At 51.1% G+C, this 57,671-nt stretch carries 41 protein-coding genes (2 of these 41 cut by a window edge); 9 read left to right on the top strand and 32 right to left on the bottom strand.

The genetic code is table 11. From position 1 onward, the window contains the following. From gntK to WFK81_RS09375, 6 genes are all read right to left on the bottom strand, one after another. Positions 1 to 1,470: the 5' portion of a gluconokinase gene (gene gntK, locus WFK81_RS09350; protein ID WP_336786144.1), read on the bottom strand. It extends 69 nt beyond the left edge of the window; 1,470 of the gene's 1,539 nt are visible here — the first part of the coding sequence; the start codon lies at positions 1,468 to 1,470; its stop codon lies beyond the left edge, outside the window. Between the two features lie 45 nt (positions 1,471 to 1,515). After that, on the bottom strand, positions 1,516 to 2,877 hold the full coding sequence (locus tag WFK81_RS09355) for a GntP family permease (RefSeq protein WP_336786145.1): 1,362 nt from the start codon (positions 2,875 to 2,877) through the stop codon (positions 1,516 to 1,518). 27 nt (positions 2,878 to 2,904) lie between these two features. Next, complete coding sequence (locus tag WFK81_RS09360; protein WP_336786146.1) at positions 2,905 to 4,524, bottom strand: response regulator; 1,620 nt, start codon at positions 4,522 to 4,524, stop codon at positions 2,905 to 2,907. Continuing rightward, the gene (locus WFK81_RS09365) at positions 4,509 to 6,299 is read right to left on the bottom strand and encodes a sensor histidine kinase (protein WP_336786147.1); all 1,791 of its coding nucleotides are present in this window, start codon (positions 6,297 to 6,299) and stop codon (positions 4,509 to 4,511) included. Before WFK81_RS09365 ends, WFK81_RS09360 begins: the two co-directional genes overlap by 16 nt. Beyond that, positions 6,299 to 7,627 carry an ABC transporter substrate-binding protein gene (locus WFK81_RS09370; RefSeq protein WP_336786148.1) on the bottom strand — a complete coding sequence of 443 codons (1,329 nt, stop codon included), beginning with the start codon at positions 7,625 to 7,627 and terminating at the stop codon, positions 6,299 to 6,301. Before WFK81_RS09370 ends, WFK81_RS09365 begins: the two co-directional genes overlap by 1 nt. Positions 7,628 to 7,873: 246 nt before the next feature. Continuing rightward, entirely contained in the window at positions 7,874 to 8,776 is a 903-nt protein-coding gene (locus WFK81_RS09375; RefSeq protein WP_336786149.1) for an ArsR/SmtB family transcription factor, read from the bottom strand. 136 nt (positions 8,777 to 8,912) lie between these two features. Between WFK81_RS09375 and arfA the strand changes: the two genes are divergently transcribed. Next, positions 8,913 to 10,424, top strand: coding sequence for an arabinosylfuranosidase ArfA (gene arfA / locus WFK81_RS09380; protein WP_336786150.1), 1,512 nt, complete (start codon positions 8,913 to 8,915; stop codon positions 10,422 to 10,424). Positions 10,425 to 10,539: 115 nt separating this feature from the next. Here arfA and WFK81_RS09385 read toward each other — a convergent pair whose 3' ends face one another. From WFK81_RS09385 to WFK81_RS09395, 3 genes are read right to left on the bottom strand one after another with little or no spacing between them, the layout of a single operon-like run. After that, positions 10,540 to 11,709, bottom strand: coding sequence for an amidohydrolase (locus tag WFK81_RS09385; protein ID WP_336786460.1), 1,170 nt, complete (start codon positions 11,707 to 11,709; stop codon positions 10,540 to 10,542). A gap of 20 nt (positions 11,710 to 11,729) precedes the next feature. Continuing rightward, entirely contained in the window at positions 11,730 to 12,215 is a 486-nt protein-coding gene (locus WFK81_RS09390) for a DinB family protein (protein WP_336786151.1), read from the bottom strand. Positions 12,216 to 12,246: 31 nt separating this feature from the next. Further along, positions 12,247 to 13,251, bottom strand: coding sequence for an ABC transporter substrate-binding protein (locus tag WFK81_RS09395; RefSeq protein ID WP_336786152.1), 1,005 nt, complete (start codon positions 13,249 to 13,251; stop codon positions 12,247 to 12,249). A 150-nt stretch (positions 13,252 to 13,401) separates the two neighbouring features. Between WFK81_RS09395 and WFK81_RS09400 the strand changes: the two genes are divergently transcribed. The 4 genes from WFK81_RS09400 (at position 13,402) to WFK81_RS09415 (ending at position 16,929) form a co-directional block, all read left to right on the top strand. Beyond that, the gene (locus WFK81_RS09400; RefSeq protein WP_336786153.1) at positions 13,402 to 14,304 is read left to right on the top strand and encodes a LysR family transcriptional regulator; all 903 of its coding nucleotides are present in this window, start codon (positions 13,402 to 13,404) and stop codon (positions 14,302 to 14,304) included. Between the two features lie 108 nt (positions 14,305 to 14,412). After that, positions 14,413 to 15,183 (top strand): ABC transporter ATP-binding protein, encoded by a 771-nt coding sequence (locus WFK81_RS09405; protein WP_127495292.1) that lies wholly within the window; start codon positions 14,413 to 14,415, stop codon positions 15,181 to 15,183. 30 nt (positions 15,184 to 15,213) lie between these two features. Beyond that, complete coding sequence (locus WFK81_RS09410; RefSeq protein WP_336786154.1) at positions 15,214 to 15,987, top strand: ABC transporter permease; 774 nt, start codon at positions 15,214 to 15,216, stop codon at positions 15,985 to 15,987. A 3-nt stretch (positions 15,988 to 15,990) separates the two neighbouring features. Next, the gene (locus WFK81_RS09415; protein WP_336786155.1) at positions 15,991 to 16,929 is read left to right on the top strand and encodes a DMT family transporter; all 939 of its coding nucleotides are present in this window, start codon (positions 15,991 to 15,993) and stop codon (positions 16,927 to 16,929) included. 27 nt (positions 16,930 to 16,956) lie between these two features. Here WFK81_RS09415 and WFK81_RS09420 read toward each other — a convergent pair whose 3' ends face one another. The 7 genes from WFK81_RS09420 to WFK81_RS09450 all read right to left on the bottom strand — a co-directional run bounded on the left by WFK81_RS09420 (position 16,957) and on the right by WFK81_RS09450 (position 27,410). Beyond that, on the bottom strand, positions 16,957 to 17,880 hold the full coding sequence (locus WFK81_RS09420) for a family 43 glycosylhydrolase (RefSeq protein WP_336786156.1): 924 nt from the start codon (positions 17,878 to 17,880) through the stop codon (positions 16,957 to 16,959). 31 nt (positions 17,881 to 17,911) lie between these two features. Next, complete coding sequence (locus tag WFK81_RS09425; protein WP_127495296.1) at positions 17,912 to 18,835, bottom strand: carbohydrate ABC transporter permease; 924 nt, start codon at positions 18,833 to 18,835, stop codon at positions 17,912 to 17,914. Between the two features lie 14 nt (positions 18,836 to 18,849). Next, a complete protein-coding gene (locus WFK81_RS09430) occupies positions 18,850 to 19,806 on the bottom strand; it encodes an ABC transporter permease (RefSeq protein ID WP_127495297.1) in 957 nt (318 codons plus the stop codon). 80 nt (positions 19,807 to 19,886) lie between these two features. Then, on the bottom strand, positions 19,887 to 21,626 hold the full coding sequence (locus WFK81_RS09435; RefSeq protein WP_336786157.1) for an extracellular solute-binding protein: 1,740 nt from the start codon (positions 21,624 to 21,626) through the stop codon (positions 19,887 to 19,889). A 116-nt stretch (positions 21,627 to 21,742) separates the two neighbouring features. Next, a complete protein-coding gene (locus WFK81_RS09440) occupies positions 21,743 to 23,194 on the bottom strand; it encodes a response regulator transcription factor (protein WP_336786158.1) in 1,452 nt (483 codons plus the stop codon). Then, positions 23,169 to 24,971: a cache domain-containing sensor histidine kinase gene (locus WFK81_RS09445; RefSeq protein ID WP_336786159.1), complete on the bottom strand. Its 1,803-nt coding sequence runs from the start codon at positions 24,969 to 24,971 to the stop codon at positions 23,169 to 23,171. Before WFK81_RS09445 ends, WFK81_RS09440 begins: the two co-directional genes overlap by 26 nt. 54 nt (positions 24,972 to 25,025) lie before the next feature. Beyond that, entirely contained in the window at positions 25,026 to 27,410 is a 2,385-nt protein-coding gene (locus WFK81_RS09450) for an alpha-L-arabinofuranosidase C-terminal domain-containing protein (protein ID WP_336786160.1), read from the bottom strand. A 170-nt stretch (positions 27,411 to 27,580) separates the two neighbouring features. On the opposite strand from WFK81_RS09450, the gene WFK81_RS09455 reads away from it, so the two are divergent. Beyond that, positions 27,581 to 28,435: a helix-turn-helix domain-containing protein gene (locus WFK81_RS09455; RefSeq protein ID WP_336786161.1), complete on the top strand. Its 855-nt coding sequence runs from the start codon at positions 27,581 to 27,583 to the stop codon at positions 28,433 to 28,435. Positions 28,436 to 28,508: 73 nt separating this feature from the next. Here WFK81_RS09455 and WFK81_RS09460 read toward each other — a convergent pair whose 3' ends face one another. The 8 genes from WFK81_RS09460 to WFK81_RS09495 all read right to left on the bottom strand — a co-directional run bounded on the left by WFK81_RS09460 (position 28,509) and on the right by WFK81_RS09495 (position 40,422). Next, positions 28,509 to 29,048 (bottom strand): GNAT family N-acetyltransferase, encoded by a 540-nt coding sequence (locus tag WFK81_RS09460; protein ID WP_336786162.1) that lies wholly within the window; start codon positions 29,046 to 29,048, stop codon positions 28,509 to 28,511. Between the two features lie 141 nt (positions 29,049 to 29,189). Beyond that, positions 29,190 to 32,999 carry a discoidin domain-containing protein gene (locus tag WFK81_RS09465; protein WP_336786163.1) on the bottom strand — a complete coding sequence of 1,270 codons (3,810 nt, stop codon included), beginning with the start codon at positions 32,997 to 32,999 and terminating at the stop codon, positions 29,190 to 29,192. 247 nt (positions 33,000 to 33,246) lie between these two features. Next, positions 33,247 to 34,452: an amidohydrolase family protein gene (locus tag WFK81_RS09470; RefSeq protein WP_336786164.1), complete on the bottom strand. Its 1,206-nt coding sequence runs from the start codon at positions 34,450 to 34,452 to the stop codon at positions 33,247 to 33,249. Positions 34,453 to 34,482: 30 nt separating this feature from the next. Next, positions 34,483 to 35,199: an ABC transporter ATP-binding protein gene (locus tag WFK81_RS09475; protein ID WP_218032360.1), complete on the bottom strand. Its 717-nt coding sequence runs from the start codon at positions 35,197 to 35,199 to the stop codon at positions 34,483 to 34,485. After that, the gene (locus tag WFK81_RS09480) at positions 35,186 to 37,012 is read right to left on the bottom strand and encodes a branched-chain amino acid ABC transporter ATP-binding protein/permease (protein ID WP_336786165.1); all 1,827 of its coding nucleotides are present in this window, start codon (positions 37,010 to 37,012) and stop codon (positions 35,186 to 35,188) included. The genes WFK81_RS09475 and WFK81_RS09480 overlap by 14 nt, the downstream gene beginning before the upstream one ends. A gap of 28 nt (positions 37,013 to 37,040) precedes the next feature. Continuing rightward, positions 37,041 to 37,922: a branched-chain amino acid ABC transporter permease gene (locus tag WFK81_RS09485; protein ID WP_317978585.1), complete on the bottom strand. Its 882-nt coding sequence runs from the start codon at positions 37,920 to 37,922 to the stop codon at positions 37,041 to 37,043. Positions 37,923 to 37,945: 23 nt separating this feature from the next. Continuing rightward, the gene (locus WFK81_RS09490) at positions 37,946 to 39,160 is read right to left on the bottom strand and encodes an ABC transporter substrate-binding protein (protein WP_336786166.1); all 1,215 of its coding nucleotides are present in this window, start codon (positions 39,158 to 39,160) and stop codon (positions 37,946 to 37,948) included. Further along, a complete protein-coding gene (locus WFK81_RS09495) occupies positions 39,157 to 40,422 on the bottom strand; it encodes an amidohydrolase family protein (RefSeq protein ID WP_336786167.1) in 1,266 nt (421 codons plus the stop codon). The genes WFK81_RS09490 and WFK81_RS09495 overlap by 4 nt, the downstream gene beginning before the upstream one ends. Positions 40,423 to 40,622: 200 nt before the next feature. Between WFK81_RS09495 and WFK81_RS09500 the strand changes: the two genes are divergently transcribed. Next, on the top strand, positions 40,623 to 42,302 hold the full coding sequence (locus WFK81_RS09500) for a PucR family transcriptional regulator (protein WP_336786168.1): 1,680 nt from the start codon (positions 40,623 to 40,625) through the stop codon (positions 42,300 to 42,302). Between the two features lie 66 nt (positions 42,303 to 42,368). On the opposite strand, the gene WFK81_RS09505 is transcribed toward WFK81_RS09500, so the two are convergent. After that, positions 42,369 to 45,188 carry a GxGYxYP domain-containing protein gene (locus WFK81_RS09505; protein WP_336786169.1) on the bottom strand — a complete coding sequence of 940 codons (2,820 nt, stop codon included), beginning with the start codon at positions 45,186 to 45,188 and terminating at the stop codon, positions 42,369 to 42,371. 317 nt (positions 45,189 to 45,505) lie between these two features. Here WFK81_RS09505 and WFK81_RS09510 point away from each other — a divergent pair, with 317 nt between their 5' ends. Then, positions 45,506 to 47,014: a cobyric acid synthase gene (locus tag WFK81_RS09510; protein WP_336786170.1), complete on the top strand. Its 1,509-nt coding sequence runs from the start codon at positions 45,506 to 45,508 to the stop codon at positions 47,012 to 47,014. Between the two features lie 69 nt (positions 47,015 to 47,083). Here WFK81_RS09510 and WFK81_RS09515 read toward each other — a convergent pair whose 3' ends face one another. The 7 genes from WFK81_RS09515 to WFK81_RS09545 all read right to left on the bottom strand — a co-directional run bounded on the left by WFK81_RS09515 (position 47,084) and on the right by WFK81_RS09545 (position 57,291). Beyond that, positions 47,084 to 48,889, bottom strand: coding sequence for an ABC transporter ATP-binding protein (locus WFK81_RS09515; protein ID WP_336786171.1), 1,806 nt, complete (start codon positions 48,887 to 48,889; stop codon positions 47,084 to 47,086). After that, a complete protein-coding gene (locus WFK81_RS09520; RefSeq protein WP_336786172.1) occupies positions 48,882 to 50,711 on the bottom strand; it encodes an ABC transporter ATP-binding protein in 1,830 nt (609 codons plus the stop codon). The genes WFK81_RS09515 and WFK81_RS09520 overlap by 8 nt, the downstream gene beginning before the upstream one ends. A gap of 257 nt (positions 50,712 to 50,968) precedes the next feature. Then, the gene (pdxA, locus tag WFK81_RS09525) at positions 50,969 to 51,961 is read right to left on the bottom strand and encodes a 4-hydroxythreonine-4-phosphate dehydrogenase PdxA (RefSeq protein WP_336786173.1); all 993 of its coding nucleotides are present in this window, start codon (positions 51,959 to 51,961) and stop codon (positions 50,969 to 50,971) included. A 2-nt stretch (positions 51,962 to 51,963) separates the two neighbouring features. Continuing rightward, positions 51,964 to 53,265: a four-carbon acid sugar kinase family protein gene (locus tag WFK81_RS09530; protein WP_336786174.1), complete on the bottom strand. Its 1,302-nt coding sequence runs from the start codon at positions 53,263 to 53,265 to the stop codon at positions 51,964 to 51,966. 18 nt (positions 53,266 to 53,283) lie between these two features. Continuing rightward, on the bottom strand, positions 53,284 to 54,237 hold the full coding sequence (locus WFK81_RS09535) for a 2-keto-3-deoxygluconate permease (protein ID WP_127493232.1): 954 nt from the start codon (positions 54,235 to 54,237) through the stop codon (positions 53,284 to 53,286). A 108-nt stretch (positions 54,238 to 54,345) separates the two neighbouring features. After that, entirely contained in the window at positions 54,346 to 56,139 is a 1,794-nt protein-coding gene (locus tag WFK81_RS09540; protein WP_336786175.1) for a sigma-54-dependent Fis family transcriptional regulator, read from the bottom strand. Positions 56,140 to 56,319: 180 nt separating this feature from the next. Beyond that, positions 56,320 to 57,291, bottom strand: coding sequence for an AraC family transcriptional regulator (locus WFK81_RS09545; protein WP_336786176.1), 972 nt, complete (start codon positions 57,289 to 57,291; stop codon positions 56,320 to 56,322). A gap of 181 nt (positions 57,292 to 57,472) precedes the next feature. Here WFK81_RS09545 and WFK81_RS09550 point away from each other — a divergent pair, with 181 nt between their 5' ends. Then, positions 57,473 to 57,671, top strand: partial view of an MFS transporter gene (locus WFK81_RS09550; protein WP_336786177.1) — the start only. It continues 1,211 nt past the right edge of the window; 199 of the gene's 1,410 nt are visible here — the first part of the coding sequence; it begins with the start codon at positions 57,473 to 57,475; the stop codon falls past the right edge of the window.

The raw sequence follows: 57,671 nt of genomic DNA on the forward strand, positions 1-57,671 counted from the left end.
GTAGATCCGGCTCAGCTCCTTATAACGCTCAATGTTGGCTTGTTCAGGCAAATGCTTGTGGGAAGTTCCCATCATGCCCGATACGACATGAAGCGAATCCACTTCGCCGATGCTGTACAAGCCTAGGATCGCGGCGCCAAGACATGAGCTTTCGAAGCTTTCCGGCACATGGACCTCCTGCTCGAAAATATCGGACATCATCTGACGCCACAGCTCCGAGCGGGCAAAGCCGCCGGTTGCCTGAATTTTCGTCGGATGGCCAATCAGCTCCTCCAGTGCCATGTACACCGTGAAGAGATTAAAAATGACGCCTTCCAGCACCGCGCGGATCATATGCTCCTTCTTATGCTGCAGGCCAAGTCCAAAGAACGAGCCTCTGGCATTGGCATCCCACAGCGGAGCTCTTTCGCCCGCGAGATACGGGTGAAACAGCAGACCGTCCGCTCCCGCCGGCACGCGCGCGGCAATTTCCGTCAGAATATCGTACGGATCCTTGCCAAGCCGTTTAGCGGTTTCGGTCTCCGCGGCGCAAAGCTGGTCTCTCAGCCAGCGGAATATCATTCCGCCGTTGTTGACCGGACCGCCTATTACCCACATATCCTCGGCTAACGCGTAACAGAAGATCCGCCCCTTCGGGTCGGTCATGGGCCGATCCGTTACAGCCCGGATAGCCCCGCTTGTCCCGATCGTTACGGCAACGGTTCCCGGCTCAATGGCATTCACGCCAAGGTTGGACAATACGCCGTCGCTTGCTCCCACAACAAAAGGAGTTGAAGCCGGCAGCCCCATCTCGGCGGCCCATTCCGCCTTCATGCCTTCCAGCGCATAAGTCGTAGGCACGGGCTCGGATAACCGCTCGGGCGTAACGCCGGCAACCTGCAAAGCTTCGGCATCCCAGCCCAGCTGGGATAAATTAAACAGTCCCGTTGCCGAAGCAATCGAATAGTCAATCACGTACCTGCTGAACAGCTGATGGAATACGTATTCCTTGATGGAGATAAACTTATGCGTGCGGGCGAACAGATCCTGCTGCGTGTTCTTGAGCCATACCAGCTTGGACAACGGAGCCATCGGATGCAGCGGCGTACCCGTGCGCAAATAAATCTGATGCCCGTTCATCTCGTTCTTGATCCGTTCCGTCCACATCGCGCTGCGGTTGTCCGCCCAAGTGATGCAGCGCGTCAGCGGACGGCCTTCTCCGTCAACCGCAATAACGCTATGCATCGCCGAACTGAACGATACGCATAACACGCCTTCTTGACCAACACCGCCTTTGGCAACAACCTGCTTGATCGTGCCCACAACCGCGCGGAAAATCTCATCCGGATCCTGCTCGGCTACATCGGGCTTCGGCGAATACAGCGGGTATTCGATGGTATGAGTCGCGATAACTTGTCCAGCCTTGTCAAACAATACGGATTTCGTGCTTGTTGTCCCGATATCCGTTCCAATTACGTAAGAGGAAGCCATAGCTGCTCACTCTCCTTTCTCTCTATCCAATCCATGCTTCTATCTTTAAACGATGGCGTTCAGTCCCATAATGAGTACAAGCGCAACAACGGAAATGATCGTTTCCAGCGCAGTCCAGGTCAGGAGCGTTTCCTTCACCGTCATGCCGAAATATTCTTTGATCAGCCAGAAGCCGGAGTCGTTCACATGGGATAAAATAAGCGAGCCTGCGCCCGTTGCCAGTACTAGCAGCTCTACGTTGGTTCCCGGCATTGCTGCCGCGATTGGAGCTACGATACCCGCAGCCGTCATCATCGAGACGGTTGCCGAACCGGTTGCGATTCGAATCATCGCCGCAATGCCCCAGCCAAGCAGAATAGGCGATACATGCGAAGAAGTTGCAAGATCAGCGATGTAGTCACCGATACCGGAATCCAGCAGCACGCGGTTGAACGCGCCGCCCGCGCCAATAACGAGCAGAATCGTTGCCGTAGGAGCGAGGCAGTCATTCGTGAATTTCAATATTTTCTCGCGGCTGATTCCGCGGGCAAAGCCTAAGCTGAAGAACGAGTACACCGTAGCAATCAGAAGCGCCACAACCGGGTCGCCGACAAACTTCGCAGCTAGGAAAAGGGTATCATCTTTCGTAAGAGAGCCGCTTTCCACGAATACGTCCGCGAATGTGGCAATCAGCATCAGGAAGACCGGAATCAGAATCGTGATCAGGGTATTGGCAAAGCCGGGCAGTTCACGGTTTTCATCCGTTTCCGCCAGCTGTTCGCCCATTTCCTTAGGCACTTCTTTATGAATCCGTTTGCCAATCCAGCTGCCGTACAGGGGTCCCGCAACGATTGCAGTTGGAAGACCAACGATAAGCGAGTACAAAATCGTCTTGCCGATATCGGCATTAAAGATGCCAACTGCCGCCATGGCAGCCGGATGCGGAGGCACCAGACCATGTACAACGGACAAGCCCGCTACCAGCGGTACGCCAATTTTGACAAGCGAAAGACCTGTTTGTTTTGCAATCGTGAAAATAAGCGGTACAAGCAAGACGAAGCCAACTTGGAAAAATACAGGAATGCCGACGATAAACGCAACAAACATCATCGCCCAATGGACTCTCTTCTCTCCGAACACGCCGATCAAGGTCCGTGCGATCCGCTCGGCGCCTCCGGATTCAGCCATCATTTTTCCGAGCATTGTGCCGAGTGCCAATACAATTGCCAGGAAGCCTAGCGTATTCCCCATCCCGGTTTTTATGGAGTCGATAATGCCGGTCTGGTCTCCGGTAGCCACGATAGGCATTCCCGCGGCAAGCCCCGTCCCGATCGCTGTAATGATAAGCGCGACAAACGGGTTCAGTTTGGCAACCGTAATGAGCAGAAGCAGCACAACGATTGCTGCAAGTACAATAAATAGCAACATGGTGTATTTCCTCCTAAAAAGAATAATTTATTGCGGCTGACCGTCGCGGTATTCCTGCGGCGTCATGCCGAATGTTTTTTTAAAAGCGCTGATGAAGGAATGCGGCCGTTGATAGCCAAGCCGGGCGGCAATGACATAGACCTTCTCATCGCTGCGCAGCAGCATGGACAAGGCCTCTTCCATCTTCACGCGCTGGATGTAATCGCTTAAGTTTTCGCCTGTTTCCAGCTTGTATACCTTGGATACATAGACGGGATGCAGCTTGACGTAATCGGCCACCGATTGAAGCGAAATATCGCCGGTTACGTTGTCGTCAATAAAGCTTCTTATTCTCTCGATCAAGGAATGGCGGTTATCCTTTGTTTCCTTGGCCATATCCTCCTGCAACGCTTTCAGCGTGCGGAAGGCCCATTCCCTAAGATGCCGTACGGTACGAAGCGGCATGCCGGTTGTCATCCGGTTGTAATCGGTACCAAGTGTTTCGTTTAGAAGACGTCCGTTCTTATGGGCGATATAAGCATAGGCGGAAGCCATCGTAAAATAAATCTCAAGCAAATGCTCTTCGGACACGGTTTCCGAGCTCTCCACTCCCGTGAAGATGCGCTTGTACCGCTCTTCTACCGCTTCCCATCTTGCGGCTTCCAGCAAATGAATCAATGCCGGCGGCTCGTACAGATAGTCCAGCGACCTTATCGCAGCCGGCTCGCTTTCCTTCTCCTCCAAGCGCATGAACTGCTCCGGCTCCTGCCCGATACGGTTGCGGAAAGCCGTAATCGACCGGTTATAGAAGCCGGGAACATCCTCCGGAAAAGCGCCGGTGCCGCTTACCATGATCGATACCTTCCCTTTCAGGTAGACGCCTACGGCGGATTGCAGCACCGATGCCGTGCGCTCAAGCCAGCCAGGATCATCATCCTCCGCTTCTTCCTTAGGAGCAAGCAAGAAGATCAAATAATCATGGGCATCCTTCGCATGCCATAGCGAGTAGCGGCCGCCGAACAGCTCCTCGGCCATATTGGCGACCGCGTATTCCTTCCAGGACATATCCTCTTCGGAAAACTCCCCGAAGCGGTCATCCAGCCGAACCGCCATCAGCGAAAATCTCTGCCAGTCCCGATCTCCAAGCTCTAACCGCGACATTTTTTCCCGGAGCGTCTGCCTGCTCCACAGCTTTCCCTGAAGCAGCTCCTGCAGCAGGTTTGCCCTTAAAAGCGGCAGATGCTCCTTCAGCGTATACGTCATCCGCTGGGCGGAAATAACCTCCTCCCATTCCTGCTTCAGCTTGAGTAGCACGCGTTCCACCGTTGACAGAAGATCCGCGGTCTTAACCGGCTTGAGCAGGTAATCCTCGGTCTGGAACTGCATAGCCTGCTTAGCATAGTTGAATTCGGAATAACCCGAGAGCAGAATGCTTTTGGTCTTTGGCCATTGCCGTTTGATCTCGGAAATGAGCTGCAGTCCCGACATACCCGGCATTCGGATATCCGTAATGACAATATCGATGGAGAATTGATGAAGCTGCTCAAGCGCTTCCTGGCCGGAATACGCTTTATACACCTGATCGATGCCAACGGATTCCCAATCGACCGTTGTTGCCAGACGGTCCACGACATGCGCTTCATCATCCACAATTAAGAGCTGGGCCATTCTGCTTCACCCTCCAACCGATTTTCATCCAATGTCTTGGCATTTGCTTCTCTCCTCAGCCAGGCTATGGTAACGACAAGACCTTCTCCATCCGCCGCATGCCGGAAACGAAGCCCCGAGGCTTTTCCGAACCGGCCTTGCAGCCGCTGATGCACATTCCAGGTACCGCATCCGATCTCGTCGCCCATTTCCTTCTCGCCTAGCAGCGCCTCCAGCCGAAGCCGTTCCTCTCTTGTCATTCCCGCTCCGTTATCGGCAATTTCAATAAGGTTATAATCCCCTTCCTGTCTTCCGGTAATGACAATGCGGCCTCCACCGATGCGGCCTTCAATCCCGTGCACAATCGCGTTTTCGACAATCGGCTGCAAGGTTAGACGGGGCAGAGTCTCCTCAAGCAGGGCATCCGGCACTTCGATCTCGAAGGCCAGCCTTCCCATTCTAAGCGTATGGATGTTCAAGTAATGCTTGACGAATTCCAGCTCATCACCAACGGTTGACAGTTGATTGTCCACCCTGGTCGTATACCGGTAAAACTCGGCCAGATTTTCCGACATCGAAATAACCGAATCCCGGTCATCCATCATTGCGGAGTTAATGATAAAAAACAGCGAGTTATACAAGAAATGAGGATGGATCTGCGACTGCAGTTGCTTAAGCGTCGCTTCCCTGGATCTGAGCTTTTCACTGTAAATATCTTCGATCAACCGCTGAATCTGGCCGGCCATTTCGTTGTAATGCCGGATCAGCTCGTCAAATTCATTGTTAGCTTTATAGCCGATCCGCCAGGATAAATCGCCGCCCTTCATCCGTTTGACACCTGCTACCATCTTGGACAGCGGGATTTGAACATTGCGGTACAGCAGAACGGAAGCGAGCAGCCCGAGCAGTATCAGAAAAGCGATTGAGCCGTAGAACCAGTTCCTGGCTTGAATAATAGGAGCCACAATTCGCTCAACGGGGACGTAATCAACCAAATACCAGCCTAGCTGGCGCGACTTCGCGTAACTGACCAGATAGGTTTGTCCATCCATCTTCAAGAGCCGTTGACCGCTTTGCCCCAGGCTCCCGTGACCTAGCTCCTGAATAACCTTGGAGGAAGCGGATTCCTCATACGTGCTGTTGCGTACAGGCAGCCCATTAGAGCGGAACAGAAACGGGTCGCCCCGGTTCTCCTTCTTGTACACATCAAGCATGTCGCTAATATTCTGGATGGGAAAACGAACCTGAATAACGGCTGCCGCGTCCCCAACCTTTAAGGCAGCAGCAGGAACTCCGGTCTCGCGGACAAAGGTGTCGACCGGATAACCGCGCGAGCTGTCCCGCTCGTAAGTCCAATCCTTCTTAATGTTTCTACCGGGAGACTGGACTTCGGTGCCGTTTAAGTAAATGTTCGATGAGAGAACGAGATTTTTCTGCGGAAAAGCAAAGGTCAAATCGTTGGACCATGAACTGGATACGCTTTGCAGTCCCAGCTTTTCCGTTACTCTGGCCTGCTCCTTCAGCAAGCCGCTTTCCGGTACGCGCGAGGCCGGGGACAGAAAATCGCGAATATGCGGATCATCGCTTAAGATGACCGGGAACATCGACAAATTTTCCATCGTTCCGTCCATTTGATCCATAAAGAAAACAAGCTTGCTCAAGCTGGACGAACGCATTTGCTCTTCCACAACTCCGGTTGCAATTCGGTTCGAATAACCGTACAGCAGCACAACGGGTACAAGCAGCAGGACAATGGTGAATGCAATCTTGTTGAAAATCGACAATCGGCGCGGCATCACGGTTGCTCCGCTTCCTCATCCAGGAGGGCCTGCAGAGCCGCATTGGCCTGATCGGCCGATTGCCGGATGTCCGTCTCTCCCGTGATGACCATTTGTACGATTTTTCCTACTTGCTCCCGCGCTGCCGCTACGTCAACGGTCTGAGGCCTGTCGTGATCGATGCCTCCGTTAACCGTTCGCCGGAATACGGCTGCCAGCTGTTCCGGGAAGCCAATCGTGCCTCTCGGATCCTTCCATACCGACGATCTCGGTCCAGGGTTGCCCGCCTGCTGGGCAAGCAGCATAACGGACTTTCCGCTTGCCCATTTGATAAATGCCCATGCCGCTTCTTTATTCGGCGATTTCGGATTAATGGCAAGCCCCCAGGATGTAATGTTGTACGGCAAGGAACCTTTTGTCCCCGACGGAAACGGCGCAAAGCCGACATTTCCCCGAACCTCCGACTCTTCCGTATCAAGCGCGCGGTAAATCGAATTGGCATCGGTATAAAGCGCGGCTTTCCCTTTCGCAAAAAAAGCGCTTGCCTGCGGCCAGGACATGTTGATCGCGTTAGGAGGCCCGTAATTTCGGAGCAGACCGCCATAGGTCTCGAAGGCTTTAATCGCTTCCGGGGAATTAATGGCTGCTTTGCCGTTCTTGATAAAGTCTCCGCCTTCGGAGTAAAGAAACGACGAGACCTGCGTCACTAGCGGACTCCGCTGTCCTCTGGCTACAAAGCCGTAGACGCCATGCTCCGGATGATTCAGCTTCGCTGCCGCTTCTTCAAGCTCGCCGATGGTAGCGGGAACCTTAATCCCCGCTTCCTTCAGCAGATCTTTCCGGTAATACAATATTTGTTGCTCCGTTACGATCGGAATGCCGGCTAGTTTGCCGTCTACCGTCGAAGAGCGGATTGATTGCGGCGTGAAATCGCCCAAATCATATTCCGCATCCTGACGGGCATAAGCATCAAGCGGTTCAAGCCATCCGCTCTGGAAGAACAGCTTTCCTTCCTGCAGCGGCCGGTACATGAACACATCCGGCGACTCCGAGCGTGCCGTGAATTGCACCGTCAGCTTCTGTGTCAGCTGATCCTCGAAATAGCCCTGGATCCTCACATTAATGCCGGTTTCCTTCTCAAACTGGGGAATTAACGGCTTAATGAATTCAACCCAGGGATGAGAGCCGGTCACGAACGTAATCGTTCTGCCTTCCAATCCCTCTCCGGGCTTCGCTTCGATGCCTGATGTACCCGGCTGTTTCCCCGGATTGTTACTGCATCCGGCTAATGCTGCAACGACCAATAATCCGGCCCATCCGGTCTGTAAGAGCTGCAGCTTTTTCATGCCTTACTCTACTCTCCTTCAAGCGGAATCGGCCTTGCCTCAAGCAACGTCGATTTGCGTCGAAAAATTTTATTAAGCATCCTTAACATTACTGGATCGCGGGTTTACGCGATATAACGAATACTAAACATTGATAACGAATCCTAAAGATCGGCTTTACCTATTATTGCCTGTCCATTCATTTATCACTCCAAAACGGCAAAGAGAAAGAGGCCGCACCTGCTGCGGCCTCTTCCATAAGCTTGCTTATACATAAAAACTTCTAAACACAATGTCCTGATCGTAATTGCCAAAGCCCTTTCCGTATAGGGTTAGTCCTCCCCGTCCGCGCCCCGTATCTTCCGCCGCAATGCGGAATGTCCAGTTGATCGCGCCCGTTCCGATATCTTTAAGACCTACGTCCGATATTTTCAAACCGTCGATATACGAGCCGCTCTCCTTGACCCGGAGCACCTTCAAGAGACCGTATTGATTAACGTCGCTGGACCACCAATCCGGGGTAAGCCTTCCTCTTGTTTTCCCGAAATCTCCAGGGCTTGTCCATACGCCAAGCGATTTGCCGTTGAGACTGAAATGGATATCCGACGGCCAATTCTCATTGACGCGAGGAGCCTCGGAGCCAATCTCAAAAGAAATCTCGATCTCGTGAAGCCGTTGGTCCTTATAAAGATAATTAGGAATTTTATACTCCACCCAGCCTCTTGCAAGCCACAGAATTCCCGCGTTTACCCTCTCCGGGTCCATGAAGCAGGCGGGATTATCGTACTGCCCGATCATCTTCTCCGTGGTTGCAACCCCGCAGGTAGGCCATGCCTCGTAGTCGGTGTAGTGGCCGATTGGCACGGACAGCCCATGAAAGCTTAATGACGAAGAAACATTGGGAGACAGCTTGATCTGAAGAAACTCAGACTTGATATAACAATATTTATAAGTTCCTCCGTCAATCCGCTTCATCTTGCTGCCGACAATTCCCGCCTGCTCCAGCTTGCGGATATGGCCGCTGATGACCGCGCTGCTTAGAAACATCTCGGAGGCGAGCTCCTTCACGTGGCGCTCCCTCTCAAACAATTTATCGATAATTTTTAATCGCACCTCGCTTGCCAGCGCTTCATATACGATTAAGGATTCCGCATTGGTTGATAGCATCATTTCACCTCGTCAGGATTTTGTTTTTCCAAAATCCTAAAACTTATTGTTGTCTACTAATACCTATTATGTTACGAATATTATAGGATTTCAACCCATACGGATTTTGTTTTTTCCTAATTCTAAAGGAGGCTTTTCCATGACAATTCGTTCGAGCATGCTTATTGACAAGAACTTTACCGTCTCCCCCGTTGATCCCCGTGTATACGGTTCCTTTATCGAACACTTGGGCCGTGCCGTATATGGCGGCATATATGATCCGGGACATCCGACTGCTGACGAGAACGGCTTCCGCCAAGACGCCATTGAAGTCATCAAAGCTCTGCAAGTACCTATTATCCGCTATCCTGGAGGCAACTTTGTATCCGGCTACAATTGGGAGGATGGCGTAGGTCCGAAGAGCGAGCGGAAACGACTGCTCGAGCTGGCCTGGTGGACGACGGAAACCAACGAGGTAGGCACCAACGAATTCGCGGATTGGGCCAAGCTGGTTGGCTCCGATGTCATGATGGCGGTAAATCTGGGTACGCGGGGAATGGATGCGGCAAGAAATCTTGTTGAATACTGCAATCATCCCGGCGGTACTTATTGGAGCGATCTGCGGATTTCTCACGGCTACAAGGAACCTCACCGCTTCAAAACCTGGTGCCTGGGCAACGAAATGGACGGTCCGTGGCAGATTGGCGCAAAGACGGCCGTCGAATACGGACGGCTTGCCAACGAAACAGCAAAGGTGATGAAATGGGTTGACCCGTCAATCGAGCTTGTTGCCTGCGGCAGCTCCAGCAGCGGCATGAGCACCTTTGCGGACTGGGAAGCTACCGTTCTCGATCTTACTTATGATCAAGTAGACTACCTGTCTCTCCATACGTACTACAATAACAACAATAACGATACGGCGAACTTCTTGGCCAAATCGCTAGATATGGACCAATTCATCGACAGCGTAGCCGCGATCTGCGACTATGTAAAAGCGAAGAAACGCAGCAAGAAGACGATCATGCTCTCGCTTGACGAATGGAATGTATGGAACACCATTGGCACAAGCCGCGCCGTCGAGCGTTGGCAGATTGCTCCTCCGGAGTTCGAAGATGTGTACACCCACGAGGACGCTCTTGCGGTTGGCTGCTTCCTGATTACGCTGCTTAAGCATGCTGACCGTGTCAAAATGGCTTGTATCGCCCAATTAATTAACGTTATCGCTCCGATTATGACCGAGACGAACGGCGCAATCTGGCTGCAAACGACCTATTATCCGTTCCTGCATGCCTCGAACTTCGGACGGGGTACGGTGCTGCAAGCCAATATCTCTTCGCCGAAATACGATTCCAAGGACTTCACAGATGTTCCGTATCTCGAAGCGATCAGCGTCTTCGACGAAGAGAAAGGTCTGATCACGGTGTTTGCGGTTAACCGCCATCTGGAAGAGCAAATGGAGCTTAGCCTGGACCTCCGCAGCTTTGGCGAAGTAAGCGTTATTGAGCATATCGTGATGGAAAGCGAGGATTTGAAAGCAACAAATACCAAATCCAATCCTCGTAATGTCGTTCCGCATGCCGGAGGCCGCACTACGGCAGATAACGGCAGCGTACAAGCGCTCTTGAACAAAGCCTCCTGGAACGTGATCCGCCTGCAAACCAAAAAAGGATAATCCCTTCCGTAAGCGTATCAGCGTATGAAAAGAGGCAGCCGAAACCGGCTGCCTTTTCCTTATGTTTGAATTCGTGCTCCAAGATGGAGTATGAACACGTTGCGGTTCATAGTAATTAACGCAGCTTCATGATTTTTAATGCCGTCGCGATAAATACTTTAACGCCGATTCGCATCGAATTCTCGTCAAACGTGAATCTCGGATGATGATGAGGATAAGTGATTCCTGCTGCCCGATTCCCGGCGCCAATATTGAAATACGTGCCCGGCACGCGGTGTATGTACGCCGACATGTCGTCCGCCGCCATGCTTGGTTTTATCGTATACAACGCCTCTTCGCCTAGAACCTCTTTAATAGAGTCTGCTACAATTCCGGTAACTTCTTTATCATTGATTAGTGGCCGATATCCATAGACGTAATCCAGCTCGTATTCCGCACCGTGAGCATCGGTAATTCCACGTACTATCTGTTCCAAGCGTTTCGGCAATTCCTCGCGAAGCACGGGATCTATGCAGCGGACCGTCCCTCCTAGCTCAGCGCTGCCGGGAATGACATTATGCGTCATACCGCTGATGAATTTCGTAACTGAAACGACAAGCGGCTCCGTTGGACTATAGTGACGGGATACCAGATGCTGCAGATTGGTCACGACCTGTGCCCCTATCGCGATAGAGTCGACCGTTCGATGAGGTTCAGCCGCATGGCCGCCTTTTCCATTAATTTTAATGGTGAAGATGTCCGGCGAAGCCAGCATCGGTCCCGCGACCACGCCAACCTTGCCAACTTCGACCGGTGACTGCAGATGGGCGCCGATAATCGTATCAACCCCATCAAGAACGCCGGCTGCGATCATCTCCTCGGCGCCTCCGGGAGGAAGCTCCTCCGCATGCTGGAAAATAAAGCGGATTTCCCCTTCCAACTCCTCAAGGTTCAGATGCTCCGTTAACAGCTTGGCAACTCCCAGCGCAATTGCCGAATGTCCGTCATGGCCGCAGGCATGCATTACGCCAGCAATCTCGGAAGCAAAGGTCAGGTCATTCTCTTCCTGAATAGGAAGGGCATCTATATCGGCGCGAATAGCGAGCACGGTCCCCGGCTTTTTCCCGATCAGCCTTGCCATTACGCTTGTTGCAGTTGGTTTGCTGACAGCCAGCTTGCCAAATGCCAGAAGCGTTTCTTCTATATAATGTGCGGTGCCGGTCTCCTTGAAGCTAAGCTCGGGATGCTGATGCAAATAACGTCTCCACGCAACAACTTGGGGATGCTGAACTTCGGCAAGCTCCATCCATTGTGCCAATTGCAACGTTATCGCTCCTCTCGGTTATAGGCTTCAATGTTCCGATCGATCTGTCCCATATGCTTCTCGACATGATTGCATATAAAGCTGTCGACGATATGCGCAATAGAGATCGGCTCTTCTCCTTTTAAACCGTAACGCTGCCATTGCTCTTCGTTCAGCTTCCGCAATAATGTCGCATTATAAGCGGTTAAGGCTTCATAAGCAGTCAGCATCTCCTCTACTGTCGTCTCGTTGAAAAGCTGCTGAGATACCCAGCCTTCGTGGGCGAAAGTAACGATAGGCGTTACGGGCTCGGATATGATTTTACGTATACGGTAGGAGTTCACGATGTTCGAGTCCAGCAAATGCCCTACGATTTCGTTTATGCTCCACTTGCCGGGACCTGGCTGCCATACCAGCAAATCCTCCGGCAAATCATTTACTTTGTTCTGAATCTTGTCTTTTGTTCCTACATAATTAACGATTGACGCTGCTCGTGCCGAGACGCTCATAGCTGAAACCTCCTGTTAAGTAGACTAGCCGTTACTTCAACGCTTCGTTAAGAAACGAGTTGTCGTACACTTTACTGATGTCTACCTTTGTATCCACCGTGCCTGTCGCTTCCAGAATATCGGCCGTTGACTGCATGGCTGCTTCAATCTCGCCCGATACCGGCTCATTGATATAATGCGTATTCTCGAGCAGCGTACGTACCAGCTCCGGATCCATCTTCTTCTCGGTTGCTAGAATCGTAACCGCCTCATCCATGTTCCCCTTCACCCAATCTACCGTTTGCTGGTAGACTTTCAAGTACAGCGCCGTCAGGTCCGGATGATCCTTCAGGAATTTATCGCGGCCGATCATTACGGCCGGAGCAACAAAGCCCATCGTCTTCACGCTTTCCAGAATGCGGGCATGACCGGCTTCCGTCTCCATCGTTACAATCGGATCCCAGATTGCCCACGCGTCAACGCTTCCGGATTGGAAGGCGGGATTCGCTTCATCCGGTTGAAGCTGCACAAGCTTGACATCATCCTCAGACAAGCCGTTTTTCTCCAGTGCTTTTATAAGAAAAATATGTCCGGAGGAGCCTTTCGCTACGGCAATCGTCTTGCCTTTCAAATCGGCAACCGATTGAATCTTGCTGTCTGGCTTGACGATCACGCTGTTCTGATTGCCCTCGACGCCGGTAACGGAAATTACCGTAAACGGACTTTTTGCTGCTTTGCCCGTTACGACGGTACCGTCGCCGATAAAGGAAAAGTCGACGCGGTTTGAGACAACGCCCTCAAGCAGCGGCACGGAGCTTTGGAATTCATTCCATTTCACATCGGCATTGACTTTGCCGAACGCCTCTTCGAAAAATCCTTTGTTCTTCGCAATGGACAGAAGGTTTAACCCGCCGTTGATGGCGATATTTACCGTTACTTTTTTATCTCCGTCCCCTTTGCCCGCGCAGGCTGAAAGAGTGAGCAAGCCAATCATAACGGATAAAATGATCAAGCCGTACTTCCATGCCGGCTTTCGTTTTACTGCTGCAGCGTTCATCATGTACATCCCCTTGTTTTCTCATTTGCTTGTATTCGTTTATCCAATCGATTGGGTCGGATATACGTATTGTAATATTTCCGATTAATCTAGTAAAATAACTATGAAATATATTAACATAACTATCAGTTATGTATCAGAGGTGTTTACATGAACCTTGAGCAATTTGAATATATTGCCGCAATTGCCAGGACCGGATCCATTACCATAGCCGCGGAACAGCTTCATGTCAGCCAAGCCGGAATCAGCAAAGCATTGTCCAAGCTGGAACAGGAGCTTGGCATCACGATCTTCAAACGGTCCCGGCTCGGCACCGTTCCAACCGACCGCGGGAAGATCATCATCGAGAAGGTATTCGAGATTTTGGCCCGGATGGAGGAAATTCGCGAGCAATCGATGATAAAAGGCTCGTTGACCGAAGGCGAGGTGCGCTTCTCGGTTGGTCCTAATTTCATGGCGGTGCTGACGAAAGCGATTATCGCGTTCAAGCGGGATTACCCTAACGTGACGCTTGAGATCACGTCGAAAAGCACGGAAGAGGTTATACAGGATCTGAAGGAAGACCGGTCCGACCTCGGGCTTATCTATCTGGATAACCACAAGCAGTCGGATGTGAAGGATTTGCAGATGAAGACCTTGCACGTATCGCGAATGGTCGTGTGCGTAGGAAGACGCTCGAGCCTGTCGATGAACAAAAGCTTGACGCCGCAGGAGCTTCTTGGCCAGCCCTTTGTCAACATCGACGGCGTATGGTCGAATTGGTATCTGAAGGACTTCATGGACAAATACGGGAAAGTAAATATCCTGTTTACCTCCAACAACATTGAGCTGTTAAAACGGACCATCGCGGAAGGCGCTGCAATCGGGCTGTTCATCGAGTATGCGATGGAGAATGACCCGCTTGTCCTTAACGGAGATATTGTCATGATTCCTCTTGTCGGCCATGAGCCGTCTACCGTCTCTTTGGGGTGGGCAAGGCTTGCCAATAAACATTTTTCGATTGCGCAGAAGGAATTTTTGAACTATTTGATCCGGGAATATAACAGCTTCTAATAAGCGATTTATTCGTGAAATCGCTTATTGACAACGGTTTTTGCTGTCTGCTAATATTCTCCCTAATTCATTGGACGCAATTTTACATCATTGCAGGGAGGCTGTCTCATGACTGCTGAAGCATTGGAAATCAGTCAGTTAAGCAAAACATTCCGCACGGCGGACAAGGCTACCCATGTACTGGACAATGTCCAGTTAAGCCTGAAAAAACAAGAGTTTGTATCCATTATCGGTCCAAGCGGCTGCGGCAAAAGCACGTTGCTCAAGATTGCGGCTGGGCTTGACGTTGACTATGAAGGACTGGTGCAGCTTGACGGCATCGACGTGAGTGGTCCAAGCAAAGAGAAGGGCTTTATTTTTCAGGAGCATCGGTTGTTTCCGTGGGCTACGGTGGAGAAGAATATTGCCGCCGATCTGTCGCTCAAAAATCCCGAGGTTCGCCAAAAAGTCGACGAGATGATTGAGCTGGTTCGTCTTCAAGGATTCGAGAAGGCTTATCCGAAGCAGCTTTCCGGAGGCATGGCGCAACGAGTCGCTATCGCCCGCGCGCTTGTCCGCAACCCGCAGGTCTTGCTGCTCGACGAGCCGTTTGGCGCGCTGGACGCTTTTACCCGCAATCATATGCAGGAATCGCTGCTCGATATTTGGCGGCAGAACAAGACGTCGATGCTGCTCGTCACGCATGATATCGACGAAGCTATTTTCCTATCGAATCGGGTTGTCGTTATGGATGCGAGACCGGGAAGGATTAAAGCGATTATTCCCGTTGATCTGCCTTATCCGCGCAACCGGGTCAGCGCCTCTTTCCAGCAGCTGCGAACGCAGGTTCTAAGCGCTTTGGATCATGTCGAAGAAGAGGGCAACAGCTATGAGATTTAATTACATACCACGGAAAGGTTGTCTATTCGCATGATTGGAAAAGCAGGAGTAAAAAGATTTTTATTAAGTGCTCTTATCCCGGTCCTTGTGCTGGTTGCCTGGCAGCTTGCGGTCACAAACGGTCTGGCATCCCGTCAAATGTTCCCTCCTCCGACCTCCATTCTCGGCGATTTCTACGACATGCTTAGATCCGGGGAGTTAACGCATCATCTCGGAATCAGCGTGCTTCGCGCCATGGTTGGATTCCTGATTGGCGGCGGTCTTGGCTTGCTCTTCGGTCTGCTTAACGGCTTATACAGACGAACCGAAGAATTGTTGGATCCTACGATTCAGATGCTCCGGACCGTACCGCTTCTAGCGATTACGCCGCTGTTTATCCTATGGTTCGGGTTCGGGGAGTTATCTAAAGTGCTGCTTATTGCAATGGGAGCATTCTTCCCTCTATATGTCAATTCGTTTCTTGGCGTGCGCAACGTCGATTCAAAGCTGTTTGATGTAGCGCGGGTGCTGGAATTCAGCCGTTTCCACCAGTTGACTAAAGTCGTCATGCCTGCGGCAATGCCCAACATTCTGCTTGGCATGAGGCTATCGCTGAGCACGGCTTGGCTTTGCCTAGTAGTCGCCGAATTGATGGGTGCCGATCAAGGCATCGGTTATCTCATTCAGGATGCCCGCTCTTATATGCGGACAGGGGTTGTATTTGTCGGCATTATTATTTTTGCCGTTGTGGGCAAACTGACCGACTCTCTCGTGCGCGTATTGGAATCCCGCTTGCTGCAATGGCGGGACAGCTATAAGGGTTAAGAAATGTCCTTGTCCACACCAATCTCTAGAGCTTATGCGGCTGCCGTAGCGTACGCCGTCATCATCGGCTTCTCGTTTATATTTGTCAAATTCGCCCTGCGTTCAACCGACCCTGTTGGTTTGCTTGCCCATCGGTTCACGGTAAGCTTCGCAGCGGCGAATCTGCTCGCTTTAATGGGATGGGGGAAGTTCCGAATGTCCGGCCCCGGGTTCATTAAGCTGCTGCCAATCGCCGTCTTTTACCCCTCCCTTTTCTTTGTTTTTCAGGCCTTTGGGCTGTCTCGACTCCCGTCATCGGAAGCCGGGATTATTCAGGCCGCAATTCCGATTATGACCATGGTGCTTGCTGCACTGCTCATCAAGGAGCATGCAACAGGCTGGCAAAAGCTGTGCATTCTAATGTCTGTTGGCGGCGTCAGCTTTATTGTCGTCATGTCCGGTCAACAAACCGGTACGGGAACCGCTAAATTAACGGGTTATATTCTGATTCTGCTCTCCGCCTTTTCTTCTGCCGTGTATAACGTCATGGCAAGGAAGCTGACGCAGACATACCGGGTAGCCGAAATGACTTATATAATGATGGGCATTGGTTTTGTTGTTTTTAACGCAATTTCTCTCTCGCAGCATGCGGTTAGGGGAACGCTCGCGGACTATTTCGAACCATTTGCGGATATGCGCTTCGTTATTTCGATTCTGTATCTGGGACTTCTATCCTCGCTCCTCACTTCGTATTTGACTAACTATGCGCTAAGTCATATCCAAGCTTCGCAAATGAGCGTATTCATTAATCTCTCGGTGCTTGTCACGATATCGGCAGGAATACTCGTATTGCGCGAGACGCTTGCCTGGCATCATTTCGCGGGAGCCGTACTTATTCTCGGAGGAGTAATCGGGGTGAACGTGAGAGGCAACCGTTACAAAAAGAGGCATTTCCGGACGTAGCATGAAGTCCGGGAATGCCTCTTTTTTCTATTCTGCTAACAAATTTATCTCAAAATCCTCGTCGCGGTCGCATACGAGAATCCCGTCCCGCACATCGAGCCGTGCTGCTTGAACGGATGACCGGCGCTGCTCGTATCCTTCTTTTCCGCCCTCCTGCATTCCGCTGCGTCCCGGATGGGTGAAATAAAAGACATAAGCCTCGTCCCCGGAGACAACCACATCCGCATGATGGCCGATCCATTCGTCATCTTTACGGACGCCAGGGGTTTCGAGAATCATCCCGTTCCGGTCCCAATTGTCCAAATCATCGGAGCGGTAAACGCCCTGCCCTCTCCATTCGTCGATAATCATCCAATAGCTGCCTTTGAACCGGAAGACATTAGGTCCTTCATGCCCGCGATGCGTGAGCACGGGTCTGGCGCTATGCCAATGGTATAAATCGTCGCTGTCCGCCGCGTAAGTAGCCGATCCATGCTCTTCATCCTTGTACCACATCCGGAAGCCTTCTCCCGGAAGCTCATGGACGCATACATCGATGACGCGATTCGAGCTAAGGGAAAGAGGTCCTTCCAATTGCCAGTCGATCAGGTTATTGCTCGTATAATGAATGATCCGGCGATCGCCCGTCCACTCCACCTGGATGCCTTGAATATAGCTGACGTACATATGATAAATGCCGTCATGCCAATAAATTTCCGGTGCCCAGAACGTATTGCGCCCCCACTCGAAATCAAGCCCTGGCAGCGTCCCCCGATATACCCAATTCCGTCCGCCATCCGCTGACGTCGCAACTCCGAGATCCGAGCCATGCACCCAGGCTACCCCAGGCCCTTCCGCGGTTGCCCGTCTGCTCGTATACACCATCCACCATTCTTTTGTTTCCTGGTTATAAATGATTGTAGGATCCGTTGCCCCGTCATAAATCGGATCTCTGAATAAAGGTGCTTTCATAGCCGCTGTTCCTCTCCGTTCCCAGTTGGAATTAACCTTTTACCGAACCTAACAATACGCCCGAAATAAAGAACCGCTGAGCAAACGGGTACATCACAACCATCGGTATCGACGCGATGACCATGGAGGCTAATTCAATCGTACGCGACGTAATTTCGCCTTGTCCTTGCGCCAAAGACAGCAGCTCGGATACGGCGGGATTGGACAGCGAGGCCGAGCTGGACAGCTGCTCCACCGCCGAGCTTGTCTGAAGCAGCTTCAGAATCAAATACTGCAGGGTCTGAAGGTCATTGGACTGCGTGAAATAAAGCGTTGTTCCGTAATCGTTCCAAATTCCGACCGCCGTAAAGATCGACAATGCCGCCAATACCGGCTTCGACAGTGGCAGAACAAGTCGCAGGAAAATCGAGAATTCGCTTGCCCCGTCCAGCTTGGCGGATTCAAACAAGGCATCCGGAATCGCTTTGTAATTCGCGTTGAGGATAATAACGTTCCAGAAGCCGCCAAACAAAGAAGGAATAATATAAACCCAATAATTATCATAGAGATGGAGCCAGTTGATCAATAAAAAAGACGGGATAAGGCCGCCACTGAAATACATGCTGGTGAATCCAAGCGCCATATACCATTTTCTCCACTTTAAATAGGGACGCGAGAAGGCGTAAGCGAACATCGCCGTATAAAAAATCGAGATGATCGTTACGAACGCCGTACGGGATATCGTAATCCAGGCTGCGCTGAGCAGACCCGGATCGGCCAGAACCGCTCGCCAGCTCGCCCAAGTAAATATACGAGGCCATAAAAACACCGGTCCGCGCTGCAGATCGATCCCGCTGTTCAGGGAACTGATAATGGCGTACCAAAAAGGATATACGGTCACAATCATGATCACGACCATGATCACTGTATTCGTAACGGAAAATGTACGGTCTCCTAGAGACTTTCCTCCAACCATACCGGGATGCCTCCTTAGAACAGACCTGATTTTGTAATTTTTTTCGAAGCATAGTTAGCTCCCACAAGCAGGACAAGCGCTAGCACGGACTTCATTAATCCGATAGCCGTCGCGACATCGAACTGGAAATTCAATAGGCCCGTCTGATAGACGTACGTATCGAGGACCTGGCTCGCAGGCAGGTTCAAGGAGTTCTGCAGCACGTAAATTTGCGTAAAGTTATTGTTCAGCATGCCGCTTACCGCGAAAATAATCATGATCATTAAAGTTGGCATGATGCCGGGCAACGTAATATGGAACATTCGTTTGAACCGTCCCGCTCCGTCGATTGACGCCGCTTCGTACAACGATTGGTCGACGCCGGCCATCGCGGCCAAGTACAGAATCGCTCCCCAGCCTAGATCCTTCAACAGATTCGTCACGATAGCCAGACCCCAGAAATAGCTTGGATCGGATAGAAATTGAAGAGGTTCTTTCACCAGATGCAGATGAACCAGCAAATAATTGATAATCCCTTCCTGCGGATTCAGCAGCGTAATATACAAGCCGCCATAAATGACCCAAGACAAGAAATGCGGCAAGTAGGTAATGGTCTGAATAGCCGATTTGAACCTGGTACTGACGATTTCGTTAAGCAGCAAAGCGAAAATAATCGTAACGGGTATGCCGACCAGCGACCCGATCAGATTAATGCCAAGCGTATTTTTGACCATCGGCCAAAATTGAAAGTTATCAAAGATCAGCTTGAAGTTATCGAAGTGATTCCATGGGCTTGTAAATATCCCTTTAACGCCGCTGATCGGGTCGTAATGCTTAAATGCCATCAGCAAGCCGAACAGCGGCAAAAAGCTGAATACGATAATAGAGATGACGCCTGGCCCAATCATAACCGCTAGCTCGGTCTGCGTTCGCAAGTCGGATTGCAGCGCGTAGCCCTTTTGCTTCTTCCTTTTTTTATCCGACGGATTCATCAGCCGACTCCCTCCTGCTAAAGGGCGGACCGTGCCGAAGCTTCCGATTCGGCTTTGACACGATCCCCTTCGTTCCTTAGTTAAGAATTGATGCCTTTAATCGTTGTGCCGTAGCTTTCCTGCTGCTTATGGAACTGTTCGTTGATTTTCGCATTGATATCGTCCAGTCCCATCTTTTTCACTTGAGCGATCATATCGTCATAGAGCTTATCTCTTGATGTCTCGTCTTTAGCCAGAATAATCTTGGATATTTGAGCCTCGAGATAGGTTTTAATTTGCAGTTGATCATTGGCCAGCTTGCTGCCCGCTTCAATGAAATTGCTAGGCATAATCAGCGCGGAAGAATCGTAAATCTCGGAGTTTTTGCCGATTGTCGTCTGTACCTGCATCGCCATAACGCTGTCTGCCCCTTTATTGGAGGTTGGAGCAACCGTCGCATGATCATGCCAGGCAATATTGTGGAACGGCCAGAACGCGAATACGCCTGTCTTGGAATAATCGGCCGCATCCTTCAAACCTTGCTCCGTCTGCACGACAAGTCCGTTCGCGTCCAGCGTGTAGTCGGTTCCTTCGAAGCCGTAATAGTTGAGTATGAGCCCTTCGTCACTGGTCATGAAATCAAGCAACTTGGCAATTCTCTCCGGGTTAGGCGCATCCTTTGAAATAAACGTATTCATCCAGCCCGTTCCTGCTTTCAGAGAGCGGCCTGCTACCGGCTTTGTCCCCTCATTCGACATCATCGGGCCTGGCGTAATCCATGTACCGACCGCATTCTCGTCCGTAAATCCGGTATTTGCGGAGTTGCCGATGAAGCTGAATACCCTGCCAGTCTTGACGGATGCCTTTATGGATGTATCATCCACCGTCATCTGGCTTGGATCAAATGCGCCTGCTTTTGCCGCTTTGTACAGGAAATCAAGCGCATGCTTCGTTTCCGGAGCCAGGATAACGTCGCGGTAATTGCCATCCTTATCGACCGGCATAGCGCCAAACATGGCTTCCAGCGTGCCAAGGGTGCTGCCATGTCCTGTCCCGCCAACCGATAAACCTTGATAATCTTTTCCGTTAATCAGCAGCGGAACAACAGGCGCTCCATCGATTTTCAGCCCCTTCACTTTCTCGAAAGCCGCAAGGACTCCGTCCTCCGTTTTTAACTCCTCCTCCTTAATACCCGCTTGCTTCATAATCTCCTGATTAAACATAATCGAGTTGTTATTCCGGTACTTTGCGGCATCCGAATAAAATTCGCTTGAAGGCGGGTAGATCTCTCTAGCATCCTGCGTATCCATATGGCTCGGATAAGCATACCAGCCGCCGTCGCGCTCGATTAAGGCTTGCTTCAAATCCTGCGGAAAATTCGTCAGAAGCGGAGAGGATGGATTATATTTCTTCAGAAATTCGTCCAGATTCCATACTTTGCCCGCGTCAATCAGCTTCTTCTCCAGCGTGCCGTCCGTCAGCGTCATAATGTCCGGCAGCTTATTGGACGAGACAAGCATCAGGCTTAATTTCGTTCCCGCATCCTGAGCCGGAATGTTGAATTCGAACGATAAGCCGGTCTTGCTTGTAATTGTCCCTTCTACCGAATTGGGATCCGAATTCCATGGCGACGGCGGATTCCATCCGCTTACGTCAGAAAACCACGTCAGCTTGACCGGAGCCGTGTTCTCCGCCGTACTGCTGGAGGACGGTTCCGCAGAATTGGCTGGCACATTATTCATTCCTTCCTGGCTGTTATTCGGTTGATTCGAACTGCAGGCTGAAAGCGCTATCGAACAAGACAATAGCATGACCGTCCACAAGCTGTAATGCTTTCTCATACCTTTGTTCCCCCTTAAGACTTATAATGGCTCTTACCCTTCCCATCATAGTTGGATCCAGCCCTCAGCCATATGTTTGTAATTTTGCAAATTGGTGCGGATTGTAGATAGCGCTTTCATAACTTTCTGAATTTGCTTGGCGTTAACCCGACATGCTTCTTGAACAGCTTGTTGAAATGAAAATAATCTTTGTAGCCAACCCGCTCCACAACCTCGTGAACGGATATAGAGCTTTCCTTCAGCAGCTCTTTAGCAAGCGCGATTCTTTTGCCCGTAATATAGTCCGAATAAGAGGTTCCCGTCTCCTTTTTAAGCAGGAAGCTAAGATAGCTAAGGCTCAAATTAAAACGTTTGGCGATAGCCCCCAGCATAATATCCTCCGTAAAGCTTGAATCGATATAGTCCATTACCGCTTTAACCTGCCCGCTTATTACCGGGAGATCAGGCTTACCTTCCAGTTCGAAGCCATTTTTCAACCTCTCAAATACGGCATCTATCGAAGAATATGTCCTTGCCAGCTGATCGTAAGTCAGAAATTCTATATCCTGCTGCGAGCTTGCCTGGCTGTAATACTTATGGATAAGCGAAATGATCTGATTGTACACGCTGGCGAATTGGTCCAGCTGCATGCCCCGGCATTGCTCCATCAGCCGTTGAAGGCATTCCTGCATACCCGATAGTTTTCGTTCTTTCATGCTCAGCTCCAGCTGCAGCATAGTTCCCGAGATCCCGGCGGCCATTGCCTCATTCTCTTTATAACGGACAATCCGTTGATCCGGATAAAAGCATGAAGTGAATAACGCGATATCCGCCGCATGAAACATCTTTGAAAGCGGATAAGACAAATCAGCCGGCATACTGATTCCGATATGGCTCGCATCATTAAGACTGCCGGTTATAAAATCCAACAGCTCCTTGGCATGCAAGGCTTCATCATACTGCAAAATATAGGACAGCTTGTTTGAGCCCGTTCTCATGACATGGGCATTCATCTCAGGCATTTCCGCAACTCTCTCGGAGGAATCCGTCGCCGTAGCATACGGAAATAGAGCATTGATGAGCAGAACATTTGGATGCTCCGGCTTTATCCCCCGATTGAACATATACTGACCGATCGTAGTATGACCATCGGCATCCAGCAGTTCAAACAAATCGTTAAGCTGTGCATCGGGGTCGCCGGCATCCAGCTTTTTTTGCTCCAAATAGCCTCTCAAACGCCCGATCGTTTCGAGCAGCTGTTCCTTCTCGATTTGCTTAAGCAAATAGTCGAATGCGCCAAGCCGCAACGCCTGCTGGGCATATTCAAATTCGGAATACCCGCTCGCAAGAATAACTTCCGTCTCGAGCTTTTGCTTGGCTATTTCATTCAGCAGTTCAATTCCGTTAAGCCCCGGCATCCGGATATCCGATATTACCGCTTCGGGACGATGCTCCTCAATAAACCGCAAAGCCGATGAACCGTCGTAAGCTTCGCCAATAACCTGAAACCCTTCCGACTCCCAATCAATAAGCTTTGATATGCCGTAAGCGACCCAAGGCTCATCATCCACGATTAACACGCGATACATGTTCGTTTCCTCCCTCGTTGACGTGCGGTGGGAAAGAAATCCTGACGCACGTCCCTTTATTTAACACGCTGTCAACCTCAAGCGTTGCAGCATCGCCATAGAATAAAAACGTGCGGTTGTAGATATTGGAGATTCCGATCCCCTTTTGCTTCCCTTGTTCCCCCGAGACAAATTCCTGAACGCCGGTAAAGCCTTCCCTTATTTCTTGCAGCTGGCTCTCACTCATGCCGTAGCCGTTATCCTGAACAAGAACATGGATCTGGTAATCGGCGGATCTATGGATATCGATCAACACCTCTCCTTCGCCCAGCTTCCGTTCCAGCCCATGAAATACCGCGTTTTCAACAAGCGGCTGCAATAACATTTTGAGCATCGTCTCGTTCAGCAAATTCTCTTCGCAGCGGGTAACGATCTTAAACCGCCCTCTGAAACGAAAATCTATTATTCTCGCATATTCCCTAATGTGGGCCAGCTCCTCCGCAATCGTCACAAAGTTGCTCCCTTTCACCGCATAGCGGAACATGCGCGACAGAGACTCCGAAATATCCGCAATATCGCGGACATCATGGTAAAAGGCCATGGCGCGGATGCTTTCCAGCGTGTTATAGAGAAAATGCGGATTGATCTGGTTCCGGAAGGCCGATATTTCCATTTGTTTTTTGGCCAGCTCAATTTCCAGCATCCGGATTTGGGTAGATCGGACCTCGTCGCTTAGCTCGCTGATATCGTCCAGCATATTGTTCAGCTTTTGGCCAAGCACGCCGATCTCGTTTTTATGAACGACCTGATAGCGGCTATCCTCTCCGTTTTTCGGATAGGATTTGATGAAATCCATCAACGATTTAATGGGCTTGAGTATCCGGGTGAAGAAAATAAGCAGGAACATGCACAGAATGCCGAACATAATGGCGTAGGTTGTAATATTAATCCGTTTAACCGTTCCCAGCTCGTTAAGCAGCTCGCTCTTCGGAATGATACTGATCAGCTTCCAGCCGGAAGGAGCAAGCGTAATCGACTGGACGATAAATTTCGAGTTCGCCTTCCACTTGCCTACGTTCACCGAATCGCTGCTGGACACCTTGCCTTCGCTTGTTAAGATATGATCGTTCCGGTCCAATAGCATAACCCGGGAGTTGGCTGTAACTTTTGCGCTTCTCAGAATCGGGCTCAGGTTAGAGACATCCATCACGTAACGGCCGGTGCCCCGGTATTCCGTTGCGATATGGTTGCTGTCCAGTCCGTAGATCGGAGCCGTAATGATGTAAAAATGCTCCGTCGGACGGTCATCCAGATTAACCAACCCGGAATAGGACATCGTCTGCACGGGTGCCGTCGTCTCGTCCTGGCCCTCGCCAAGCCTTGTCATCAGCTTCCCGCTTCGGTCATACAGCTGAATCCCTCTAATATTGGATTTCATCGACATCGTGTTGGCGAACACCGACAGCACTTCGCGGTTTATTAATACCCGGTCCAGCATATCGTCCGCTTTGATATAAGTCTGCACGGTAGGGCTATAAAACAAGAAGGTCGAGATTCCCTGCATGTCGCTGTCGAAGCTCGTCATCTTCTCGTTCACCTGCTGCAGGATGGTATTGACGGACGCGGTTACCTTCCGTTCGATAATTTGCTGGGCAATGCGGTTCGTAATGATATACGTAATAAGCAGCGTGACCAGCATAAGCGCAATCAAGATCAAGATCTGCCTCATTAAGCTGGGCTTCCATATCCGGTTCAGCATAACGATCCCCTTTTCGAATAACAGCTGTATGGATCTCAAATAGACGAAACAACAAAAAAACCGCTTTTTAGGCGATTTTTTCGAAAACTTGCTTTATTTCACTCTAAATACCGTAATGGAATGCTTGGGAAAATCGTACGCAAACCGGTTGCCTTGGACACGGATACGGCTCTGCTTCGGGGATACCCGGTCAGGGGCTTCGAATGTATTCTCGTCATCCAGCGAATGGCCGGACATCTCGTGGATATCAACATTCAGGAACGGTTTCGGCAAATCTTCCAGCACCAGGTCAGCTTTAACCGAGCTGCCTTGTACATTCACAACCTTTATGATGGTATCGCCGGTTGTGCGATCATAGCTGGCGGAATAATACAGAGGCTCGATGACCGGCAGCGTATCTTCCGTCTCATTAATAAGCTCGCCGTTAATCCATGCGCGTATCCGACGACCCGACACTTCCAGCTTCAAGTCGTATTCTTTATGATCTTCTACGTTAAAAAGGCTTTGAGTGAGGACGGAGCCTCTTCCATTGATATGGGAGGCAATAATCGAATCCTGATTCTGCCAGCCGCCAAACTCCCAGATTTGCTTATTCTTCTCATCCGTTTGCCCGAACTTGAGATTAAAGCCTTTAGGTCCGCTCATTCTTTGCGCTTTCAAGGTTATCGTGTAGTTCTCCCAATCCGTTTCCCCTAGATCAATTGCCTTGACCGACGTCCCGTTCCGTCTGTCTTCTTCCGTATCGGAAAGCGTGCAAGGCAAGCCACCGTTCAGCTTTTTCACTTCTCCGTTGTCGTTGTTCACCAGCACGATATCCCAATAACGGAAGGAGCAGCGATCCGTCTCAAGGGATAAAGCTCCGTTAATCGGCATCTTTATATCGGAAGGAGCAGCTTCCAGACCGCTTGCTTCGATCGTGATGAGCTGATCCCCTTGATGATGCATAAACATCTTCTGCACATAATAGTTAGGCGTGCCGTAAACCTCATGATTGTTGAACCAGATCATATCCGGCTTCCAGTTCACGTAATCGACGTTGCACAGGAGCGGTGCATAACAGGCAAGTCCTACGGCATGCGCGTTTTTCTCAAGACCCGTCATATAAGCCGCTTCGGCAAGTGCGTTATAATACGTGTTCCCCCAAGACGCATATTCGCCGAGGAACACATTCGGGTCATCCGCTTTGAAGTTGTCATAGCGATGGTAGTTGGCCAGGAACCATTCCGGCGAACTGTAATAATGCTCGTCCACCAGATCCGATTGATGTTCTCTGGCAGATTGCCAGCCGCGTTCATATTCCGTTCCCGCGGCAAATGGCCCCGAGGAGTTTATCACCTTCATTGCCGGATACTTCTCTTTGATGGCGCGATGGAAGTACGGGTATCGTTCGAAGAACGGTTCCCCAACCTCTTCGTTGCCGATTCCGATATACTCAAGCCCAAACGGCTCCGGGTGACCCAGCTCCGCGCGAATCGCTCCCCATGTAGTCGAAGCATCGCCGTTAGCGAATTCAATGAGGTCTAACGCATCCTGGATCCATGGCGACAGCTCCTCGATCGGAACGATTCGGTTGTGATGCGGATCATAGCCGCCCGGCAGAATCGGGATTGGCTTGGCGCCGATGTCCTCGCATAATTGAAAATATTCGTAATAGCCAAGACCCAGCGTCTGATTGTAGCGCCAGTTGTTCCTTCTGGCCGGTCTTTGCTCAACGGGGCCAATCGTGTTTTTCCACCGGTACATCGAATTTCGGTCATCCGGGTTCAAGGAGCCGTCATGCACGAGGCAACCGCCCGGGAAACGCATAAACTTCGGCTTCAGGTCGGCAAGCAGCTTCGCAATATCTTCTCTTAAGCCCCCAGGCCGCTTAAGATAAGTTTTCTCCGGGAACAACGATACCATATCGAGATACAGCTTCCCTTGCCCTTTTGTCAAAAGAACAAGACGACTGCCCGTATCCGTCGCGGCTGACGTTATTACAGCCTCGTATTTCATCCATTCCGATGAATGGACCTCAATGGCCGCCTCGCCGTAAACGGTACCGTCCGCCCCTTCAATCGTGACGGTCAGAGGTTCATGGAAGCTGGCGTCACGCCGCGCAAATACGGAAAATAAATAACGGTCGCCTTGCTTGACGGGAATGCCGCTGTTGAAACCAAGATTCATAAGTCCAACGCCATTCCCCTCCGCAGCAATATCAATTACGGCGTAATGAGGGTTACGCGCGTTAATCGGTTGGCTTTCCCCGATCGTTGCTTCCGCCTGTCCGCCGCCTCTTTCTACCTTCTCCCAACCCATGAAAGCATGGTAATCGGGATGGTCGATCGGATCAAATTCGAAGGAACGGTTCTGAACAAGCTCCGCGTAAAGCCCCCCATCCGCCGCATGATTCAAATCCTCGAAAAATATCCCGAACAAGTCGCCTAATTCCGCGCCTCGTTCCTTCGTGCGTACTGTTAATACCGGCTGCGTGCTCATGTCGATTGGATCCCCTTTGCCTCGTTTTCTTAAGATTCTAAGGAGTTGCCTCATCGAAAACAATTCATTATCCTGCGTTAAAACTGACCTATCCTGCTATCCATAGAGAACAACCTGTCAGATCTGATATAATTCCATCAGCATCGTCTCTACAAGGAGCTGGATACGTTATGGATTACTATAAGCTCTCCGGGCTTGGACCAAATGAAACGATCGGCGTTTTGCCCGATTACTATTTCCCGCCTTACATTACGCTTGCCCATATGTTCTCAGCCCCCAGCCATTGGGCAATCCGTAACCGGGAGATGAAGCAGTATGTCCTTCAATATGTCGTTGACGGCATAGCGGACTACCCCATCGAAGGCACGCCTTATACGACAACGCGAGGAGACCTGCTCTTCCATCGTCCCATGGAGCGGCACTCGATTCTACCTCATCCCTCGGAGCCGTATGTTTGCATTTCCATTGTTTTTCACTTTGGCCTCTCGCCATTTCCGATCCCCGAATTGTATGAAAGCAAGCATTATCTCGGCAACTATTCCGAGCATCCCATCAACAACATGCTATCCGACCTGGTCACCTCTTACAGACAACCCGGATTAATACATCAAATGCGATGCCAAAGCCTGCTGATGCGCATCTTGGCCGAAGCTTCCCAGCGTAACAAGGAAGATGCACAAGCTAAGAATGATGCCTCGAATAAACCTCAAGTCGTGCTCGTAAAAAATTATCTGCACGAACACTATACCCGGGATGTGCAACTCAAGGAATTGGAAGTGCTTAGCGGCTGGAGTAAAAACTACCTGCTGCTCGTGTTCCGCAAGTATATGGGCATGTCTCCGATGCAATATTTAACTTGGCTACGAATAAATAAGGCCAAAGAGCTGGCTATCCATTCCAACCTTACAATCAGCGAAATCGCCGAAAGCGTTGGTTATTCGGATGTCCATACCTTTGGCCGCATGTTTAAAAAGAAAACCGGTCATAGCTTAAGCCAGTTTTGCGCCAACCTCATTTATTCCTGACATTGCTCATCCAGCAAGCACACAAAGCCATCCCGCGAGGGATGGCTTTGTGACGAAAGAAAAACGAATGCTATTAAGTCGCAATCTCCTGCTGAATGACATGGCTGTTATCCAAAAAGACCGACCTTTCTACTTGATACAAATCATAGATTTGCTCGGTCTGATTGATTCGAGTATACATATACGGATTAAGCTCATTGGCTAAGGTGACATAGGGCAGCTTCTCGACCGCTTTTTTCGATCGGATATTTTGCTTGCGGATTTTTATAAATACCGTTTCAATCCCATGCTCCAGAAAAAGCTCCGTGAAAAAAGCATCCTTAGCCAGCTGGTTATACCCTTTGCCGAAATAAGGAATGCCGATCCATGTAGCCAGGAAGCCTGTATGGTTAACAATATCGTAGAGATCGATACTGCCAATGGGTTGTCCCGTCTCATTCAGAATCGTTCTTGAAATACAGGTGCCCTGCTCCTCTTCGACGATCAACTGCTTGGTTGCGAATAAATACTCTTCATACGACTGGGGTTTGTAGCGAACGTAAGGGAAAACAGAGGGATCAACCAATAAATGATACAAGGAGTGGCATTCGTGCAAATCTCGTTTTTTAATCATCGTATCTATCACCTTAGTCCTTGAAAGTCGTCTTCTCAAGTATATAAAAGGACATGAGGGATTGTATGAACGCCACGTTTTGTTTGTGTAAATCGCGCTTGAAAAAGGACCACTCCAAGTCAATCGGAGTGGTCCTTTCCTCTAATTAAAAGTTAACGCGAATCCGCTTTGCACGTAGTTCACGTTCGGATAGGCGATGTTTCTCGTAACCAGATTGTTAAACGTTGCCGATCCGTTCCCCGTATAGGTATAGATGGCCGCCCCTAAATGCGGGCCAGAGAACCTCGACGTCGTTACCCCGTCTTTGCCGGTACCGTCAATGGTCACGTTGTTAAAGACGATATTCTCGAAGCCGCCTCCGTAACCGAATTGAATCCCGTCACGCTGCGCATTAATGATATCAATGTTGGTAAAGGTCACGTTCTTGATCGAGTCATTGGAAGCCTCCAGGTCGATCGCTCCCCGCTCCCCGTTATACAAGTCTTGACTCGTACCGCTATTAATGATCGTTGTATCCGAGACCGTAATCCCCGTATTGTTCTGGAAATGATAGCCCGGGAAGACCGTATTCAGACGGACGCCGGAGCCGCCAACGGTATCGATAATCACGTTGTGGTCGGCTTTGTGTCCGCTGCCGCCAAAGAACGCAATGCCCGCCGCGCGCCAGTTGTTCTCAATCGTGTTGTAGGAGAACGTATTGTTCACGCCTGCGGGAGCGCCGTTCGTGTTACTCGTCCAGACCGCCAGAGCATCGTCGCCGTTATTGCGGAGATTGCTGTTGCGAACGATGGAATTGCTGGTGCCTTGAGCAAAGTTGACGCCATCCGCCAGATTGTTCCGAATTCGGCTGTTCTCGATCGTCAGCCCGTTCGCGTAAATCGCAGGCGTATGGGCATAATCCCCCACCCAGAAGCCGCATTCGAAATGCTCCACCCATACGTCATGGATTTTGGAGTTCGTTCCGAAATTGTCCATAAAGCCTTTGTAAATCGCGTTCTGACCGTAACGGGAACGAAGCTTCGAATTCAGGTAGACGTTACTGAAATCCAGCTTGCCTGTAATCCGGAGCGAGATCCCCCCGCCGGCTGCGTTCGGATTCGTAAACTGAATATTCGTATACCAATAACCCGCGCCTGTAATCGTCAGGTTATTGATCATATTGCTGACCGAGCCAATCTCCCACATGTTGCCGAGATGGAACGTGCCTGCAGGGATATATAACGTTTTGTTGGCCGCTGCCGCTGCGTTAACCGCAGCTTTGAAAGCCGTAAGATCATCTTGCCCATCATTGGCAATCGCGCCGTAATCGGTCACGGACACCGAATTAGCCGGTTGGGCAATTGCCGTCGGAACCTGTTCGACCTCGATGAAGTCTACCCCGTATTCGATGCTGTCATTTCCTTTCTGAATGCGAACAGTATCTCCCGGCTGAAGCGGAGTATCCAGCTTCCAATGCACCTCGTCGAAGCGGAACAACGGCCGTCCTCCGCCTGGAGCATCCGCCGGCATATCTCCCGAGAAATATTGCCAGTTATAGTAAGAGGATAACGCTACGGTCTTCACTTTCACATTGTTGACATAGACGTCAAGGGAGCCGCTTTGACCCATGCCGTCCGCCGAGTCAGGCATCGTAAAGCGCATCGTCACGCCCGCTCCGCCTTCACCTTGCCGTACTGTCCATTGCAGATAGGAACCGCTCGAAGGAAGCGCGATATATTTTTGCCCGGAAGCCTCGGATGCCGTTAATGATTGATCAAAGGTTGGTGCGGATTGCAGCGTTGCTCCGCCGCCGCGGGTTGCGTCATCCGTATCGTACCGGGTATACGGTACGCTTGCGCCACGGACCGAGTAAACAACCAGATTCGATGTGCTTACGTTATTTCCTTGCTTGGACGCCGCTTCATTGGCATCCGCTGCAATGGTTGTCGTTACGGTGTAATTGCCGTTGACGGCCGTCCAAGTGCCCGGAATGCTTACATTAGCCGAAGCCCCCGAGGCTAAAGCACCGTTATACGAGCCGCTAAACGTCTGGATTGTGGAGCCGGCCGAATTTTTCAAGGCTACGGTAATGGCATGGGAGCCGCCAGCGGAAGCTACGGTACCTTGGTTTTTCAGATTTACCGTAAAGGCAATCAAATTGCCGGCTACCGGATTGCTAGGCGTCCATGAGGTTGTTCCGGCAAAGTCGGCGCTTGCAATTGGCGCAACCACCAATGCCGCCGCATTCGTATAGCTGTTATTGTTGTCGTTAAGCTCGATGACGGCATTATTCTCGTCTACTTTCGCGCTGACCGAGTAGCTTGCTGCTGTCTTGCTGCCGATATTGACGGATACGGGAGCAGAAGCACCGGCAGCTAATGCCGCCACTGCAGCAGAACCGGCTAGCTCGTTGTTCAGGTAGAAGTTGACGGTAGTTGCCGCGGAGCCGGCATTGCCATCATTCTTAACCGTTGCGTTAAGCGTAATTGCGCTGGATTCATCCGGTGACGCCGGCGACCAGGACAAGCCCGTAATCGTCAAATCCGGATTGGCCGCAGGCGTGCCGAATACCTGGAATTCCGCGATTTGACCTGCCGGAGCTCCGGAATTGGACGCAATGTTTAATTGAAGCCGTTTTACCGTAGCCGTAACCGGAATCATCACGGTGTTGCCGGAAGCCGGGTTAAAGGTATACGACTGCGAGGAGACAAGATTGCCGAATGTTGTTGTCGTCTGATTGTGGCCAAGCACTTGAATCGTCTGGGTGCGAGTGCTCCACTCGCTCGCCGGATTCAGCTTTAATACGATGGAGGTGACATCGTAGTTTTTGCCGAGATCAAGCGTCAACGTGCTCGGGTTGCTGCCGCCTTCCCAATACGTGCCCGTATTGTTGTCGTTAGCGTTCGAAGCCACAAACGTTTGCGTATTTGAGGATGCCGTCATGGTCTTACCAATCGCGATGTTATCGGTTGCCGGCGGTGTTGGCGTTGGTGTTGGTGTTGGTGTTGGTGTTGGTGTTGGTGTTGGTGTTGGTGTTGGTGTTGGTGTTGGTGTCGGCGAGTTGGACGCTGTTACTGTGATCTCGTCGATGTTAATGTTCGCGGAGTCCCCGGCATCGTATTTGTAGGTTATCGTATTATTGCCTGCATTTAGCGTAAGCGTCTCTACCTTGGTTCCCCAAGTATCCCAATTCGCCAGATTTGGCAGCGTTGTTTGACGAATCTTTGTGCCATTGACGTAAATGCTGACGGTTCTCGAAGCTCCGTTGGCATTGGCGTATTTCAAAGCGACGTCATAACTACCGGCGGAAGCTACGTTTGCGGTAAAAGCAGCCGATGCCCCTTGCGTCCAGTATCCGTCAACGAAGCCGGTACCGGAGAAGCCCGTATGATCGGTATTTACCTTGGCCCCGCCCGACAAAACGGTGGATTCCGCTTGATATGTACCGGGTGCTGCCGGAGTGCTCGCTCCATAAATTTCGAACTCGGATAACTGGGCTGCCGGCCATCCGGTATTTGCCGTAACATTCAGACGGACGTAACGGGTGCTTGCCGCGGCAAAGTTGATCGTAACCGTGTTGTTCCGAACGGCCGGATCAAACGCGTAATTGGCGGAAGCAACGATGTTCGAAAACGTCGAGCCGTCCGCGCTTCCTTGGACTGCCAGGGTTTGCGTCCGCGCTCCCCAGCCAGCGGGCAGCTTCAGTACAATCTGATCGATGCTTGCAACGGCACCTAGATCAACCTGAATCCATTGCGGGAACGCGTTATTCGCGCTTTCCCAATAAGTAGCCTGATTACTGTCTTTCACGTTGCTTGGCATGTACGTTTGCGATTGTCCGCTTGCCGTAATGGTCTTGCCAAGGGTGAGATTCGTTCCTCCCGCAGCGGATACGGGTTCTCCAATGGATGCTAACAGGCTTGTGATCAGCAGCGTAGCAATTAACAGCCACGCGATATGCTTGTTGCGCATTCTATTCCTCCTCGAATGATAACTCTGATTGGCCTTTCAATTGGAAGCGATTACAAGTTGTCCCTTAACGGTCCTCCTTTCATTGGCATATCACTAATTATAGGAAGGATAAGGCTATTGGAATAAGATGCAAATCTACGGAAAATGTATGTAATTCCAAGATAATCAAGCCGGATGTTCGGGAATGCGGAGCAACAAAAAAAGCAGTGCATCCATTCGGGACACACTGCTCTGCTTATCACAATGATTAAGCTAATACGATTTGATCTTGTCTAACGCTTACGTGCCAACGGCCGCCTACCAGCATCCCTCCGGAAAAGACGGCTTCGCGGGGAGGTACAGCCGCGATAGCATGCTGGGCATTTAAGGCATTAACCAAAGAAAAGCTTGCGCGGTCTCCAACCTTCGGAACAAGCGAATCCGATGAGATAAGAGGATAGGTTTGCAGTAGCTGTTCGTCCGTAATCCAGCCGAATTTTTCAGCCAGCCTTGAGCCGCGCGCAAGCAAATCTCCGTTGCCGAACGGACTCCACGCATCCAGAATATTGTCCGAACCGACATGAACCCGAACCCCTTCCTGAAGCAGCTGATCTACCCGCGGCATAGGACGGTCGATAGGAACGCTGGTCATAATCGCAACTTGGCTTGCGCTAAGCTTTTGCGCCAGCTCTCGGGATTCGGCTTCACTGACCTGCCCGAGACAATAGGCGTGGCTGACAGCCGTACGACCGCTTTGGCTTGCCTCCAAGGTCAAGTCAGCGAATCGGCTAATCGTATAGGTTCCCAGATGCCCGGGGTCATGCAGATGCAGATCTACGCCGGCATTAAACTCCGTGCCGAGCTCGAACATCGCTTCCAGGCTCGCGTCAACCTGTCCGTCCAGCCCGGCCGGATCAACTCCTCCTACGTAATCCGCTCCTGCCCGAAGCGCTTCTTTCATAATCGATATGGATTGGGACCGCAGCAGGCCCTGTTGCGGAAAAGCTACAATCTCGATAGCCATCCGCCCTCTAAAATGCTCTCTGACCTCCAGGATATCCTCCAGATGAGAAAGTCCAAGCTTGGGATCAACATCCACATGCGTCCGAATCGCCGTTGTCCCATTCATCAGCAGAAGCTGCAGCAGCCGGTGCGCTCTTTCCGCAGCACGCGTTGGCAGTGCTTCCAGCATGCGAGTTTCGAACTCTAGCTGCCCGGGTAACGTAACAAAAGGCTGCAGCGGCTTCCACGGCTCTCCGAGAAAATGTTTGTCCAGATGGATATGCATATCGGACAAGGCCGGCAGGTAGAGCAGCCCGTCAGCATCCCAGACTCGCGCGAAGTCCGCTGCGGACGGCATCGTTTTACCGCTGGCTTCAATCTCTGCCACGCAGCCTGTCGTCAGGTCCAGAGTCAAGTCATACAACCGGTCTTCGATCTTTACGTTTCGCACTATCGTTTTATTCGCTTCCATCACTGATCACCTTCATCCCTCTCTGGTTGGCTAATGGGCTCCCAAATAAGCTTCAACCATCCGCTCATCCCGGAGCAGCTCGTCGGAATCCCCGTGCATCGCGACCGAGCCTTTATCGATCACGTATCCTCTGCTTGCTAGATTAAGAGCTTTGTGAGCCATCTGCTCGACAAGCAGAATCGATGTCCCTTCCTTCGATAAACCGTAGATCGCTTCAAAAATTTCGTTTACGATAATCGGAGCAAGACCAAGCGAAGGCTCGTCGAGCAGCAGCAGCTTGGGCCTGCTGATCATCGCTCTCGCCAGAACCAGCATCTGCTGCTCCCCGCCGCTTAAGGTGTAAGCAAGCTGCGTCCGCCGCTCATACAGCTTTGGGAACCGGTCAAATAAAGGCTCCAGCTCCTTGTTGAACTGCTCTTTTCGGACTGAGCCAATCCGTCGCTTTAAGCCCATCCGCATATTTTCTAGCACCGATAATGTACCGAACACTTCCCTCCCCTCCGGGACAAGCGACACCCCAAGGTTTGCGGTCCGGTTGGCCGGCATCGCGGTAATGTCCTTCCCCTCCAGCAGCACCTTGCCGGAATGCGGCTTCACAAGCCCTAAAATGGTTTGCATAAGCGTTGTCTTGCCGGCGCCGTTCGAGCCGATAATGGCTACAATCTCGCCTTTCTCCACTTCGATATCCACGCCCTTTAACGCTTCAACCGGACCATACCTGACGGATAAGCCATTAACGCTCAGCATCCGCAGCAACCTCCTCTTTGCCTAAATACGCCTGTATGACCCGCGGATCGCTCAGCAGCTGGGCAGGGTTACCCGTCCCAATGACTTTGCCGAAATCCAGAACAGTGACGGTATCGGATACGCGCTGAACAAAATCCATATGATGCTCGATCAGCACGATCGTGAGGCCATAACCGGCAAGCCTCTGAAGAAGCTCCTCCAGCTGCTTGATTTCGGCTGCCGTCATGCCGGCCGCCGGCTCGTCGAGCAGCAATACGCTTGGCTCCGTCGCAAGCGCCCTTGCAATCTCCACCATTCGCTGATGACCGTAAGGCAATTGGCTGGCGGACATATGCCGGTTCCCGTCGTAACCAATCAGATCAAGCAACCGATGCGCCTTCTCCTGCAATTCCGCTTCCTTGCGGCGTTGTCCCGGTGTTCGAAGGAAAGCCGCTCCAAGCCCGGTCCTCGCCTTTACAGTCATTCCGGTCATGACATTTTCAAGAACGGTCAGTTCTTTAAACAGCCTGGAATGCTGGAAGGTTCGGGCAATACCTAATCCGGATACCGACGACAGCGAACCGGAGAGAGAAGCTCCATGCAGCTCCATTGCCCCTTGTTCCGGCGTATACAAGCCGGAGATTACATTAAGGAGAGTCGTTTTCCCGGCACCGTTGGGTCCAACAAGGGAATGAATCGTGCCGGATTTAATCTCAACCGAAACTTCTTTTAAGGCCTGTAGACCGCCAAACGACTTATTAATGCCCTCTAGGCGAAGTGCGGCAGCAGGAAATCCGCCCTTTTTCCTATCGTTCGCGAACAGTAAGCCATGATCAGCCTTACCTCCGCTGCGATCCGCTTCCTGTGAACGCAGCTTTAAGCCAAACCGCGCTTCCAGCCAATCATTCATCGTTCCCATAATCCCTTTCGGGAGAAAATAAAGAACCGCGAACATGATCGTCCCGTACAGCGCCATACGCAGCTTCTCCATCTCCAGCACTTCAGGCAGGAAGACCAGTATAACTGCGCCGATGATGGGCCCAAGCAATCGTCCGGAGCCGCCTAAGATTACAATAAGCACTAGCTGAACCGAGGCCTGGAAATGATACGTATCCGGACTGATAAAGCTGTTCGTATGGGCATACAGCGTACCGGCAAGACCCGCTAGAACGGCGCTGACCGCAAATCCGACGTATTGCGGCTTAAACTTTCGAATACCCAAGGAAGCAGCGGCTATCTCGTTTTCCTTCGTGGCGATCATGGATCTCCCCCAAGCCGATCGCCGTATATTGTAGGCAAGGATAAGAGCCCCAATAGCAACCGCCGCTACGAGCAGATACATGCTCTGCAGATCAAAGGCATAACCGCCAAGCTTAGGCTTAGGAATACCCGATATGCCAAGCGGCCCGCCGGTAACCCCATCCCACCTGATCAACGCTTCATGCACAACTACCCCGAAGGCGATCGTAATCATGGAGAGATACACGCCGCCCGCTTTAATCGTTGGAATGGCAATCAGGCTGCCGATGATCAGTGAAACCGCAATGCCGGCAAGCGCGGACAGCCAGAAGTTCAATCCGTAATGCGTGCTGGCATATGCCGAGGTATACGCTCCCGCAGCCATCAATCCGGCATGGCCGATGGAGACAATCCCGCAATAGCCGACCAGAATATTCATGCCTACACACGCAATCACATAAATGCCGATTGTAAAAAGCAAGTTCAGCATATAGGCATCAGCCGTCCATGAAGCGGAAGCAATTGCCGCTGCGGCAAGCAGTCCGCCCCATAGAGCTGACCTGCGGAAGATTATATTTTTCCAGGTATCATTCATTTCCGCTTCCCCCTAAGCAAGTCTAACCCTATACCTTGACGACTGTTTTCCTGACGTTAAACAGCCCCATCGGCTTCCAATACAACACGAGAATAACAATGCCGTACACGAACATCTCCCGGAATGCGGTCGAGATATATTGACCGATAAACACCTCGGCGACGCCAAGCAGCAGCCCCGTGCCTACGATTCCCTTGGGATTATTAACGCCGGCCAGAATGGCCACGGAGATGGCTTTTAGACCTAGCGGCAAGCCTACATCGACGGATACGGCATAGTTCGTAGACATTAAAGCCCCGCCAATCCCCGCGAGCAATCCGCTTAATACGTAAGCAACGGCCACGACACGCCCGCTGCTAATGCCCATCATCTCAACGGCTGTCCGGTTATCCGCCGTTGCGCGAAGCCACAAGCCCCAATGCGATTTTTGATAAAACAGGATTAACAACGCGAGCAGCACGCCAACGATAGGGAAGAAAATAAACTCCTTCCAATAAATGCCGGCATCCATAATGCGAAGCATTCCGCTGCCTGCCGGAGAAGGGACAACCCCTTCATCCGGACCATTGAAATAGAGGGCAACGTCTTGGATAATAATGCCGACCGCGATTGTGCTGAGTACCCATTCAACCGAATTCGCACCCTTATCGAACTTGCGTATGGCCAGCCTCTCGATGACGAGATTGAGCAAGGCTACCAGCAGGATTGAAGCAGCAAACGCGAGAGGAAACGGCAGCCCCGCGTGCTCAGAGAAACCAAACAGCAGGACTCCTCCTACCATGACGAGCTGCCCTTGCGACATATTGAGAGTACCGTTTACGACATAGGTTAAGCTGTAGCCGAGAGCGATAACGGCATAGAGGCAGCCGACCGCAAGACCACTGATGATTAATTGCAAGATAAGCGACATGCTGATCCCTCTTTTCCGCTCTGTTACTGTTTGTCGGATACGACAAGCTTGCCGTCCTTCCACACGGACATCAAATACGAATGAACGTCGATTGCATCATGGTTGTCTTTCGTGAACGCCTGATCCCAATCCTTGATAACCCCGCTGTATGGACCAAGATTGGTTTCCAGCGTGTTTTTGACCGCCTCGCGGTCTTTCTTCAGATTGCCTGTCAGCTCCGTGCGTTCAATAGCCTGGAACAGCATCATCGCTCCGTCATAGCCTTGCGCCGCGGAAGCAAACGTCGTTGGAATATGACCGAATTTCGCCGTAAAATCCTTCAGGAATGCCGCCGCAGGCTCCCGGGTCTGATCAACGTTAAAGTTGGCTGTCTGAATCGCATAGGTTCCCTCCGCCAGCTGCTTGCCTACCTCCTGTACGCCTTTGTTAGCCATGCCGTTCTCGCCAACGATCGGAACCTTCCAGCCGAGCTTATCCATCGCTTGAAGCACATAGCCATTGCCGGCTCCTTGCCCGAACAGGTAGATCACTTCGGCTCCCGCTTCCTTCGCGTGATTGACCTGCGCGGTCATATCTTTATCCTTGGCATTGTCGAACGACTCCACGGCTACCGGCTTCAATCCCTTTTCCTCAAGCGCTTTTGTCATCGCCGCAGCGGCGCCTTTGCCGTAGCCGCCATTCTCATGAAGAATCGCGATTTTGTCGGTAGCAAAATATTTATTAATGAATTGCAAAGCGTATTGCGCCGTAATGTTCGCGTTCATCCGTACGCCAAAGGTCCAAGGCATGCCGCTTTCTACCGATGCGGGGACATTGGAGGTGGCTACGACAAACGGAAATTTCTCCTCCATAATAATGGGGGATTGCGCCAGCATAACGGTGCTGTAGAAGCCCCCAACTGCTCCAAGCACGCCTTCCTTCTGCCCAAAATCCCTAATAATGCTAATGCCTCGCGTAGGATTCTGCTCGGTGTCGCGAACGACCAGCTCAACGGTTCGGCCATGCAAGCCGCCTTTGGCGTTAATCTGATCAACGGCGATTTGAACCCCCTGGTACAAATTAATCGAGTTCATGGCGTTATCGCCCGTTGCTTCCGTCGACATGCCGATCAGAATCGGTTTATCGCTCTTGTCGCCATTGCCCGAAGCCGCTTTGTTGCCGCCGCAGCCCGCGAGCATCAGTACCATAACCGCCATCCATGCCGCACACCATACCTTCAGGTTATAACGTTTACTCATCTATGACCCTCTCCTCTATCTTTCATAAAATGGACAATCTCTCTCTCGATTCTTGTATCCGCGACCATAACGCCTCTTTTCCATACCGTCCGGGTCTCGGACTTATGCAGCAGAACGTCTCTTTCCGTCCTCTCCCGGAACAACACCATGTCAGCCGGCGCCCCTTCGCGAATCCCGTAGCCCTCGAGGGCTAACACCCGGCTCGCGCCTTCCGTAAGCATCCCCAGCAAGCGGCTCGCATCCCTTTCGCCTCCCAAATAAGCGGTAACGGCAAGCAGCCATGCCGTTTCAAGGGGATCCGCTTTGCCGAACGGGGTGAAGGGATTCTGCACGTTGTTCATGCCAATGACTACGTTAACCCCTTTTTCCTGAAGCAGCTTGACGGGCGTCAAACCTCTGCGCGGCTTCTCCTCATCACCCCGTCCATTAATATAAAGGTCGGTTGCCGGCAGCGTGATGATATGAATGCCCGCTTCGCTCAGCAGCTCTGCTGCCGCTTCCGCCTCCACTCTCGCAAGAGAACCAAGAGAGGTGACATGCCCGGCGCTGACGCGGCCTTGAAGCCCGTATTGCATGGTCCGCTTGGCAATTTGAACGATCGCGAGATCCTCGGGCTTGTCGGAGAAATCCGCATGGAAATCCAGCGGCTTGTTATACTTGCCCGCGAGCTCAAACACAAACTTCAAATGTTCGTCCAAGTCCGGATCCTGATACGTAATTCCGCCCACAACGTCACAGCCAAGCCGAATAGCTTCTTCCATCAGCTCCGCGGTTCCCGGACTTTTGAATATTCCCTCTTGAGGGAATGCGACCACTTGCAAATCCAGCAGATGCCGTACGGATTGCTTCAGCTCGAGCGCCGATTCAATGGCCGACAATCCTAGAATGGGATCAACCTCCGCATGACAACGCATATGGGTTACGCCATTGCGTACGGCTTCCTTAATCACTTGCAGGGACCGCTCTCTCATATCGCTTCTCGTAAAAATCATTTTCATGTCGGCCGTCATCCTTATCGCTTCCTGAAGCGATTCGGCTTCCTTTTCCATCCGGGTCAACAGATACGCTTTTTCCAGATGGATATGCGGTTCTACCAGACCTGGCAGTAGTACGCCGCCTTCCCCATTTACAACGGCATTCGCCGTCCATTCCTTTGCAGCCCCGCTGTTCTCCACATAAACGACTTTGCCGTCTGCTACTCCTACATCCTTCAATGGATGATGACCTATTACTCTGACATTCGATATGATTTGTTCAAGCATTGCAGCCCCCTCCATGTCATGTTTCTTGACTTCATTTAAGCTAAATTCAGAATAGCCGTTCCTATACGGAAAGTCATTGGCTGCATCAACTAAAAAATTATAAGAAAATTGGATGAATGATCCAAATATTGATTTACACCCGCCCAATTACATGTTACATTTCATGACACCAAACTCTTTTTGAAAAGGAAGGGATCCCATTGCTGCTAAGCGAGCTGCTTGCCAACGACATTTACGAGCATGCACGAGTTATTGCCGGGTTTAACGGACTTACTCGCAAGGTTCAAACCGTCAATATTATGGATGCCCCCGATATCATCCGGTTTCTGCGCCCTGGCGAGCTTTTATTGACCAACGGTTATTTCATGAAGCAGACACCAGGCATGTTTATGGAGCTGATGCGGGATATGCAGCGTATGGAATGCTCGGGCATGGCCGTCAAGACGGAACGCTTCAAGCTCCATGTCCCCGAGGAAGCGCTTCTCGAAGCCGAGCGGCTGCAGTTCCCGATTATCGAAATCTCGGCAGTAGAGCTGTCTTTAGGCGAGATTTTGCAAAGATCCACAAGTCTGATCATGAATAACAAGAATGAAGAGCTGCAATATGCCTTGCATATCCATAAGCAGTTCTCCGAAATGATTATGAAAGGCAAAGGCATTACAGGTATTGTCGATGCTTTGACCAAGCTGCTTTCCTCTCCCATTCTGCTTCTTAACGGAAAACTGCAGCCCATTGCGGAATCCAGGCTCGGTTACGCATCTCTTATGCCGGCCTTGGCAGCGGTAGCGGATGCCATTCTCGATGGAGCAGCCATACCGTCGTCGCCAACTTCCTTCTGTCTTCTTGACGTTTCGCTTCGCAATCGCTGCAACGTGCTGCTGTATCCGGTTCACACCTACCGCCACGAAGGTTATTTACTCTCCTTCCATTCCGGAGAGAAAATGTCCAATTTGTACGGTTTAACCTTGGAACAAGCTTCCAATGTCATCGGCATGGAGCTGACAAAAGCACAAGCGGTGAAGGAACGCTCGCGCCGTTACAAAAACGAATTTTTCTCCGATCTGATTGACGGCTACATCACCTCCGAGCAGGAAGCTATTCATCGAGGAAAGAAATACGGACTAAAAGCAAACGGAGCTTGGGTCATGCTTGCGGCTCGCCGGGATGGGGCAGGTTGGGGAAACGGTCAGAGGGATAGTCAAACAGAGCGGCAGGATGAACGGAACGTATCCGAGCGTGATGAGCATTACGAGAGAATTAAGCGGCATTTTTCCGCTATCGGGCAGTCCTTTGCGATGTTTACAAAAAACGATTCATTTGGACTTCTGCTGCATCTTTCCGATTCAGGCTGGGATGAATCCTTCTTCCTCCAGCAACTGGCCCGCCTGTCCGACCGACTTTACGAGGAGATCGGATTAAGCTTGTCCATAGGTATCGGCAAGCCTGCAACAAATGCTCTTGGAATCAAGCACTCCTATGAGGAAGCCATCAAGGCTCTCCAATACGGCTACCGCTTGAAGCGAACCAAGTTCGTGCAATCCTACCAGTCGAAGGATATCGGTTATTTGTTCCACATGCTGCCGCATGACGAACTGAAGCAATTTTACGAGGAGACTTTTTACGGTATGAGACATACGGAGGAGCAGGAGCGGAAAGAGCTACTTCGGACGCTTAGCGCTTTCTACGACACGCAATGCCAGCTCATGGAGACCTCAAAGCAGCTATTCGTGCACCGCAATACCGTCGTGTACCGGCTGGATAAATGCGAGAAGCTGCTTGGGGTTAAGCTGAAGGATCCCATTGAAAGCTTAAGGCTGAGAATTGCTCTTTCCATAGAACCGCTTCTGAGTGGAGACGGCTCCGTTTCTTTGTCGAGGTAATAAAAAAGCCCAAAAAATAAAGAGGGACGCATGTTGATCATGCGTCCCTCTCCCTGTGGCAGAGCCCTAGTTAACCGTAATGCTATCCACCGTTATCGTTGCCTTATCCGCATACCAGACTCTATACTCGAGATTCTGGTTAAGCGTCTGGTTGAAGGACAACGTGAAATCCTGGTATTGATTCGCCGACGCGAACTGCTGCCGCGTAATCTTCGCTTGTTTCACGACGGTTTTTGTTGCCGCATCCCAAACATCGATAACAGCCACTACGTCTTTGTCAGACGTATTGTTATCGATTTTCATTCGATAAGTTATCGTATGCTTTCCCATTGGAACATTCGTATCATTCGGACCGTTCAGCATATATCCCGTCCCATCGAGCGAAGGCGTAGCTTGCCAGCCATCTCCGCTGGCACGTCCCACTTCATGCCCGACCACAGCACCTTCTGCTTCATACTTGCCGATTCTTTTTGATACCGTTACCTTATCAATGCCAATTGTCGCTTTATCCCGATAATAGACCTTGAATTCCAGGCTGCTTCCGGACGGATTGTCAAAGGACAGGTTGAAGTCTTGATACGCATTGTTAGCTTTGAACTGATTGCGGGACACATCAACCGAAGCAAGGTTATGCCCGGTTGCGTTATCGCGAACTTCAAGCGTAACGACGTTATCGTTTGTGCCCGCGTTGGAATCGATCTTCATTTTGAAGGTCGCCGTATTGCTGCCTGCAGGAATGGTATTATCTGCATTGCCGGACAGCATGTAGCCTGCATTATCCGCGCTTACGCTAGCCGACCAGTCGCTGCCGTTCGCTGATCCTGTTTCATGCGAGAAGGCGGTTTCCGCTTCGTATTGCTTAACGACCGTAGACGGATCGATAGGCAGCTGGTTGTTTTCGCGCATTAATTGGAAATAAGTATCGGGTCTGACAAAAACGATATTGCTATTGCTGCTAAAGTTATTTACCGCATTGACGATCATCTGGTAATTAACATCCCACGGATTGGATTGGATGCTGACAAAACGAGGTGCCGTTCCATCCCAGCCTGCAATCGCGTGATTAATCTCGGAAATAATCGTTGCTTCGGAGTAACAATAAGTCGCGCTTAGCCCCTGCGTTGGCAGCGAATTTCCGTAGACCGTAATAGGACTGCCGGCGTTTTGACCCGTTAAGCCTAACAAGGACGGCGCGTATTGGGCAAAGCTTTCTCCTACGTTCGGATTAATGCCGCCGGTAATGGTATTCCAGATTGTAGCTACCTTTAATCCTGCGCGATTCATGTAATCATTGGATAAAGCAACAAATTTATTCAGATAGGTTTGATTCGCCCATGCATTCGGATACGTATAGCCAAACCCGGACGGCCCTGCTATAAGCGCGTCATTTGGCGTAGCGGAATCATACAAATAATTCAACACGCCAGGCATCGCATCGAGCATAGCAGGCGATACCGTCCACCCAAGCGGTACGGCTCCGCGGTTAGGCGAATCCCAAATTTTCTTGAAGCGGTGTTCCATATACTGCAAGTTGTCGCCGTCGCTCAGAATGAGCGAGACGTAAATTTTGTTCTGAAGAACCGGTTTATTCGGCACCGGCTTTACGTTAACCGTTCTCGAAGTACCGCCGAATACCGTCAGGTTGGAGGACCAGTCGCTGGCAATCGTAGAAATGCCATACTCGGAAGCGGCTTGAACGCCAATCGCTTCATCCGGCCACCAGCCCATGTAAACTCCGCTGCCGGCAGGCATATCGGCGAAGAAGCTTTGCAACAGAGTCTTCTCTGCCGGGACGGAAGGATTCAGCCAGATGACAGCCGCGCCGGTTGCCGTTGCATAATCGCGCAGCGCGCCTTTAATTCCCGGACTTAACCCAATAATGAGATTATGGGACAGCGAGGACCAATAATGATCGTGCAAATATTGATAGACTTCAAGCTTTGTGCTGAAATCCCCTCGTAAATCGTCTAGGATCGGCAGATTGTAAGGTGCGGAAGTCAGCTTGCTGACCAAGCTTGGCGGCGCAACAATGGCTCCGGATTGCGCAGCGATTGTCGTAGCCAGGTTTAACGTATCGGGCAAGGCATCGTCATAAACGACGATTCCGTTAATCTCGCTGGCATACTTGGTAATTAAGGACCAGTTGTCCGCTACATCCGTATGTCCCAATCCCAAATCATTCAGCCATTTATCTTTTCCGTCTTCGTTTCTCACGTTGTCATCATACGTATAGATTCTCGGCTGCGTTTTATTTACAAGTCCCTTGAGAGTTGTAAACAAGACCGTTTCATCCGATTTTCCTTGCTGTATGGAGCCCACGGCATCTACTTTAGTGTAAGCCCGGCCGTACCAGTACACCCTGAATTCCAACTCATGTCCGGTGGTCGGGTTATTGTAGTTGAGCGTAAATCGCTCGTAAGTGCCTACCTTCGTCCATTGCTTCCGGGTAATGTCGCGGCTTGCTAATACCTGTCCCGTCGTATTGTCTCTGACATCAACCGTAACAATGAGATCATCATTAGCCGTATTGTTATCAATAATCATATCGTAATAAGCCTGATTCTCTCCTGCCGGAATATCCTTAGCGTACGGTCCGTAAACCATATGCTTATTGGGAGCATCGATCGATGTTTGTGCCAGCCAGCCGTTGCTTTCCGGACGACCGGTACCATGGCCGATTCCTTTGCCTTCCGCCTCGTATCTATACTCCGTTACCAAATTCATTACGTCGAGCGTAGAAGCCGGCGCCGAGAAAGACGGCAGAATTTGTTCGGAGGGCCAGCTTAATCCGGCTGCCTCCGCTTTGGGAAGTCCCACGAACGGAGAAGATGCAGCCATAATAACGGTTGCAAGCAAGACTGCACCAAATTTTTTATTCCATTTCATCTTTAGTCTCCTTTTCCACTTAAAATGATTGGGTTTAACTTTTATGCAAAAGCCTTACCGGTTGCCGATTTCTTCCCTCCTACCACCTGCCTTCACCCTTACGAAGTGCACTGAAATAAAAACGTAATAAGCGCCCCACAATCATGCCAAATGTGCCTGAATATGTAAGCGCTTATCTCGTTGAAGATTATATCACCCATATTATATATATTCAATATATCTTATTGCATGATTATTCCCTTACCTTTAGACATGGTTTATATTGAGAGACAAGACTATTATCGACTTTAAGCAATTGCAAAGAAGGAGGCGTAAGCTTGAAACAGGCATCAACCATTATGGTGCAAGGCACGGCATCAGACGTAGGAAAAAGCGTGCTGACTACGGCGTTATGCCGCATCTTTGTGCAAGACGGATGGAAGACAGCGCCTTTCAAATCGCAAAACATGGCGCTTAACTCCTATGTAACGCTAGACGGCAAGGAGATTGGCAGAGCGCAAGGCGTTCAAGCGGAAGCTTGCGGCATCGCGGCGACAACCGATATGAATCCGATCCTAATCAAGCCTACCGGAGAGATGAAGGCGCAAATCGTCGTACACGGCAAGCCGCTGGAAGAAATGAGCGCCTGGCGATACAGCGAGGAGTATATTCCTTTGGCCGAAGGTATTGTTAGAGACGCATTGGACCGCCTACGCGGGGAACATGATATTATCGTGCTGGAAGGCGCGGGAAGCCCCGCCGAGATTAATCTGAAGGACCGGGATATCGTCAATATGCGCATGGCCAAATGGGCCGATGCTCCTGTTGTGCTGGTCGCGGATATTGATCGGGGCGGCGTTTTTGCCTCTATTGTCGGAACGATGGAGCTCCTGGAAGAAGACGAGCGAAGCCGGGTAAAAGGATTTATTATCAATAAATTTCGCGGCGACATCAGCCTGCTGCAATCCGGTCTGGATTGGCTCGAGGAGCGTACGGGAATTCCCGTTCTTGGGGTTATCCCCTATCTGCCAAGGCTCGATATTGAAGCGGAGGACTCGGTTGTGCTGGAGAAACGGACAGACCAGGCCGGGACTGGAGACTTGGATATAGCGGTTATTCGGCTGCCCCGCATTTCGAATTTCACCGACTTTGATCCGCTGGAGGCCGAGCCGGATGTCATGGTTCGTTACGTCGAGAGCGTAGAACAATTAGGGCATCCGGACGTTATCCTTATTCCGGGTTCAAAGAACACGATTGAGGACCTTCTCTTTCTGAAGAAAACCGGACTTGCGGAAGCCATCGCCAATCACGCCGCAAGCGGCTGTTATGTTGCCGGGATATGCGGAGGCTACCAGATGCTTGGACAAAAGCTGTATGATCCGCATCAAGTTGAATCCGCATACGGCGAATCGGACGGACTAGGGTTTCTTCCGCTCTCTACAACCTTTTATACCAATAAACGAACGGAACGAGTCAGCGGTATTGTCGCCTGCGGGCACCCCGATTGGCCTGATATGCATGGTCTTGCCATTGAAGGTTACGAGATTCGTATGGGGCAGACCACTCCCCTCGCCCCGATTCTTCCTCTTTTGTTCATTAACGGACAAGACGAGGGCAACATTTCGGAGGATGGCAGAATCTTCGGCACTTATGTACACGGCATTTTTCATAACGACGCCTTTAGGCGGCAATACCTCAATCTGGTGCGCGCAGGAAAAAACCTGGCTCCAATCGATGAAACACTCCCCTTCCGCAGCAGACAGCTTGAAGCCTTTGACCGGCTGGCCGAGCATGTCCGCGCACATTTGGATATAGTGAAGGTTTATAGCATTTTACATAAGCAATAACCATAAGAAAAGCCTCAGCGCAATCCGTGCAGCGGATGTGCGCTTGGGGCTTTTGACTTATCCGTATGATCAAGCCGACAGGTAATGCCCTGCCTGAAGCCGGAACAGCTTGGCATAGCTGCCATCCAGCTGCATCAGCTCTTCGTGGCTGCCGGATTCGATGATCTCCCCGCGTTCCATCATATAAATACGGTCAGCCAGACGGGTTGTGGACAGCCGGTGAGAGATAAAGATCACCGTCTTATCCTCCGCGACCTCCAGCATCGCCCGGTTCAAATTGTATTCGCTAATCGGATCAAGCGCGCTGGAAGGCTCATCGAGAATGAGGACAGAGCAAGGCTTGGCGAATGCCCTGGCGATTGCGATCTTTTGCGCTTCACCGCCGGAGAAGATCTGCCCTTTGTCCGAAAACTCCCTTGTCAGTTCCGTATTCAGGCCCTGATTCAGACTGCTCAAACGGCCGGCAAAATCCGCTTTCCGCAGCGCTTCAATGATGTCGCCCTGACGCTCCGTATCCTCGTCTCCCACCCGATCCATCCATACGTTCTCCGCGAGACTAGCCGCAAACAGCTGAAAGTCTTGAAACGCTACCCCGAATTGACCGCGATAGTCCTCCGAACGGTAATCCCGAATGCTTCGCCCATCGTAACTGATTTCGCCCTCGCTCGCGTCGTACAGCCTTAACAGCAGCTTGATCAGCGTAGACTTGCCGGCGCCGTTGTAGCCAACAATCGCGATTTTCTCCTTCGGACGAATGCACATATGGATGCCTCGAAGCGTTGGCGTATCGTTATTACCGTAGGTGAAACTGACGTTGGACAACCGTATTTCTTTCGGCAAACGCGGCATTTCGCATGGCTGCAGCGGCTCCTCCATTTGCGGCTTATCGTTAAGAAAAGAGCGCAGCTGCCGAATATAAAGGTTATTTTTCTGAAACTTCGTTACCGTATCAATCAGATTATTGAGACTCCACCCCAGCGTCCATACGCCGTTCGTTACAGCCGCAAACGTCCCGTAGGTTATCGAGTGCTGCACAATAACCTGATAAGCTGTAATGGCAAAATAAATGCCGTCCATAAGCAGCGTTCGAAATACAAATCCGTTCAATATCCGCAGCAGGATTAAACGGGGTGCGTATTTGCGGACAACCTGCTGCATCGCCGTATTCGCTTGGCGGTAATCTTCCATGAGCGGCGCCGCGATTCGGCTCGTGCGAAGCTCCTTCGCGTAATCGGGCAGATAGAATACCCGGCTGGTGTAGTTCTTTTTCCGTTCCAGCGGCTTTAATTCCAGCTCGCTTTTAAACTCTGCTTTATTGGATAGAATCGTAATCCCGAATCTCGCCGCGAGTCCGATAATGACAACCGCAACGCCCAAAGGATTCAAGACCAGCAAAGTCCCGGCGATTCCCGCTACGGTAATCGTGCTTTTAAGCAGCTCGGCAGTCTGATCAAGCACATCAGCCGCTTTTCCTTCCGTCTGCGATGCCGCCCACACGAATTGATTATAATATTCGGGGTCGTTGTACCTTGCGTAATCCATTCGGATGGCTTTCCCGTACAATTCCGTCTGCATCGCTTTGTTCAGCTTCTGAAGCTGGATTGGCGCAAACATTTCGTAAACGTAACCTGCCGCAGTCTGAATGGTCGCCCCATAGATCAAATAACCTCCCGCGGCAAGCAGAACGGGGATGACCGAATGATGAACCGTTACCGCGTCAACAACAAGTTTGATGAGCAGAACGCCCCACATGACATCAAACAATCCGAACAACGCCTGCATGATCAGATGGATGACTGCATACAGCGGTACGATCCGGAACACATACTTCAGCATAAAAAGATTATTGCGAAGAACGTCTCCCCGCTTAGCCATACTGAGCAGCCTCCTCCCTGTAATGCTCCGCCTGCTTGCGGAACATATCCGCGTATTTCCCGTTTACAGCCATTAACTCCATATGGGTGCCGGTCTCTACGATTCTGCCCCCTTCCAGCATGAAGATCCGGTCGGCAAGCGCGGCGGAAGATAGCCGGTGCGAGATAAAGATAATGGTCCGGTCCGCCGATGCTTGCAGCAGCAGCTCGAACATATAGGCTTCCGCTGCCGGATCAAGCGCGCTTGACGGTTCATCGAGAATAGCAATCCGGCTGTTATCCGCGAATAATCGGCTGATTGCAATTTTCTGAATCTCCCCGCCGGAGAGCACCAAGCCTTTCTCGTCAAATTCCCTGGTCATGACCGAAGAAACCGATCCTCCCATGCTTTTAATCTTTTGATAGACGCCTACCTTATCCAATACCTCAGCTGCCCGTGTATATTCTTGCTCGGATGCTCTGCGCATAAATACATTGTCCGCAAGCGGCATCGCGATCACCTTGCAATCCTGGAATACGGTTCCGAACAGCTCCCGATATTCGCTAAGACGATAGTTTTTGATCTCCTTGCCGTTTAAGCGAACGACGCCTGCCGTTGGATCATAGAGCCTCATCATCAGCTTGATCAGCGTGGATTTGCCCGCTCCGTTATGGCCAACCAGCGCGATCTTCTCGCCGGGCTTCACCTGAAGATCAATGCCGCTCAGGATTGGCTGCGACTGTCCGTCATAAGCAAAGCTCACCTGCTTAAGCTCCAGGCTTGGTTTTCCGGCGTCCGGAGCTACTCCGTCATAGCTTTGAGGAATAACCGGCTCATAACGCAGAAATTCCTTCACATTCTCAATATAAATGCCGTTTTCCTGCAAATTGGTGAAGAAGCCGGACACGGTAGCCATCGAGTGGCTTAAATTGTTAATGGCATTCAGCAGAACGATAAACTGGAAGGCCTTGATTTTCTGAAGGACAAGCACGCTATATCCCGCATACAGCATCGCAAGGGGATACGGAGCAACTCTGCCCAGGACATCGTCAAGCGCCCGGTATTTGGCGACCTGCCTGCCCAAGGTCAGGAAGTTGCCGCGCATGATGCCAACAGCCTTTCCGTAGCGGTCCAGCATCACCCGGAATATATTCGAGAGTCTGAGTTCCTTCGCATAGCTCTCCAGATAAGCAATCCGGTTAACGTATTTACTCACCCGGACGGACGGCGTGTTGGCTTTGTTCAGTTCATATAAAGCGCGGTTGCGGCGGACCGTAATCGTAAGCTTGGTTGCGGCCGGAAGAATAATAAAGACAATGGCAATCGGATCCAGATAAATAACCGTGATTAACAGCATGATAAATGAAGCAAGCGCCCCCACGAAATTCGTCAGATTGTCCAGAACGCTGGCCATGCGGGTGTCCGCTTCCAGTCCTGCCCGCGTATATTTGTCGTAAAATTCCGTATTTTCATAGCAGGCTAGCTCAACCTCGGCGGCTTTTTCGAACAAGATCCGGTTGAGCTCTTGCGAGATCATGAGATCGCACACCGGCTTGTAACGCTTCTCGAACCATTCGGAGACGACTGACAGAACAAAATACGTTGCGATCATGGCGCATATAAAAGCCAATACATAACGATAAGGCGTCCCGTTCTCTACCGCACCAAACACATACCCGATAAATAATATGGCATACAGATAATCCATTCCATAGTTTAGAACAGCGAGTATAAATTGCAGGATAACCCGGCGGGGCGCCGTGCGGTAAGCGATTCCCAGGAAATACATATTGTTGTTCCAGTACATTTGAAATTGCCGGTAAACCGATTCTTTACTAGACATTGGATTCCCCTGCCTCTTCTTTCTGACTTTTCGTCTCTTGAATTACCCCTGTTTCCTATGCTCCGCAAGCGATGAACCGCTATCAATCCCCCTCTAAGCTTTAGGCTTCACAGATCCCAATATATTACAACCTATTTAACATGTCAAAATAAAATTATTTATATCTTTTATAACAAATTACTTTATTTGTTTTATCCAATGTAACAAGAAAAAGAGACATCGGCTGATGTCCCTTTTATATGCATTAATATATTTGATTAACGCTTTGGCGCAAGCTCTACCGCTTGGCGCAGCGCTTCCTTGATGCTTTGGTCATCCGCGATGCCTTTGCCCGCAATATCGAATGCCGTTCCGTGATCGACGCTCGTGCGGATAATCGGCAGGCCTACGGTAATGTTAACGCCTGCTTCGAGGCCTAACACTTTTACCGGACCATGTCCCTGATCGTGGTACATCGCAACCACGATATCGAAGTCGCCGCGCGTCGTACGGAAGAATAACGTGTCCGCGGGGAGCGGACCTTGCGCGTTTATGCCTTCCCGCTGCGCCCGCTCGACGCCCGGAATAACCTTCTCTTCTTCCTCCCCGTAGCCGAACAGCCCATTTTCTCCGGCATGCGGATTAATGCCGCAAACCGCGATGCGAGGCTCCGCGTAGCCGGCTTTCCGAAGTGTCTCATGAGCCATTTGGATCACCTTGTAGACGCGTTCCGGCTCGATCATTCTTACGGCATCAATGATGCCTACGTGCGTGGTTACGTGAATGACCTTCAGCTTTGGAGCGGAGAGCATCATCGCAAAATCCTGCGTCCCCGTCAAATCGGCCAGAATCTCGGTATGACCCGGATAAATATGGCCGCCCTTGTGGAGCGCTTCTTTGTTCAGCGGCGCCGTGCAGATGCCGTCAATCTGCCCTTCGTTTGCCAGCTCAATGGCGGTCTTCAAGTACATAAACGCCGCATGCCCCGCTTCCGGAGACACTTGTCCAAACGGAAGGTCGGCGGGCAGCAGATTCAGATCAAGGCAATCCACCGTACCGTATTCGTATTGTGCTTCCGTGACGGAAGCAATAGGGCGAATCTTGAGCTCGCTGTTCACGACACCCGCCGCACGTTGCAATATTTTCGCGTCGCCAATGACAAACGGATTGCAGCTCTCATACAGAGCCGAATCGCCAAGAGCCTTCATAATAATCTCGGGGCCGACGCCTGCGCCGTCTCCCATTGTGATCCCAATAATCGTCGTTTTCATTGTTATTCCCCTCTTCCTTCTCGTATATGCTGCATGGCATGCCATAACGAACCTTTACGGCCGAACGCCCCTGCTTTCGTAATAGCCGGCAAACGGGAACCGCCAACCAAGGTGCCGAACGGGATACCCGGCTCCACCTCATGATGAAGCTCAAAGCCGCTGACGCCTAAATATCTGCAGACGGCTTTGGCCGTATCGCCGCCGGTGAGCACGAGACCTTGTACGGAGCTGCCCGCAGCAACCCGGCTTGTTATTCGGCCAAGCGTATCCGCGATCCGGTTGGAGACATCCGAGGAATCCAGTCCAAGCGCCGCCCCCTTTTCCTTGGCGGCGCTGACTTGCTCCGGAGAAGAACCGGCGTGAAGCGAAATGTCTTTCCCCGCTGCAATAGCAAGCTGCAGCTCTGCCGTACACCTTGCAATTTCTCGCTCTTGTTCCTCAGCGGGCCCGATGGCTGCCAGCGGATCCATTTCCAAAGCGGCAACATTGGCCTGCCGGTTAACCTCCGCAACCTGTTCCCGGGTAATAGCCGATATGCTTCCCGCTACGAGAATGACGGCACCCGTCGCAAATTGTTTTTCGTATCGTCCAGCGGTCTTGGGCGGATCCGGCGTAATCAGGAATTCCGCCAAGCCGGCCGAGCCTCCCCACAATACGCTTGCCTGAAATACCGGCATCAGCGCGGCAATAACGGCAAGATCGTCATCCGTCTCCGCGTCGAATACAAACAGCTTTACGGCTTGACGAAGTTGTTCTTCGATAAATTGACGAACCGCCTCCGGACCTTCGCGTAACAAAGCAAGCTCTACATTCGCGCTAGCAAGGCCGGATTGCTTTTGCAAAATATGGGCGACACGGGAATCCGGTACAGGAGTCTTAGGATCTCTCGCCATCTCGGTTTCGTGAATCGGCGTACCGTTCAAGTAATGGATTCCCCCTACGGTCGTCCGGCCGATTCTTGGAAAGGCAGGCGCAATAAATGCGGCTTGGAAGCTATAGCTGTCCATAACCCCGCTTATTTCCTGCCCCAGATTCCCTCTGAGCGTAGAGTCCATTTTTTTGTAAATAAAGCTAAACCCTTTTTCTTTGAGCGCCGCGGCTGCGCTAGCCGCCCGCTCATAAGCCAGCTCTCCCGGTATCGAGCGGCTGTCCGTGTCGATGACGATCACATCCAGCTCCGAATGGTCATCGGGAATGGAAGACCAATCGAACAGCACCTGCGTCTTTAGGCCATTCCGTGCAAATTGAACGCCGGAGTCCGATGCGCCGGTTAAATCATCTGCAATAATAGATATCTGTTTCACGTTGCATCCTCCGTCGTTTTATTTGCTTCTAGCTTCCAGACGCTTAGCCCACCATGCGGTCACAATCGGCGTAAGGATGGCCGTCACAATAACGCTCGAAGCAACAAGCGCGGTTGCCGAAGGAACGAGCGGTACATAAATCGAGTTTGCGGCGGCAACGGCCGCCGGTACGCCTGCGGCATTGCCCGCGGTAGTAGCTGCGGCCAAGCCGGCTACGCCATTGCCGCCCGTAAGCCGATCGGTCCCCATCAGCGCCAGGCCTGTAATGATAACAACCGCAACGCCTAGCAGCACGCCAAGCGCGCCTGCTTTCCACACATTGCCCAGATTCAGCCCGGCACCAAGCGCAAAGGCAAAGAACGGAACGAGGACCGGCACCCCTTTAGAAAGGAACTCGCGGAGCTCTTTATCCAAATTGCCGAGAATCATGCCGACTACCAGCGGAAGGATTGCGCCTACAAGCGTTTGCCACGGGAACGCGGCGAGGCCGGCTGCGCCAAGCGTAATCATGGTCAGGAACGGGCCGGACTCGAGGCTCATGATCGAATATGCGCCTACATCTTCCTTGCGTCCGAACTGCCCCATCAGCGCCATGTACAGACCGCCGTTTGTATCATTCATGGCCGCGACGATAGCCAGAACGGAAAGCCCTGCGAAGAAACCGTTATCAATCATGCCATTGCCAAGAAATTTACCGGCGATAAAACCAACCAGCATCGCAATGCCGATTTTGGTGATCAACAAGGTGCCGCCTTTTTTCACGATGTAAGGCGTTGCTTTAAAATCGATGGTGGATCCCATACAGACATAAAAGACAGCCAGCATGGGAAGCGATCCGGTCATCAATGCGCCGGTAAAGGAACCAAAATAAGTCGAAATCGTTGGAAAAGCCGTATTTATGATAGCTCCAATCAATAATGGTACGATCATCATACCGCCAGGGATTTTTTCAATGCTCGCTTTAATTTTCACAAGTAGTCCCCCTAAGATGCATTTTTGTTTCATTTTGAAACAGTATGTTCGATTTGTAAGCGCTACATTGCTAATTATAAAGCGAGTATATGCGATGGACAACCTTAATTACGTTTCATTATTAAACGTTTTGCTCATTTTTCTCCAAAAGGTTGTCCGGTTCATTCCGAGCCTCTTGCAGGTTTTGGATTGATTCATTCCTTCCTCTTGAAGGACGTAAGTAATGATCCGGCGCTCGATCTCCTCCAGCGTTCCCCGTAGGTCTATCGTGGTAGACACCGTATCCGCATCCGCAATCAAGGACTCTTTGTATTGTTCAATAACAGTCACCGCATCCTTCTTCTCTACATGATTGCCTTGGGTAAGGACAAGCATTTCGTGAATGGCGCGCTCCAGCTCGCGTAAATTCCCCGGCCAATCGTATTGCAGCAGCTCATCGAGAGCCGCTTCGCGGAAACCGACGATCTGCTTGCCGGATTGAAAATTATAATTCGCAATCATGACCCTGATGATCTCATCAATGTCCTCCATCCGTTCCATTAACGAAGGAACTGCTAATTGAAGCTCGCCTAACGCGGCGATTAGCTCATGATTGTAGTCCGCTTTCCCTTTCAGGCGGGTTAAGCTTGTCGAGGAAGAGGCAATAAACCGGATTTGGGGGTACCGGCGTATGGCCTGCAGCCATTGATCCTGCGCTCCGCGGTCCAGCCTGTCCACATTGTTCAGATAGATCGTTCCGCCGAAACCGGTCTCGGGCAAGCCAAGCTCCTCCGCCGTTCCTTTCAGCAGAAGATCGGTTTCCTGCTCCGTCATCCCTTCGCACGGAATCATATAGAAGCCTTGCGCATGGCGCCTGCTTGCCGAATGGATCGCTTGGGCGAACAGCGATTTGCCGGTTCCCCTCTCTCCGGAAATCCAAAGATTACGGTCGCTTAGTGCATACTTTTGCGCCTTCGCAATCGTTTTATTCAACATCACGCTGGAGCCTACCATTTGATTAAACGTAGTGAGCCTTGGCGGAATATATACGGCGAATCTCCGCTCGTTGCGCCAATTCTCGATCGAGTCCAGGGAAACCAGATAGCGGAAGCATCCTTTCTTGCGGCCCTCGCTAACGCTTACTTTGTATTGCTGCTCATTCAAATAGAGGAACTGCTTGGACCATTTGGCAGCACTGTCCGCCTCCTCCGCTCCGCTTATCAGCTTGTAAAGCGCCGGTAATGAATATTGAATGCTGCTGCCTGACAAAGCCTCCGCATCCGTATTACCGCTGCTGCCAAGCAGCTCTCCCGCCGTATGGTTCATGAACAGGATCCGGTGACGGTCATCAAGCGCGATAATCGCTCTGGTATCCTGGTCCAGGATGTCCCGGTAGAACATCGTTTGTTCCTGACCTTGCCGGTAAACGTCGTATACGCGCCTCACCTCCCGGAACATATCGCCGACCGATTCCTTGCCTGAGGTAATAAGAATACCGTGATAGCCCATTTCTTGCGCGGCCCGGACCGTAACGGCATCCCCCAGCACAATCTGAACCTTGTCGCCAAATGCCTGCCGCAGAGCGCCGCGCACCTCGGTCTGGTCGCTGATCTGGATAATCGGAATTTCAAAATCAAGCAGGCTCGACACCTCTGCAACCGCCTTGCATATATTCGGAAAGCCGATAATGGCTACCTTGGAATTCGTGCGGCGGATAAGCGTCAGCACCCGCAAAATATCGTACCCGGATACCGGGATGTCCACGACCGGCAGCGAGGAATGCTTGCGAATCAGGTTTGCCGTACCGCCCCTGCTGATAATAATGTCGTAGCCCCTTTCCTCGGCTTGCTGGATAAGCGGAAGCGCTTCTTCCAAATCCGCTACCTCCACATCCATATGAATCGTTGTTTCTTCTTGCACCATTTCCAAAAGCAAATCCCGCAATCCTACATACGGAGCTATAGCTAGAACTTTAATTTTCATCATGACACCTCGTTTTTCGTTTCAGTTTGAAACACCATGACTGCATTATAATATATGAGCGGGAAAAACGGAAAAACGGAGCCCGCTTGCCGCGCGGCTCCGTTTCTGTCGGTCATTTTCTTAAATAGGATCCTCGAATTCCGCGCCGCCCGATGCTTTGCGAAGCGCCTTGATATCTTGCAGGGGAGGCTGGCCAAACAGTCTTCGGTATTCCCGATTGAACTGCGATGGGCTTTCATAGCCTACCGTGAGTGCGGCTGTTGTTGCTCCTACCGGTCCACTCAACATCAGGCGCCGCGCCTCTTGCAGGCGAAGCTGCTTCTGATATTGCAAAGGTCCCATTGTAGTGATGGCTTTAAATTTATGATGAAGCCCGGACGTGCTCATATTGCATGACTTCGCCAGCTCCTCCACCGTAAAGGAGTGGGTGTAGTTCTCCTGGATCCAGTGAATCGCTTTCGCTACCCCATCCGCCCGTTGGTCAAACAATACCTTCTGCATAAACAAATGTCCAAAATCGCCCGACAGCAGGTTGAATATCATTTCCTTCTTCAACAGCTCCGACAGAAACCGGGCTTCTTTCGGCTTGTCGATTAACTTCAGCAGCCGGTAAAAGATGTCCAGCAGATTGGCATCCGATTTGCCGATAAAGGCCGCGGAAGTTAAATCTTTTTCTTTTGGCTCCGCTAGGATCTCAGCCTCCACGACGACGGAAGCAATCTCCTGCGTCGTGAAATCGACGCGCAGTCCGATATAAGGCCGCTCTTCGGCTGCTCCGACAACCTGGCCAAATGCAGGGATATCCAGCAGCGATGCAACGTAATCCCCCGCGCTGTAATGAAAGATATCCTGGCCGAGATACAGCTTCTTCTCCCCTTGGAGAATTAGACAAAAAGAAGGTGTCAACACGCCTGGACAACGCACCGTATCATGACTGCGTTTGACGATGGACAGGAAAGGTACGATCGTTGAATTCCGCCCTTCTTCGAGCGTCAACCTCTCCGTCATTCCAATAAGCTGATCCAGCGTTTTCTTATAAATCGAAATGCTTTTCCCTCCCGCTGACCGGGAATCCATGGTTTGCTCCGGCATATCCGCTATCCCTCCCGCCTTGATCCTGATTATATAAGCATTCTTGACGATTGGAAAGCAAAAGAATGATTGAATTGCAGCTTTAGGCAACTTTTAAGCAGGAACGATCTACTTCGAACCGCCGATTCCATTCATAATAGCTTTCAGGAACACTACCACGGAACAAGAAAGGAACGTGAACATGCATCAGTCCAAATGGATTATTCTCACGATTATTATCGCGTGCCAGCTCATCGTTGTGCTTGACGCGTCCGTCATGGTAACGGCCATTCCGCAAATCGGAAGGACGCTTCACATGTCGACAACCAGCTTGACTTGGGTTCATAACAGCTACATTCTCGCCTTCGGCGGTTTCTTGCTGCTTGGTGCCCGGGCAGGAG

This window comes from Paenibacillus sp. MMO-177, assembly GCF_037147795.1.
Taxonomy (GTDB): domain Bacteria; phylum Bacillota; class Bacilli; order Paenibacillales; family Paenibacillaceae; genus Pristimantibacillus.

What these genes read in the sequence shown, in the direction of transcription:
- WFK81_RS09365 (WP_336786147.1), bottom strand. Translation starts at nt 6,299, where the DNA reads ATGCCGCGCCGATTGTCGATTTTCAACAAGATTGCATTCACCATTGTC.
- WFK81_RS09450 (WP_336786160.1), bottom strand. Translation starts at nt 27,410, where the DNA reads ATGAGCACGCAGCCGGTATTAACAGTACGCACGAAGGAACGAGGCGCG.
- WFK81_RS09490 (WP_336786166.1), bottom strand. Translation starts at nt 39,160, where the DNA reads ATGAGTAAACGTTATAACCTGAAGGTATGGTGTGCGGCATGGATGGCG.
- WFK81_RS09355 (WP_336786145.1), bottom strand. Translation starts at nt 2,877, where the DNA reads ATGTTGCTATTTATTGTACTTGCAGCAATCGTTGTGCTGCTTCTGCTC.
- WFK81_RS09390 (WP_336786151.1), bottom strand. Translation starts at nt 12,215, where the DNA reads ATGAGCGTCTCGGCACGAGCAGCGTCAATCGTTAATTATGTAGGAACA.
- WFK81_RS09435 (WP_336786157.1), bottom strand. Translation starts at nt 21,626, where the DNA reads ATGAGAAAGCATTACAGCTTGTGGACGGTCATGCTATTGTCTTGTTCG.
- pdxA (WP_336786173.1), bottom strand. Translation starts at nt 51,961, where the DNA reads ATGAAAACGACGATTATTGGGATCACAATGGGAGACGGCGCAGGCGTC.
- WFK81_RS09495 (WP_336786167.1), bottom strand. Translation starts at nt 40,422, where the DNA reads ATGCTTGAACAAATCATATCGAATGTCAGAGTAATAGGTCATCATCCA.
- WFK81_RS09515 (WP_336786171.1), bottom strand. Translation starts at nt 48,889, where the DNA reads ATGGCTAAGCGGGGAGACGTTCTTCGCAATAATCTTTTTATGCTGAAG.
- WFK81_RS09425 (WP_127495296.1), bottom strand. Translation starts at nt 18,835, where the DNA reads ATGGTTGGAGGAAAGTCTCTAGGAGACCGTACATTTTCCGTTACGAAT.
- WFK81_RS09400 (WP_336786153.1), top strand. Translation starts at nt 13,402, where the DNA reads ATGAACCTTGAGCAATTTGAATATATTGCCGCAATTGCCAGGACCGGA.
- WFK81_RS09370 (WP_336786148.1), bottom strand. Translation starts at nt 7,627, where the DNA reads ATGAAAAAGCTGCAGCTCTTACAGACCGGATGGGCCGGATTATTGGTC.
- WFK81_RS09360 (WP_336786146.1), bottom strand. Translation starts at nt 4,524, where the DNA reads ATGGCCCAGCTCTTAATTGTGGATGATGAAGCGCATGTCGTGGACCGT.
- WFK81_RS09465 (WP_336786163.1), bottom strand. Translation starts at nt 32,999, where the DNA reads ATGCGCAACAAGCATATCGCGTGGCTGTTAATTGCTACGCTGCTGATC.
- WFK81_RS09415 (WP_336786155.1), top strand. Translation starts at nt 15,991, where the DNA reads ATGTCCTTGTCCACACCAATCTCTAGAGCTTATGCGGCTGCCGTAGCG.
- WFK81_RS09470 (WP_336786164.1), bottom strand. Translation starts at nt 34,452, where the DNA reads ATGGAAGCGAATAAAACGATAGTGCGAAACGTAAAGATCGAAGACCGG.
- WFK81_RS09420 (WP_336786156.1), bottom strand. Translation starts at nt 17,880, where the DNA reads ATGAAAGCACCTTTATTCAGAGATCCGATTTATGACGGGGCAACGGAT.
- WFK81_RS09395 (WP_336786152.1), bottom strand. Translation starts at nt 13,251, where the DNA reads ATGAACGCTGCAGCAGTAAAACGAAAGCCGGCATGGAAGTACGGCTTG.
- WFK81_RS09475 (WP_218032360.1), bottom strand. Translation starts at nt 35,199, where the DNA reads ATGCTGAGCGTTAATGGCTTATCCGTCAGGTATGGTCCGGTTGAAGCG.
- WFK81_RS09430 (WP_127495297.1), bottom strand. Translation starts at nt 19,806, where the DNA reads ATGAATCCGTCGGATAAAAAAAGGAAGAAGCAAAAGGGCTACGCGCTG.
- WFK81_RS09455 (WP_336786161.1), top strand. Translation starts at nt 27,581, where the DNA reads ATGGATTACTATAAGCTCTCCGGGCTTGGACCAAATGAAACGATCGGC.
- WFK81_RS09410 (WP_336786154.1), top strand. Translation starts at nt 15,214, where the DNA reads ATGATTGGAAAAGCAGGAGTAAAAAGATTTTTATTAAGTGCTCTTATC.
- WFK81_RS09485 (WP_317978585.1), bottom strand. Translation starts at nt 37,922, where the DNA reads ATGTCGCTTATCTTGCAATTAATCATCAGTGGTCTTGCGGTCGGCTGC.
- WFK81_RS09520 (WP_336786172.1), bottom strand. Translation starts at nt 50,711, where the DNA reads ATGTCTAGTAAAGAATCGGTTTACCGGCAATTTCAAATGTACTGGAAC.
- WFK81_RS09545 (WP_336786176.1), bottom strand. Translation starts at nt 57,291, where the DNA reads ATGCCGGAGCAAACCATGGATTCCCGGTCAGCGGGAGGGAAAAGCATT.
- WFK81_RS09480 (WP_336786165.1), bottom strand. Translation starts at nt 37,012, where the DNA reads ATGAATGATACCTGGAAAAATATAATCTTCCGCAGGTCAGCTCTATGG.
- WFK81_RS09385 (WP_336786460.1), bottom strand. Translation starts at nt 11,709, where the DNA reads ATGGAGCTTGCCGAAGTTCAGCATCCCCAAGTTGTTGCGTGGAGACGT.
- arfA (WP_336786150.1), top strand. Translation starts at nt 8,913, where the DNA reads ATGACAATTCGTTCGAGCATGCTTATTGACAAGAACTTTACCGTCTCC.
- WFK81_RS09375 (WP_336786149.1), bottom strand. Translation starts at nt 8,776, where the DNA reads ATGATGCTATCAACCAATGCGGAATCCTTAATCGTATATGAAGCGCTG.
- WFK81_RS09505 (WP_336786169.1), bottom strand. Translation starts at nt 45,188, where the DNA reads ATGAAATGGAATAAAAAATTTGGTGCAGTCTTGCTTGCAACCGTTATT.
- WFK81_RS09460 (WP_336786162.1), bottom strand. Translation starts at nt 29,048, where the DNA reads ATGATTAAAAAACGAGATTTGCACGAATGCCACTCCTTGTATCATTTA.
- WFK81_RS09440 (WP_336786158.1), bottom strand. Translation starts at nt 23,194, where the DNA reads ATGTATCGCGTGTTAATCGTGGATGATGAGCCTTGGGTCGCTTACGGC.
- WFK81_RS09405 (WP_127495292.1), top strand. Translation starts at nt 14,413, where the DNA reads ATGACTGCTGAAGCATTGGAAATCAGTCAGTTAAGCAAAACATTCCGC.
- WFK81_RS09540 (WP_336786175.1), bottom strand. Translation starts at nt 56,139, where the DNA reads ATGGTGCAAGAAGAAACAACGATTCATATGGATGTGGAGGTAGCGGAT.